61 protein-coding genes (1 of these 61 running past the window's edge) are annotated in these 57,671 nt (G+C 29.6%); 56 read left to right on the forward strand and 5 right to left on the reverse strand.

The window, feature by feature from the left end; translation table 11 throughout:
• The first annotated feature begins 554 nt into the window (after nt 1-554).
• The 5 genes from WJW32_RS11570 (at nt 555) to glpT (ending at nt 4,981) form a co-directional block, all read left to right on the forward strand.
• On the forward strand, nt 555-1,880 hold the full coding sequence (locus tag WJW32_RS11570) for an APC family permease (RefSeq protein WP_340258472.1): 1,326 nt from the start codon (nt 555-557) through the stop codon (nt 1,878-1,880).
• A 270-nt stretch (nt 1,881-2,150) separates the two neighbouring features.
• The gene (locus tag WJW32_RS11575; protein WP_340258474.1) at nt 2,151-2,633 is read left to right on the forward strand and encodes a hypothetical protein; all 483 of its coding nucleotides are present in this window, start codon (nt 2,151-2,153) and stop codon (nt 2,631-2,633) included.
• 33 nt (nt 2,634-2,666) lie between these two features.
• Nucleotides 2,667-2,834: a hypothetical protein gene (locus tag WJW32_RS11580; RefSeq protein ID WP_340258476.1), complete on the forward strand. Its 168-nt coding sequence runs from the start codon at nt 2,667-2,669 to the stop codon at nt 2,832-2,834.
• A gap of 156 nt (nt 2,835-2,990) precedes the next feature.
• Complete coding sequence (locus WJW32_RS11585) at nt 2,991-3,401, forward strand: hypothetical protein (RefSeq protein ID WP_340258477.1); 411 nt, start codon at nt 2,991-2,993, stop codon at nt 3,399-3,401.
• 245 nt (nt 3,402-3,646) lie between these two features.
• Entirely contained in the window at nt 3,647-4,981 is a 1,335-nt protein-coding gene (glpT, locus tag WJW32_RS11590) for a glycerol-3-phosphate transporter (protein ID WP_340258479.1), read from the forward strand.
• A 30-nt stretch (nt 4,982-5,011) separates the two neighbouring features.
• On the opposite strand, the gene WJW32_RS11595 is transcribed toward glpT, so the two are convergent.
• Nucleotides 5,012-5,695: an SIMPL domain-containing protein gene (locus WJW32_RS11595; protein ID WP_340258481.1), complete on the reverse strand. Its 684-nt coding sequence runs from the start codon at nt 5,693-5,695 to the stop codon at nt 5,012-5,014.
• 225 nt (nt 5,696-5,920) lie between these two features.
• On the opposite strand from WJW32_RS11595, the gene WJW32_RS11600 reads away from it, so the two are divergent.
• From WJW32_RS11600 to WJW32_RS11610, 3 genes are all read left to right on the forward strand, one after another.
• Nucleotides 5,921-6,490 carry an RNA polymerase sigma factor gene (locus WJW32_RS11600; RefSeq protein WP_340258483.1) on the forward strand — a complete coding sequence of 190 codons (570 nt, stop codon included), beginning with the start codon at nt 5,921-5,923 and terminating at the stop codon, nt 6,488-6,490.
• Complete coding sequence (locus WJW32_RS11605) at nt 6,483-7,475, forward strand: zf-HC2 domain-containing protein (RefSeq protein WP_340258484.1); 993 nt, start codon at nt 6,483-6,485, stop codon at nt 7,473-7,475. Before WJW32_RS11600 ends, WJW32_RS11605 begins: the two co-directional genes overlap by 8 nt.
• 180 nt (nt 7,476-7,655) lie before the next feature.
• Nucleotides 7,656-9,869 (forward strand): YcdB/YcdC domain-containing protein, encoded by a 2,214-nt coding sequence (locus WJW32_RS11610; protein WP_340258486.1) that lies wholly within the window; start codon nt 7,656-7,658, stop codon nt 9,867-9,869.
• 122 nt (nt 9,870-9,991) lie between these two features.
• Here the strand turns inward: WJW32_RS11610 and WJW32_RS11615 are convergent, their stop codons facing one another.
• Nucleotides 9,992-10,477, reverse strand: a complete 486-nt coding sequence (locus WJW32_RS11615; RefSeq protein WP_340258488.1) for a 4Fe-4S binding protein — start codon at nt 10,475-10,477, stop codon at nt 9,992-9,994.
• A gap of 184 nt (nt 10,478-10,661) precedes the next feature.
• Between WJW32_RS11615 and WJW32_RS11620 the strand changes: the two genes are divergently transcribed.
• The 30 genes from WJW32_RS11620 to WJW32_RS11765 all read left to right on the forward strand — a co-directional run bounded on the left by WJW32_RS11620 (nt 10,662) and on the right by WJW32_RS11765 (nt 36,722).
• Nucleotides 10,662-11,342 (forward strand): superoxide dismutase, encoded by a 681-nt coding sequence (locus WJW32_RS11620; RefSeq protein ID WP_340258490.1) that lies wholly within the window; start codon nt 10,662-10,664, stop codon nt 11,340-11,342.
• Between the two features lie 107 nt (nt 11,343-11,449).
• Complete coding sequence (locus WJW32_RS11625; RefSeq protein ID WP_340258492.1) at nt 11,450-11,638, forward strand: hypothetical protein; 189 nt, start codon at nt 11,450-11,452, stop codon at nt 11,636-11,638.
• A gap of 117 nt (nt 11,639-11,755) precedes the next feature.
• Nucleotides 11,756-12,415 carry an NAD(P)/FAD-dependent oxidoreductase gene (locus tag WJW32_RS11630; protein ID WP_340258494.1) on the forward strand — a complete coding sequence of 220 codons (660 nt, stop codon included), beginning with the start codon at nt 11,756-11,758 and terminating at the stop codon, nt 12,413-12,415.
• A gap of 46 nt (nt 12,416-12,461) precedes the next feature.
• Nucleotides 12,462-12,656, forward strand: coding sequence for a DUF1858 domain-containing protein (locus WJW32_RS11635; protein WP_340258496.1), 195 nt, complete (start codon nt 12,462-12,464; stop codon nt 12,654-12,656).
• Between the two features lie 74 nt (nt 12,657-12,730).
• The gene (locus WJW32_RS11640; RefSeq protein WP_340258498.1) at nt 12,731-13,327 is read left to right on the forward strand and encodes a hypothetical protein; all 597 of its coding nucleotides are present in this window, start codon (nt 12,731-12,733) and stop codon (nt 13,325-13,327) included.
• A 97-nt stretch (nt 13,328-13,424) separates the two neighbouring features.
• A complete protein-coding gene (ruvC, locus tag WJW32_RS11645) occupies nt 13,425-13,913 on the forward strand; it encodes a crossover junction endodeoxyribonuclease RuvC (RefSeq protein WP_340258500.1) in 489 nt (162 codons plus the stop codon).
• 13 nt (nt 13,914-13,926) lie between these two features.
• Nucleotides 13,927-14,520 (forward strand): Holliday junction branch migration protein RuvA, encoded by a 594-nt coding sequence (gene ruvA, locus WJW32_RS11650; RefSeq protein ID WP_340258501.1) that lies wholly within the window; start codon nt 13,927-13,929, stop codon nt 14,518-14,520.
• Between the two features lie 16 nt (nt 14,521-14,536).
• Nucleotides 14,537-15,544: a Holliday junction branch migration DNA helicase RuvB gene (gene ruvB / locus WJW32_RS11655; protein WP_340258503.1), complete on the forward strand. Its 1,008-nt coding sequence runs from the start codon at nt 14,537-14,539 to the stop codon at nt 15,542-15,544.
• A 33-nt stretch (nt 15,545-15,577) separates the two neighbouring features.
• A complete protein-coding gene (locus WJW32_RS11660; RefSeq protein ID WP_340258505.1) occupies nt 15,578-17,149 on the forward strand; it encodes a SpoIID/LytB domain-containing protein in 1,572 nt (523 codons plus the stop codon).
• 14 nt (nt 17,150-17,163) lie between these two features.
• On the forward strand, nt 17,164-18,186 hold the full coding sequence (gene queA, locus WJW32_RS11665) for a tRNA preQ1(34) S-adenosylmethionine ribosyltransferase-isomerase QueA (protein WP_340258507.1): 1,023 nt from the start codon (nt 17,164-17,166) through the stop codon (nt 18,184-18,186).
• Nucleotides 18,187-18,203: 17 nt separating this feature from the next.
• Nucleotides 18,204-18,617 carry a phosphate-starvation-inducible PsiE family protein gene (locus WJW32_RS11670; protein WP_340258509.1) on the forward strand — a complete coding sequence of 138 codons (414 nt, stop codon included), beginning with the start codon at nt 18,204-18,206 and terminating at the stop codon, nt 18,615-18,617.
• A gap of 124 nt (nt 18,618-18,741) precedes the next feature.
• Entirely contained in the window at nt 18,742-19,863 is a 1,122-nt protein-coding gene (gene tgt / locus WJW32_RS11675; protein ID WP_340258511.1) for a tRNA guanosine(34) transglycosylase Tgt, read from the forward strand.
• A 95-nt stretch (nt 19,864-19,958) separates the two neighbouring features.
• Complete coding sequence (gene yajC, locus WJW32_RS11680; RefSeq protein ID WP_340258513.1) at nt 19,959-20,225, forward strand: preprotein translocase subunit YajC; 267 nt, start codon at nt 19,959-19,961, stop codon at nt 20,223-20,225.
• 52 nt (nt 20,226-20,277) lie between these two features.
• Nucleotides 20,278-20,646: a TIGR04086 family membrane protein gene (locus tag WJW32_RS11685; protein ID WP_340258515.1), complete on the forward strand. Its 369-nt coding sequence runs from the start codon at nt 20,278-20,280 to the stop codon at nt 20,644-20,646.
• 58 nt (nt 20,647-20,704) lie between these two features.
• Nucleotides 20,705-20,842, forward strand: a complete 138-nt coding sequence (scfA, locus tag WJW32_RS11690; RefSeq protein ID WP_340258517.1) for a six-cysteine ranthipeptide SCIFF — start codon at nt 20,705-20,707, stop codon at nt 20,840-20,842.
• Between the two features lie 143 nt (nt 20,843-20,985).
• Complete coding sequence (gene scfB, locus WJW32_RS11695; RefSeq protein ID WP_340258519.1) at nt 20,986-22,368, forward strand: thioether cross-link-forming SCIFF peptide maturase; 1,383 nt, start codon at nt 20,986-20,988, stop codon at nt 22,366-22,368.
• Complete coding sequence (locus WJW32_RS11700) at nt 22,361-22,861, forward strand: gamma carbonic anhydrase family protein (protein ID WP_340258521.1); 501 nt, start codon at nt 22,361-22,363, stop codon at nt 22,859-22,861. The genes scfB and WJW32_RS11700 overlap by 8 nt, the downstream gene beginning before the upstream one ends.
• A 15-nt stretch (nt 22,862-22,876) precedes the next feature.
• Nucleotides 22,877-24,121, forward strand: a complete 1,245-nt coding sequence (secD, locus tag WJW32_RS11705; RefSeq protein WP_340258523.1) for a protein translocase subunit SecD — start codon at nt 22,877-22,879, stop codon at nt 24,119-24,121.
• An 11-nt stretch (nt 24,122-24,132) separates the two neighbouring features.
• A complete protein-coding gene (gene secF, locus WJW32_RS11710; RefSeq protein WP_340258524.1) occupies nt 24,133-24,993 on the forward strand; it encodes a protein translocase subunit SecF in 861 nt (286 codons plus the stop codon).
• Nucleotides 24,994-25,197: 204 nt separating this feature from the next.
• Nucleotides 25,198-26,862 carry an ABC1 kinase family protein gene (locus tag WJW32_RS11715; protein ID WP_340258526.1) on the forward strand — a complete coding sequence of 555 codons (1,665 nt, stop codon included), beginning with the start codon at nt 25,198-25,200 and terminating at the stop codon, nt 26,860-26,862.
• 264 nt (nt 26,863-27,126) lie between these two features.
• Nucleotides 27,127-27,639, forward strand: a complete 513-nt coding sequence (locus WJW32_RS11720; protein ID WP_340258528.1) for an adenine phosphoribosyltransferase — start codon at nt 27,127-27,129, stop codon at nt 27,637-27,639.
• Nucleotides 27,640-27,755: 116 nt separating this feature from the next.
• The gene (locus tag WJW32_RS11725) at nt 27,756-29,933 is read left to right on the forward strand and encodes a RelA/SpoT family protein (RefSeq protein ID WP_340258530.1); all 2,178 of its coding nucleotides are present in this window, start codon (nt 27,756-27,758) and stop codon (nt 29,931-29,933) included.
• Nucleotides 29,934-29,947: 14 nt separating this feature from the next.
• Nucleotides 29,948-30,397 carry a D-aminoacyl-tRNA deacylase gene (dtd, locus tag WJW32_RS11730; RefSeq protein WP_340258532.1) on the forward strand — a complete coding sequence of 150 codons (450 nt, stop codon included), beginning with the start codon at nt 29,948-29,950 and terminating at the stop codon, nt 30,395-30,397.
• Between the two features lie 13 nt (nt 30,398-30,410).
• Nucleotides 30,411-31,028: an MBL fold metallo-hydrolase gene (locus tag WJW32_RS11735; RefSeq protein ID WP_340258533.1), complete on the forward strand. Its 618-nt coding sequence runs from the start codon at nt 30,411-30,413 to the stop codon at nt 31,026-31,028.
• Between the two features lie 24 nt (nt 31,029-31,052).
• Nucleotides 31,053-32,534: a coproporphyrinogen dehydrogenase HemZ gene (gene hemZ, locus WJW32_RS11740; RefSeq protein ID WP_340258535.1), complete on the forward strand. Its 1,482-nt coding sequence runs from the start codon at nt 31,053-31,055 to the stop codon at nt 32,532-32,534.
• Nucleotides 32,524-33,783 carry a histidine--tRNA ligase gene (gene hisS, locus WJW32_RS11745; RefSeq protein ID WP_340258537.1) on the forward strand — a complete coding sequence of 420 codons (1,260 nt, stop codon included), beginning with the start codon at nt 32,524-32,526 and terminating at the stop codon, nt 33,781-33,783. Before hemZ ends, hisS begins: the two co-directional genes overlap by 11 nt.
• A 13-nt stretch (nt 33,784-33,796) precedes the next feature.
• On the forward strand, nt 33,797-35,578 hold the full coding sequence (gene aspS, locus WJW32_RS11750) for an aspartate--tRNA ligase (protein WP_340258539.1): 1,782 nt from the start codon (nt 33,797-33,799) through the stop codon (nt 35,576-35,578).
• Between the two features lie 129 nt (nt 35,579-35,707).
• Nucleotides 35,708-35,974, forward strand: a complete 267-nt coding sequence (locus WJW32_RS11755) for a hypothetical protein (protein WP_340258541.1) — start codon at nt 35,708-35,710, stop codon at nt 35,972-35,974.
• A 13-nt stretch (nt 35,975-35,987) separates the two neighbouring features.
• Nucleotides 35,988-36,284 carry a metal-sensitive transcriptional regulator gene (locus tag WJW32_RS11760; protein ID WP_340258543.1) on the forward strand — a complete coding sequence of 99 codons (297 nt, stop codon included), beginning with the start codon at nt 35,988-35,990 and terminating at the stop codon, nt 36,282-36,284.
• A gap of 9 nt (nt 36,285-36,293) precedes the next feature.
• On the forward strand, nt 36,294-36,722 hold the full coding sequence (locus WJW32_RS11765; protein ID WP_340258545.1) for a SoxR reducing system RseC family protein: 429 nt from the start codon (nt 36,294-36,296) through the stop codon (nt 36,720-36,722).
• Between the two features lie 58 nt (nt 36,723-36,780).
• Here WJW32_RS11765 and WJW32_RS11770 read toward each other — a convergent pair whose 3' ends face one another.
• Nucleotides 36,781-37,236 carry a threonine/serine exporter family protein gene (locus WJW32_RS11770; RefSeq protein WP_340258547.1) on the reverse strand — a complete coding sequence of 152 codons (456 nt, stop codon included), beginning with the start codon at nt 37,234-37,236 and terminating at the stop codon, nt 36,781-36,783.
• On the reverse strand, nt 37,236-38,009 hold the full coding sequence (locus WJW32_RS11775) for a threonine/serine exporter family protein (protein ID WP_340258549.1): 774 nt from the start codon (nt 38,007-38,009) through the stop codon (nt 37,236-37,238). The genes WJW32_RS11770 and WJW32_RS11775 overlap by 1 nt, the downstream gene beginning before the upstream one ends.
• A 200-nt stretch (nt 38,010-38,209) precedes the next feature.
• Between WJW32_RS11775 and WJW32_RS11780 the strand changes: the two genes are divergently transcribed.
• The 13 genes from WJW32_RS11780 to WJW32_RS11840 all read left to right on the forward strand — a co-directional run bounded on the left by WJW32_RS11780 (nt 38,210) and on the right by WJW32_RS11840 (nt 50,092).
• Nucleotides 38,210-39,598 carry a sigma-54 interaction domain-containing protein gene (locus WJW32_RS11780; protein WP_340258551.1) on the forward strand — a complete coding sequence of 463 codons (1,389 nt, stop codon included), beginning with the start codon at nt 38,210-38,212 and terminating at the stop codon, nt 39,596-39,598.
• A 249-nt stretch (nt 39,599-39,847) separates the two neighbouring features.
• On the forward strand, nt 39,848-40,921 hold the full coding sequence (ord, locus tag WJW32_RS11785) for a 2,4-diaminopentanoate dehydrogenase (RefSeq protein WP_340258553.1): 1,074 nt from the start codon (nt 39,848-39,850) through the stop codon (nt 40,919-40,921).
• 13 nt (nt 40,922-40,934) lie between these two features.
• Nucleotides 40,935-41,243 (forward strand): 2-amino-4-oxopentanoate thiolase subunit OrtA, encoded by a 309-nt coding sequence (gene ortA, locus WJW32_RS11790; RefSeq protein WP_340258555.1) that lies wholly within the window; start codon nt 40,935-40,937, stop codon nt 41,241-41,243.
• A 4-nt stretch (nt 41,244-41,247) separates the two neighbouring features.
• Nucleotides 41,248-42,675: a 2-amino-4-oxopentanoate thiolase subunit OrtB gene (gene ortB / locus WJW32_RS11795; protein ID WP_340258755.1), complete on the forward strand. Its 1,428-nt coding sequence runs from the start codon at nt 41,248-41,250 to the stop codon at nt 42,673-42,675.
• Nucleotides 42,676-42,678: 3 nt separating this feature from the next.
• Nucleotides 42,679-43,056 (forward strand): ornithine aminomutase subunit alpha, encoded by a 378-nt coding sequence (locus tag WJW32_RS11800; protein ID WP_340258557.1) that lies wholly within the window; start codon nt 42,679-42,681, stop codon nt 43,054-43,056.
• A 26-nt stretch (nt 43,057-43,082) separates the two neighbouring features.
• The gene (gene oraE, locus WJW32_RS11805; RefSeq protein WP_340258559.1) at nt 43,083-45,296 is read left to right on the forward strand and encodes a D-ornithine 4,5-aminomutase subunit OraE; all 2,214 of its coding nucleotides are present in this window, start codon (nt 43,083-43,085) and stop codon (nt 45,294-45,296) included.
• A gap of 379 nt (nt 45,297-45,675) precedes the next feature.
• The gene (locus WJW32_RS11810; protein ID WP_340258561.1) at nt 45,676-47,034 is read left to right on the forward strand and encodes a GlmL-related ornithine degradation protein; all 1,359 of its coding nucleotides are present in this window, start codon (nt 45,676-45,678) and stop codon (nt 47,032-47,034) included.
• Nucleotides 47,035-47,047: 13 nt separating this feature from the next.
• Nucleotides 47,048-48,136 carry an ornithine racemase Orr gene (gene orr / locus WJW32_RS11815; RefSeq protein WP_340258563.1) on the forward strand — a complete coding sequence of 363 codons (1,089 nt, stop codon included), beginning with the start codon at nt 47,048-47,050 and terminating at the stop codon, nt 48,134-48,136.
• Nucleotides 48,137-48,270: 134 nt separating this feature from the next.
• A complete protein-coding gene (locus WJW32_RS11820) occupies nt 48,271-48,498 on the forward strand; it encodes a helix-turn-helix transcriptional regulator (protein WP_340258565.1) in 228 nt (75 codons plus the stop codon).
• A 5-nt stretch (nt 48,499-48,503) separates the two neighbouring features.
• A complete protein-coding gene (locus tag WJW32_RS11825) occupies nt 48,504-48,995 on the forward strand; it encodes a hypothetical protein (protein ID WP_340258567.1) in 492 nt (163 codons plus the stop codon).
• A gap of 146 nt (nt 48,996-49,141) precedes the next feature.
• On the forward strand, nt 49,142-49,564 hold the full coding sequence (locus WJW32_RS11830; protein WP_340258568.1) for a hypothetical protein: 423 nt from the start codon (nt 49,142-49,144) through the stop codon (nt 49,562-49,564).
• A 24-nt stretch (nt 49,565-49,588) separates the two neighbouring features.
• Nucleotides 49,589-49,762 carry a hypothetical protein gene (locus WJW32_RS11835; RefSeq protein WP_340258570.1) on the forward strand — a complete coding sequence of 58 codons (174 nt, stop codon included), beginning with the start codon at nt 49,589-49,591 and terminating at the stop codon, nt 49,760-49,762.
• 57 nt (nt 49,763-49,819) lie between these two features.
• A complete protein-coding gene (locus WJW32_RS11840) occupies nt 49,820-50,092 on the forward strand; it encodes a CPCC family cysteine-rich protein (RefSeq protein WP_340258572.1) in 273 nt (90 codons plus the stop codon).
• Nucleotides 50,093-50,145: 53 nt separating this feature from the next.
• Here the strand turns inward: WJW32_RS11840 and WJW32_RS11845 are convergent, their stop codons facing one another.
• Nucleotides 50,146-51,165 carry a threonine aldolase family protein gene (locus WJW32_RS11845; RefSeq protein WP_340258574.1) on the reverse strand — a complete coding sequence of 340 codons (1,020 nt, stop codon included), beginning with the start codon at nt 51,163-51,165 and terminating at the stop codon, nt 50,146-50,148.
• Nucleotides 51,166-51,545: 380 nt separating this feature from the next.
• Between WJW32_RS11845 and WJW32_RS11850 the strand changes: the two genes are divergently transcribed.
• From WJW32_RS11850 to WJW32_RS11870, 5 genes are all read left to right on the forward strand, one after another.
• Nucleotides 51,546-52,901 carry an NAD(P)/FAD-dependent oxidoreductase gene (locus WJW32_RS11850; protein ID WP_340258576.1) on the forward strand — a complete coding sequence of 452 codons (1,356 nt, stop codon included), beginning with the start codon at nt 51,546-51,548 and terminating at the stop codon, nt 52,899-52,901.
• 54 nt (nt 52,902-52,955) lie between these two features.
• A complete protein-coding gene (locus WJW32_RS11855) occupies nt 52,956-54,908 on the forward strand; it encodes a GTP-binding protein (protein ID WP_340258578.1) in 1,953 nt (650 codons plus the stop codon).
• Nucleotides 54,909-55,018: 110 nt separating this feature from the next.
• A complete protein-coding gene (locus WJW32_RS11860; protein WP_340258580.1) occupies nt 55,019-55,714 on the forward strand; it encodes a DUF1361 domain-containing protein in 696 nt (231 codons plus the stop codon).
• A gap of 196 nt (nt 55,715-55,910) precedes the next feature.
• Entirely contained in the window at nt 55,911-57,590 is a 1,680-nt protein-coding gene (locus WJW32_RS11865) for a LytS/YhcK type 5TM receptor domain-containing protein (protein ID WP_340258582.1), read from the forward strand.
• Nucleotide 57,591: 1 nt separating this feature from the next.
• A protein-coding gene (locus WJW32_RS11870) for a LytR/AlgR family response regulator transcription factor (RefSeq protein WP_340258583.1) crosses the window boundary here: on the forward strand, nt 57,592-57,671 show its beginning. 631 nt of this gene lie beyond the right edge of the window; 80 of the gene's 711 nt are visible here — the first part of the coding sequence; its start codon is at nt 57,592-57,594; its stop codon lies beyond the right edge, outside the window.

Raw genomic sequence — 57,671 nt, forward strand, 5'->3', positions numbered from 1 at the left:
ATTTGTTTTGGGATTAAGAGCTATAATTTTTCCAAATTAGAGATTTGATCAATTGGTATTTTATAGTGAATAAATAATTACATTTGTACGAAATTTAGGTAGTTAGGTTTTTTCTATAAAACTATTAAGAGAAATCTTATAAATTTATATGAGGTAAATAATATGAAGAAGAATATATGGAAATTATTGCTACAGGATTTAAATAATAGTTTTTATTTTATAGACTGTTTGTCTGTTTTATTTGACAAGCAGTCTTTTTTTAATAGTAAATTTAGCTTGAATTTGTAAATTAAAGTTGAATTTAATTTTAATATAGGATAACACTAAGCTATGAATTGGTTTTTAAACTTAATAAAAATAGTTGAATATTGAATATACTTATCATATTTAATCACAAAGCATAGAAAAATATATATTATAAGGAAAAATAAAATTTTATAAAAAAAATTGTCAAAAGATATAGAATTTTCTTAAATTCTATTATATAATGTATTAAATTAAAATTTCGGCTATAATTTCGGGACGGGATTAAAATTAAAAAGGAGGTAGAGATTATGATGGAGAAGAAATATGGTCTTTGGACCACGGTTGCCATGGTTATTGGTATAGTAATAGGGTCAGGAGTATTCTTTAAGGCTGACAATATTCTTATGGCTTCAGGAGGCAATGTAAAAACAGCTTTAATTGCTTGGTTAGTGGGAGCGATTTCTATGATTTTCGGAGCTTTAGTTTTTGCAGAGTGTTCTAATAGATTTGAAAGGTCTAATGGAATAGTTGACTATGCTGAGGGCATAGTTTCAGAGAGATTTGCTTATTTAATAGGTTGGTTTAATGCAATTATTTATTATCCAGCACTAGCTGCGGTACTAGCGTGGGTAGCTGCTAATTATACTGCTATTTTATTTAATCAAGAAGGTAATTTTGTATGGATTATGTCTGCTGTATATATGTTAGGAATATATGCTATGAACTACTTATCACCGATATTATCAGGAAAATTTCAGGTTGCTTCAACAGCAATTAAGGTAGTTCCTTTAATTATTATAGCTATAGTTGGTATATTCCAAGGCGTTAATAATGGAATCTTAGTTGATAATTTTTCTGCAGCTACGAGTGCAGTAGGTGGAGGAAATGGATTTGCAGCTGCAGTTCTTGGAACAGCATTTGCATATGAAGGATGGATTATTGCAACAACAATTAATGGAGAAATAAAGGATTCTAAAAAGACTCTTCCGAAAGCTCTTATATTTGGAAGTTTAACTATAGTAGTTATATATATTTCATATTTCCTAGGAATAGTTGGAATTATTCCAGCTGAGACTATTTTGGAACAAGGAGATAATGCTGTTAATACTGCTGCTAGTGTTGTATTTGGAAGTTTAGGAGCATCTGTTCTTACTGCATTCATAATAGTGTCTTGTTTAGGTACTCTTAATGGACTTATACTTGGAGGTTCTCGTTCTTTTTATTCATTAGCTATTCGTGGACAAGGTATAAAGCCGGAGATTTTTTCGAAAGTAGATAGTAAAACTAATATGCCTACTAATTCTGCTATGGCAAGTTTTGGGTTAATTTGTGCATATTTAGTAGTTTGGTATATGAATTTTGCAGGATTATTTCCTGGTGGAATGTTCATAGATGTTTCAGAGTTACCTATAGCTTTAATTTATGCATTTTATATTGTTATTTATATTGCATTTATGATTAAAATGAATGACTTATCAACTATGAAAAGAATTGTTATTCCTATGCTTGCACTTATGGGTGCTGCGATAGTTGTATACGGTGGACTTTCTAAGGCTTCTGTAAAAGTTGATTTAGGTATTTCTGTTGTTGTATTCCTTTCAGGTTTATTATTTTATAGAAAAGAAGCAAAATAAAAATTGTATAGGATTTAAACTTAAAATAGTAATATTCTAAAAAAAATTAATAAAGCTAGTGATGTTAAAGACGATGATTTCTGTATAAAACAGGAATCATCTTTTTTTTGTTGTATTGATATACATAGCTAGTAAAATGGACATTAAAGAATAATTGTAAAAAAATGAAAAATATTATACAATATCTAGTAATATTTAAATTGAATAATAAAATAGTAGGTTTGTTATGGTTGATGATTTTAGTGTTTAAATTAAAAGGAGTTGTACTTAATGAAAATATACATATTTGGACTTATTGTTATTATTTGGAGCTGTGTATATTATGATAATAAAGTAAAAAAGATGATAGATGATTCAAAAATTATATTTTCATCATTTGGGGTAAAGTATAATATGATTGGATTTACAATTCTTATAACGTTTATGTTCTTTTTAGATGATTTAGATATATATGAGGTTTTAGCTATGTGCACTATTAATTATTGGGATCTTTGTAAAATGCGATTGGTTATACATTCTGATGGAGTAATTCTTAAAATGAAGAATTATAAATATGAAAATATAAAATTTTATAAAATATGTGTTCACTCTAGTAAAAAATTTAAGTTGATGTTATTAATATATGACAAAGATGAAAAAGCGTACAAAAATGTATATAAAAATGTTGTACTAAGATGTGAGTATAGAGATGAAGTAATAAATGCGTTTAAAGGAAATGTTAAAGGTAGCGCAGGAGCTGGTTGTGACAATTAAGCATGAAAACTATATTTAAAAGGGAGCGGTTTTATGGATTTGAATAGAAGAGAATTAGATTTAATATCACTTAGTTTGTTTAGATTAACAATAGAGAAGAAAGCATTACTAGGAGATAGAAAAGATAAAGATTTGATTGAAATGGTAGAAGAATTAGAAAAATTAAGTTCTAAAATTGATACTGAAAGACTTATAAAATAATGTTTATTTCAAAAATTAATATAAATATTTTAGTATAAGGATAAAATTTATGTAAATTAAAAATAATATAACTAATATCAAAATGAGAGTTTGAATTAAAACTCTCATTTTGATATATAGAATAGTACAAACTAAATTTTGTTTGGAGGAAAATGTATGAATATTATAGAGATGTGGAGTGAAGTTCTTAAAAACAGTAATAACTTAAGAAAAAATATAAAAAATATAGATATAAAACAATATAATTTAAATGATCTAATAAAATATATCCAAGAGTATTTTGATAATGTTAAAAATTTCAAAAGTTTAATATCTGACGAAAATCCCAGTACCCAATATAAAATATATAATGCATATTTAGAAGCTAATATAGGTGTTATAGCTATTGAATTTATGAATCTTAAAGAAAAAAATATGGAGGCATATAATACTCTGATAAATAGTATAGATGGTTTTGATATAAAAGATTTAGTCTATTATAATGAAAAGCTTATACAGGATTATACACCCTATGATATTTATATATTAAGTGGGGAAAATGATAAAGAATACAATGGATGGTATTAAATATATGAAATTCCAAAAACAAAGTAGAAATATTGAAAAAAATGTATAAAATTAAAAAAAATAAAGTAGAAATATTGAAAAAGTTGAAAAAAAATGGTAGAATGAAATAAGAAAACAAAATACTTAGGTACAGAGAATGATGAGGAAAAACACCTAAAAATAACAAGCGTTAGCTTGTAATTTGGGTGTTTTTATTTTTGCACACAAGGAAAAGGTTTTCTAAAAAATAAAGGAGGAACAATGTTATGTTTGAAATTTTTAAACCTGCACCAGCTATCGAGCGTATGGCAGAATCTGAAATCGATAGCGAGTATAAAAAACATAGGGCTCAGGTATTTTTAAGTATTTTTATTGGTTATGCGGCATATTATTTCATAAGAAAAAACTTTAATATGGCTGTACCTTATTTGATTGAAACTTATGGGTTTACTAAAACTCAAATTGGTTTGGTTGGTTCAGCACTTGGGTTATCTTATGGTATTAGTAAGTTTATAATGGGGAACATATCTGATAGATGTAATCCGAGATATTTTATGTCGGCAGGACTTATTTTATCTGGTATTGTAAATTTATTATTTGGATATGCATCATCTATGACTATGTTATTTGTATTAATGTTTTTAAATGGATGGTTCCAAGGTATGGGATGGCCTCCATGTGGAAGAACTATGACTCACTGGTTTTCGGATAAAGAACGTGGAATTAAGATGTCTGTATGGAACGTTGCTCATAATATAGGTGGAGCTTTGGTTCCAACTTTAGCATTAACAGGTTTAACTATCTTCTCTACTTGGAGAGGAATGTTTTACTTCCCAGCTATACTATCTATAATTATAGGTTTTGGAGTTTTGATATTTTTAAGAGATACACCTCAATCGGTTGGACTTCCACCAATTGAAGAGTATAAAAATGATTATCCAAGTATAAAAGTGGATGATAGAGAAAGAGAGTTATCAAGTAAGGAAATACTATTTAAGTATGTTTTTAATAATAAATATATATGGTATATTGCAATAGCTAATATTTTTGTGTATTTAGTAAGATATGGGGTTATGGATTGGATTCCTATTTATTTAAAAGAGGTAAAAGGATTTAATATAAAAGAAGCAGGAGTTGCATTTGCTTTATTTGAATGGGCAGCTATTCCAGGAACTATTATTGTTGGATGGCTAAGTGACAAGGTATTCCATGGAAGAAGAGCTCCTATGGGAGTCATTTGTATGGTAGGAGTAATTGTTGCTGTATTCATTTATTGGAAGAGTGATAGTGTTATGGCTATTAATATAGCAGTCGCTTCTGTTGGAGCTTTAATATATGGACCTGTTATGTTAATAGGTGTTGCTGCACTTGATTATGTACCTAAAAAAGCAGCTGGTACTGCCGCTGGATTCACAGGATTATTCGGATATGTAGGTGGAGCAGTTTTAGCAAATGCTGCTGTAGGAGCAGTGGTAGATAGAATGGGATGGGACGGAGGATTTAAGTTTATTTTAGGATCTTGCGTAATGGCTATAATATTCTTATCTCTTACTTGGAATACTCATGATAGATCTAAAGAAAATATTGAACAAACGGCTTAATAACATAAAACCACCGCGATGCGGTGGTTTTTATATTATTTCAAAGGTAGTATTTACTTGTGCAGAAACTTCTATAAGTCCACTTTGAATAGGTGGTGCACTACTTTTAACAGCGTAAGTTGTAGGATATACTTGAACTTGACCGAATGAGGTTTCTTTTATGCTTGAAGGTATATTATTAACTCTTGTATTTAAGGATTTTGCTACATTATTTGCTTTTTTTACAGAGTCTTTAACTGCTAGATCTAAAGCTTTATCATAGTAATGTTTTTCATTGGATAATCTAAAGTTTACTCCTCCCTCTATATTTGCTCCATTTTTAATAGCTACATCGTAAACCTTTCCTACTTGATTAATATCTTTTACTGTTACTTGAAGTACATGTCTTACTTCATAATTTCTAAATTTTTGTTTTCCGTTTATATAGTCGTAGTTTATATTTACTGAATAATCTATAGTTTGTATATCCTCATCTTCTATTCCTATGTTGTTTAAAGCTTTGATTACGTTGTTTGACTGTTTTGTGTTTTCGGTTTGAGCTTTTTGTAGATTCTTATCTTGTGTTACAACTCCGATTATTACTGTTGCCATATCTGGTGGTACTTGTATAGATGCGGTTCCTACAACTGATATTGTTCCATAACGATCAGGTTTCTTATCTTCATTTCTATTCATTGTAGGTCTTTTTGTGTATGAAGGTGTATATGGAATCATTGTAATCCTCCTTTTGAAATTCTGTAATGAATACTATTATAGTATGAATAATAATTATATCTTGTGAATGAGTTTTTGTATTAATTGTACTAATTGGAATTTATATTCATGTTATAGTTTGTAATTTTGTTGTAGAATAGATGTATTACATAGGTAAATGAAACTTTTTTGATTAAAAGTCGTCTAATAAGTATAAGGGGCTTTTAAGTTTAAGGAGGGTAGGTTTTGGATTTAAATGAAAATGAATTAATTAAAAGATGTATAGATGGGGATGTTGATGCGTTTGAAAAGCTTATAGATAAGTATAAGCAGACTTCATACAATATAGCCTTGGGAATTGTAAAAAACCCTGATGATGCTATGGATATATCTCAAGAAGCCTTGATTAAGGTGTATAGGTATATTAAAAATTTCAATCAGAAATCTTCTTTTTCAACTTGGCTCTATAGAATAGTTATGAATACTTGCCTTGATTATATAAAGAAGAATGAGAAAAACAAGGTTATACCTATAAATGAAGAGATTATAAATAATCAAGAGACTTATATAGAGAGCAACCCAGAAAAAATATTAGATAAAAAAATAGAGACTCAACAAATACGGGATGCAATAGAGAAATTATCACCTATTCAAAAAAACGCAATTATATTAAGAGATATACAGGGTTTTAGTTATGAAGAAATAGCTAATATAACAGAGTGTTCACTTGGAACTGTTAAATCGAGGATTAAGCGAGGTCGGGAAAATCTGAAAGAGATATTAAAAGAAAGTATGAAGGAAGAATGTTTTGGTTAAAGAAAGGAGATATGATATGAACTGTGATAAATTCAGAGAAAATATTTCTTATTACATAGATGATATTTTAGATCATAATGATAAGCGTGAATTTGAAGATCATATGAATGATTGTGAACAGTGCAAATGTGAGTATGAACAAATGCTTGTTTTGATAGATAGTTTAAATAGTATTGAGCAGGTTCCACTACCTGACAATTACGATGAAACATTAAGAAAAAAATTAAACAATGAGAAAGTTAAAGTGAAGAAGAAATGGAGCAAATATATGTACATTGCAGCATCTGTGGCTATAGTATTTTTTAGTGCACAAAATATTGACAAGATAAAGACTTTAGATGTTCAAGAAAATCCTAACATAGAGGTCAGTGAATATTCTAATCAAGAAGGTGTACAACAAAGTCCGATGCAAAATAGTGATAAGGCAAATACTAAAGGTGATAATAATACTAAAGAGATGAATATAGCATCCAATAAATCTGATGATAAAAAAACTAATAACAGTGTACCTAATAAAAAAGAAGTTGCATCCACTTATAGTATGAAACCTCCTATTGATAATGAACCATCTGTTGATAATGAAACGTCTGTTCAAAATATAGAAACAGTTCAAAAAGAACAAGATGATAATAATATAATGAGTATACAAATGGCTTCAGATGAACCTTTGGGAAAAAATAGTAGAAGCATAGCTCAATTTAATATGAATAATGAATATCAAAAGAATGTTAAGGTAGGAGATGATTTTGATATTACACTTGAAAATCCAAAGGGAACTAGTTATTCTATGATATGTGATGATGATAATAGTTTGATAGAGCTTATATCACAGAGTGTTTCTGAAACTGAAGAAGTGGATTCGTATACATGGAAGTTTAAAGCAATCAAAGAAGGTAAGATTAAGATAAGTTATATACAACATGATAAGACTGATAAAAATAAGGTTTATAATGAAGTAGTATATGAAATAAATATACAGGAATAAACGAATTTACACTATAGTTTTGATTTGCTAATTATTAAATAAAAGGGGCTGTCTCAAAATAGAAAGTAATTTCTAGAGCGAGACAACCCTTTTTTATGCATAAATTGGTAATTGGGAAAAGAATATGTTATCATAATGCTGTGTGTATAAAAATGGAAAATAAAAACAGGGGGGATTTAGGTGAAAAACAAAAAAATATTTTTAATGTTGTTTATATTTACTTTTACATTAACTAGCTTTGTAAATTCATATGCTGATTCTAATATTTCAAAAGATGATGCAAAACAAACAGCAGTTAAATTTATTAAAGAAAATTTTAATATTCAAATTGATGATGAAAAATTTGAGACTAAAATTAGATCTATTGATAATAAATATAATGGAAAGTCAGTGTGGGATATTAGTTGGCATAGTGAAAAAGATATAGATATTGATGTTAGCGTAGATGCAAATAGTGGAAAAGTAATATGGGTTGATAAAGATGATTATAGTGATGAATCAGCTCGTATAGCAAAAATTACAAAAGAAGAAGCAAAAAAAATAGCAGAAGATTTTTTAAAAAAAATAAATCCAAATGAATTTAAAGAAATAAGATTTTTAGATACTTATGAATATGATTATAAAGATCCTGTAAGAAATTATGATTTTACATATTTAAGAAGAGTAAATGGAATAGACTACATTAATAATGAGATAAGTGTAGAAGTAGATGGAGTAACAGGAAATATTAATTCATATAAAAAAAATTGGGAAGAAAATTTAAATTTACCAGATTCTAAAGATATAATAGAAAGTAATAAAGCAAAAGAAATATTAAAAAAAGATACTAATATGACTATTGTGTATACATCTTTTGATAGATTTGATAAGGAAAATATAATGCTTTTATACAAACCTAATTATGACAGACCTAATAATTTAAGAGCAAGAATGGTTGATGCAAAAAAAGGAATAGCTATTGATTATAATGGAAATGAAAAAATAGAAAATTTAAAAACAAAGGATATAACTAAAGAAGAAAAAGAAAAAATATTAAATAGTGTTAAAAATATAGAAAAATTCAGCAAAGAAATAAACGAAAATGAAGCAGAAACTGCAATAAAGCAAAAGCTAAAAGAATTATTAAATAAAGATTTTGAGTTAGAATCTTTAATGTATATGGAAGATGAAAATTATTATAGAACAAATGGAAAAAAAGTATGGCAGGCTTGTTTTAGTAAAAATGATTCTGATGAAACTTATGGTGAAGGTAAAATAATAATAGATGCTCTTACTAAAGAGGTTATACATTTGGATTTATACAACTTTGAAGAAGGTAAAAATATTAGTCCAAAATTAACTTGGGAAGAAGGATATGATAAAGCAGTAGATATAATAAAGAATTATTATCCTAATAAAATAATGGATATAGATACAAAACAAAACTATGTAGAAACTTATTTTTATGATGAAAATGGAAATAAAGTATATCCTTTAGACTATGAATACAAATTTTACAGATTAGTAAATGGAATAAAATATGAGGATAATTGTATAGGTGTTAATATAAATGCTAAAACTGGAGAAATAAATAGTATAGAATATAAATGGAATAAAGATATTAATTTTTCAAGTAATGAAAAAATAATAGATAAAGATAAAGCTAAGGATATATATTTTGATAATCATAATATTAAACTTAAGTATGAAAGAATTAGGTATGATAAAAATATGGGAGATAAAGGAAAAGTCACTTTATTATATGATCTAGAACCATTAAGAGGAAAATATGATTTTTATAGTTTAGATGCAGTTAGTGGGAAATTTATAGATTATGATGGAAATGAAATAACTAAAGAGGAGAATAATTACAAGGATAAAATAAAAGGACATTGGGCAGAGAAAGAACTTAGTATACTTAATGATAGTGGTATAATAAATATTAATAGCTTTGAAGATAATAAAGAACTTACAAAAATGGATGCAGTAAAAATGCTTGTAAATTCAAGAGGATATTATCCAAATTATTCAGATAAAAATAATGAACTTAAATTTAAAGATATACCAAAGGATAGTGAGGATTATTATTATATCCAATTAGCTGTAGAATATAATTTGATAGAGAACAAAGAAGAAAACTTTAAGCCAAATGATAAAGTAACTAGAGAAGAAATGGCTAAAATGATTGTAAAGCTTATAGATAAAGATAAAATGGCAAATATGAAAGGTATATATTCACTTGGATTCAAAGATGAACAAAATATAGGAGAAGATTATAAAGGATATGTAGCTGCATGCAAAGGTCTTGGAATAATTAGCGGAAATGATGGAAACTTTAGACCAAAAGATAATGTAACTATGATTGAAATGACTATATCTATTTATAAGGCTCTTTCAAATACAAATATAAGATAAGTTTTTAGTCACAATATTGTTATTAGGCAATATTGTGACTTTTATTTTTAAAAAATTTAAAGAGAAGAGGAACTGCTTTTTCCAATGATTTATTAAATCATTTTGAGACAGCTCTTTTAAGATTATTTTTTTATTTGTTTATCTATTAATCCAGTGGCGTGGCCCATAGGACATACTTGACACCAGCTTCTTGGCTTAAATATTACACCCATTATAATACCTACTAAAAGAGAGGCCATCATAAATCTGAAAATTGAAAAACCTATTTTTTTAATATCAAGACCTGCATGTATTAAAGATATAGTAAGCATTATAAACATTAAGCTAAGTAGTACGTTTTTTACAGTATTACTTCTAAATGATTTAGGTAAATTGTTTTGAAGACTTATGTTATTTAAAAATTTACCTAATAATGATCCACGAGGGCAGTAGTGGGAACAATGAACTTTACCTCTTCCTTTAATAGCATGATACATTGGTACTGTCATGCAAATAAATCCTAAAATTCCGAATCTGATATCCAAAATTGATAATGTTATAAATAAAATCATAAAAATCCATGACCAATTCATATGTGATTTTTTATTTTTATTAGTATTTTTTTTCATTATGAAAACCTCCTTGAAGTTCAATAATTATTATATTCATATATTACGATATATGGATGGAGATGTCAATGATTATTTTGAATATTAATCTATTATGAAGATAAAAAGCACGCATTTTAAATTTGTAATACATAGTATATAAGAGTAAATTAATTATAAGTAATCAAGTATAAGAGGTGATAATATGGAGTATATACAAGCCAAAAAGTATGATTTTGAAGATATAAACGGGATGACATTAAAACAATTAAGTCAACATTATAAGCTTTATGAGGGTTATGTTAATAAGGTGAATGAAATATGGACTATATTAAATGAAAACAAATTATATGAAAATCCGAATACTACTTATAGTGATACGAGAAGTCTGATGCTTGGACAAAGTTATGCTGTTGATGGAGTTAAGCTACACGAATTGTATTTTTCTAATTTAGGTGGAGGAAATAATATGCCTTATGGAGATATACTTAATGAAATACAAAAAAAATATGGCTCATATGAATTTTTTAAAGAAAGATTTAAAAATATAGGTTTATCGATGAGGGGATGGGTAGTTTTATCTATTGATTCCTTAGATAATAATCTTCATATATATGGGCTTGATGAACATGATGTAGGTGCTGTTCTAATGTCTTATCCACTTTTAGTTATGGATGTATATGAACATGCCTATATGATTGATTTTGGTATAGACAGAAAAAAATATATTGGTGTATTTATTGAAAATATAAACTGGGATATAGTAAATGAAAGGTTGAGTAATTATAAAAAAATTAATAAAGATTTTCCTAGAAAATATAGATGTATTCCTGATGAGATTAATATAGAAAAAACGTATGGTTGGGCTAATTATTGCAAAGACTAAAAAAACTATGATTTTTAATCATAGTTTTTTGTATTAATATAGACAATGACGTATTCCTAGAAAATATAAAAAACTCTGAAAAAATAATATGAAGAGGAGCAGTTAATATGGATGAAAGACAGAATATGATGGGAAGTTATCCTATAAATAAACTTTTATTAAAATTTTCTATACCAGCTATAATAGGTATGCTTGTGATGGCTTTATATAATATAGAGGATGGTATATTTATAGGTAGAGGAGTTGGAGCTTTAGCTTTAGGTGGAGTTATTATTTATTGCTTTAAAAAACTATAGAATACAAGAAGAATTTTAATATGTAGTAACTTATGTTACCGAAAAAAATATTTAAAAAGACTATAATATGGGTATAATAAAAAACATAGTTTATTTGAACAAATAGAGGTGAAAATAATGGGAGCACATTTTGGGAATTTACAAAAGATAAAAGGTGGGAAGAGGACGTTTGCTATAACACCTCATATACCAGGTGGTTTTATAACTTCAGATACAATGATAAAAATAGCAGACACTGCTAAAAAATATAATGGAATACTAAAGATAACATCTGGACAGAGAATAATGATAACTAATTTAAAAGAGGAAGATTTAAGCAGTATATGGAAAAAGTTGAATATGAAGCCGGCTGTTAAGAATCAGTATTCAATAAAAAATGTAGAGATGTGTCCGGCTGGTTTTTGTAAAAGGTCTAAGGAAAATACTATAAGAATAGGTATGAAGATAAGTAAAAACTTTCATGGAAAAGAAATGCCAAATAGAACTAAAATAGGTGTTGCAGGATGTAGAAATGCGTGCACTAGTGTATATGCAAAAGATTTAGGGGTAATAGCTACTAAAGAAGGGTTTATTATAACAGCAGGTGGAAGTGCAGGATTTCATCAGAGAATGTCAGATATAATATCCGAAAAGCTAAGTGAAGAAGATGCATATAGATTAGTGGAGATTATACTTGATTATTATAATGAAAATGCTTTGATGGGTGAAAAGTTAGGATTTTTTATAGATAGAATAGGTATAGAAAAATTTAAAAATGATGTAGTTGAAAAATTATAAATATATGGTAATATTATATATATATATAATAAGGAGGTAATTTAATATGAAAATAACTAAAGATATGTTAATAGGAGAGCTTTTAAGAATAAACCCTAATGCAGCACCAATACTTATGGGATTTGGAATGGGATGCATAGGATGCCCTTCTGCTCAAATGGAAAGTTTAGAAGAAGCTGCTGCTGTTCATGGTATAAATTTAGATGAATTACTTAAGAAGTTAAATGAAGGAATAGAGTAAATATTAATTTTGGATAAAAATTGTATAAATTAATACTTAATGGATAAAATAACCTCTAAAAGGAGGTTATTTTTATGTTTGAGAAAAAAAGATCTTCCAAAATTCCTATTTTGCTTATTGCTATATTGACCCTTGTTGGAGGGTTTTATATGGGAAAGATACTTGAAGACGAAGATAGAAATACACCTGTTACTAAAACCGTACAGGCTGAAGAAGAACAGAAAGTTAAAATTGAAGCTGTTAACAAAAAAGAAGAGGTATTAGTAGATAAAGATGCTGTTATTAAAATAACTACTAAATACGATAAGTGTGAACATGTAGAAACCACAGAAAATCCTGTTTCGAAAGATGTTGTTGGATTAAGTGAGACGGAATTTAAAGAATACATGAAGAAGAATTATTCTCAATTTAGATTGCTAAGTTTTAAGTCTAAGGAAATCGACTTATTAAAGGAAATAACTAGTTATTGCGATAAGCATTATGAAATAGGTGAGGACAATGGATACATAATCATATACAAATATGATGAAAAAGGAAATAAGAATGTATTTAAAAAAACAGAATCTTCGATAACTTCTCTTCCTTCTATAGATCAAGAACAGATAAAATCTGGTCTTATATTAAATTCTCTAGAGGAGCTCAATGAAAGACTTGAGGATTTTGGAAGTTAAAATAAAGCCTATGATATTCACTATTGGATATCATAGGTTTTATTATTTTCAAAAGTATTATATAATTATGTAGAATATATGTTTGGGAGATGAAGCGATGATTGTACTTGGAATTGATCCGGGGATTGCCATACTTGGATATGGTATTATAGAGTATAAAGGAAATAATTTTAAGGTTATAGATTACGGGTCTATACAGACATCTTCTAAGTTAGATGTATTTAAAAGACTTGAAAAGATATATGCAGGATTAGATATATTGATAAAAAAATACAATGTAGATGAGATTGGAATAGAGGAACTGTTTTTTAATAAAAATGTAAAGACAGCTATAACTGTAGCGCAGGCTAGAGGGGTTGCTATGCTTGCTTGTGCTCATAATTATATAAAGACGTATGAATACACTCCTTTGCAGGTTAAACAAGGTGTAGTCGGCTATGGAAGGGCAGATAAGGCTCAGGTTCAGATTATGGTTAAGTCACTTCTTAATTTAAAAGAAGTTCCAAAGCCTGACGATGTAGCAGATGCATTAGCTGTTGCTATATGTCATTGCCATTCTAATAAACTTGAAAAAATAATAGGATAAGAGGGAGGATATTATGTATCAGTATATAAAAGGTATAATAGAAGAGATTAATATTGATTTTATAGTTGTAGAGTGCAATGGAATAGGTTATAGGATAAACACTTCTCAAAATACTACATGTCAGGTTAAAAAAGGTGAGCAAGTAAAAATATACACAAAGCTTATAGTAAGAGAAGATGATATGAGTATATGTGGTTTTAAAACTCAGGAAGAACTTAAAATGTTTGAACTTTTAAATTCTGTCTCAAAGATAGGTCCTAAGGTAGCACTTTCTATATTGTCATTTGCAGAACCTAAAAGATTAGGAGCTTTTATATTGAGTGAAGATATAGCTTCTTTATCTAAGGCACCTGGAGTTGGAAAGAAAACTGCTGAGAGAATGATACTTGAGCTTAAGGATAAGATAGACAAGCATAATGTGGATTTTGAACAAACACTATTTACTTCATCTAACAGAAATATACTTGAAACAGATGAAGCAACTCAAGCCTTAGTTGCGCTTGGATATTCTTTAGCTGAGGCAAAAGATGCTGCTAATAAGTGTAAAAAGGAATGTTTTGATACTGAAGAACTTATTAAGAAGTGTCTTATGTATTTGATGAAGTAGAGTAAGGAGGAATTGGATGTTTAGCGAAGAGGATAGAATTATAACTTCTGGTATGAAAAGTGAAGATGTTGATATAGAAAGTAGTTTAAGACCTAAAAGTCTTAATGATTATTTAGGACAAGAAAAGACTAAGGAAAAGCTTAAAATATTCATAGAGGCAGCAAAAAATAGAGGGGAACAGTTAGACCATGTTTTGTTATATGGACCACCAGGGCTTGGTAAGACGACTCTTTCTACTATAATATCTAATGAGATGGGGGTTAATATAAGGATAACGTCGGGTCCGGCGATTGAGAGAGCTGGTGATTTGGCAGCTATACTTACTAATTTGAATGAAAATGATGTTTTGTTCATAGATGAGATACATAGAATAAATAGAAGTGTTGAGGAAGTATTGTATCCTGCCATGGAGGATTTTTGTCTGGATATAATTATTGGAAAGGGGCCGTCTGCAAGGTCTATAAGGCTTGATCTTACAAAATTCACATTGATAGGAGCGACTACAAGAGCGGGTATGCTTACATCTCCTTTAAGAGATAGATTTGGAGTTATATGTAAGCTTGATTTATATAATGTAGATGAGCTTTCTAGTATAGTTAAAAGGTCAGCAGGTATACTTGGTTGTGATATAGATGAGAGAGCTGCTATTGAAATTGGAAAAAGATCAAGAGGAACACCTAGAATCGCAAATAGGTTGTTAAAGAGGGTTAGAGATTATGCACAAGTTAAGGGAGATGGTATGATAACTGAGGAAATAGCAAATCTTGCTCTTGAAATGCTAGAGATTGATTCTTTAGGCCTTGATTATGTAGATAAAAAGCTTATGATGGATATAATCGAAAAATTCTCAGGAGGACCTGTAGGGCTTGATACTCTTGCAGCGTCAATAGGTGAGGATAGAAACACTATAGAAGATGTTTATGAGCCTTATTTAATACAATTAGGATTTATAGATAGAAGGCCTCGAGGTAGGGTTGCTACTGCTAACGCTTATAAGCACTTTAATATTCCATACGAAAAGTAGTTATTAAATTTATATATTATGGGGTGTATATTGATGTGGAAATATAGGTCTAAATTTGTTAATATAGTTATTGTGTGTTTTATATTTAATTTATTTGCAATTGATTCTTTTGCAAGTATTAATGTGCCCGAGTATTTAAAAATAGGACTTGAGTATGGTAGTTCTGCATTACCAAGGGTTGATTTGGGTTCTGATAATGGATTTGAGATTGGGATTTTAAAAGAAGGTAGAATAGAAAAATTTATTGAACTTGATGAGACTAAATTAACTGCAAAAAATGAAGAATCTATATATTATATAAAAATAGTACAAGACTATGATAATATACAAGAGGCTTTGAGTGTTCAACAGAAGTTGGAAGAAAACAATATAACTTCTTTTATATTTTATGATGGTAACTTTAAAGTATATATAGGTAGTTATTTAGATCAAAATAATGCACAAAATTATAAAAATGAAATATCAGATGATTTATCAGATTTTAATCTTGAGGTCGTTAGTTCTGATTACAACTTTGTTCAAATTATGGATGGAAATAATATTGTTTTTATGTATGATTCTAATAAAGAAATATGTATATATCCTAAAGTAGGTATAATGACAATCAAAGGTAAGAAGTATAGAGGAAGTGCTGTATTTAAGAGAAGTGACAATAACAATATGACTGTTATAAATAGAGTTAATCTTAATGAGTATTTATATGGTGTGGTACCTAGAGAAATGTCTGGTGGATGGCCTATAGAAGCTCTTAAAGCTCAAGCTATAGCTGCTAGAAATTATGCTATAATGAATATGGGAAAATATAAAAAATATGGTTTTGATTTAACTGACGATACATTTTCGCAGGTGTATGGTGGATATAGTTCAGAACATCCAAATAGTAATAGAGCGGTAGATGAGACTAGAGGTCAGATAATGGTATGTGATGGACGAGTTGTAAGTGCTCTTTATCATTCTAATAGTGGTGGTAAAACAGAAGACTCTGAAAATGTATGGGGCAATAAGGTTTCTTACTTAAAAGGGGTTGAGGATCAATATTCTTTAGGGTATCCACATGATAATTGGTCTGTTAATATGACTAAGGATGATATTCAAAAAAAACTATTGGAAAATAAGGTGGATATCGGCATAATTACTGATGTAAAGATAGAAGAATTATCTAAAAATGATAGGGTTATAAAGATTAAGTTTATAGGAACAGAAGGTGAAAAAGAATATACTAAAGACTCTACACGAACTATTCTAGGTCTTAAAAGTAATTATTATGATATAGTAAAGGCTCAAGGTTCAGGTGGAACTGAGGTGTTTTATATTTATTCAACTGAGGGAAATGAAGAAAGAAGTGATTTAAGTAATGTATATGCCATTACCAGTGATGGTATTGAAGAGATAAGCAGTAATACTAATATTTATTTAATAGGTAATAATGATACTAGACAATTAAATTTAGGTGGTGTTATTTCGGATAAATATACGATTAATGGACATGGGTGGGGCCACGGTCTAGGAATGAGTCAATGGGGAGCCAAAAATATGGCTGAACAAGGATTCTCGTATGAAGATATATTAAAGCACTACTATACAGGAATAGAAATACAAAAGTAGAAAGGACGTTTAATTTGAAAACTAGCGATTTTAAATTCGATTTACCAGAAAAGTTAATAGCTCAAGTTCCTCTTCAAAAAAGAGACGAATCAAGACTTATGTTACTAAACAAAAAAACAGGAGAGATAGATCATAAAGTTTTTAAAAATATGATAGATTATTTAGATAAAGGAGATTGTCTGGTACTTAACAATACAAGGGTTCTTCCAGCTAGACTTATAGGTGAAAAATTAGAAACTAAGGGTAAAATTGAATTTTTACTTTTAAAGAGAATAGAATTAGATACTTGGCAGGTTCTTGTAAAGCCTGGTAAAAGAGCAAAAATAGGAACTAAATTCTCTTTTGGAGACAAGCTTATAGCTACAGTTATGGATATAGCAGAAGAGGGGTCTAGAATAGTTAAGTTTGAATATGATGGAGTATTTGAAGAAATTTTAGATGAACTTGGAAGTATGCCGCTTCCACCTTATATAACAGAAAAGCTAGAAGACAAAGAAAGATATCAAACTGTTTACTCAAAACATGATGGGTCAGCAGCAGCACCTACAGCAGGACTTCATTTTACTCAGGAACTACTGAAAAAGATAAAAGATAAAGGTGTTGAAATTGCATATGTAACTTTACATGTAGGTCTTGGAACATTTAGACCTGTAAAGGTTGATAATGTACTAGACCATAAGATGCACAGTGAATTTTATATGATAGATAAGGAACAAGCTGATAAAATAAATAAATGCAAGCAAAATGGAGGAAGGGTAATACCAGTTGGAACTACCAGCTGTAGAACCCTTGAATCCGTTGCAAATGAAAAGGGATTGTTAAAAGAACAAAGTGGATGGACAGAAATATTTATATACCCTGGATATGAATTTAAAATAGTAGATGCACTTATAACTAATTTTCATCTTCCAGAATCCACTCTTATAATGCTTGTAGGTGCTTTAACAGGAAAAGAAAACATATTAAATGCATACAAGGTAGCTGTAGATGAAAAATATAGATTTTTTAGTTTTGGAGATGCAATGTTTGTGAAATAATGATTTGAGGTGATACAATGGATAAAAAGTCAGCAAAGAAAACAGTCTTAAAAGTTAGCCATGTTTTTGAGGTTGTATTAGCCTTGATAATATTAGTGAAGGTATTTTTTGGTGCGATAGATTTATCTAGAGTTATATGGAATTCTTATGTAAGTAATGCACTAAATCCGGTTGCTTACTATGAGGTCGAAGCGATACTTGGATATGCTCTTTTATTAGTTATAGGAATAGAACTTGTTATAATGCTTACCCTACACACTCCAGAGAGTGTGATAGATGTTTTGTTGTATGCGATAGCTAGAAAACTTTTATTAATACCAAAAGATAAGGGTATGATAGAGGCTTTTATAGGAATATGTACTATAGCTGGATTATTTGCTATTAAAAAGTATTTATTTATGGATAATAATAAGGAACAAGATAAAAGTTAAATTTTAAATTGCTTATATATAGTTAATCTATATAGGGTGTAAGGTGGGAAATTAAATTAAGGATATGCAATTTAGATTTAATTCATATATGTGATGAAAAAATAGAACGAAGGGAAGGTATCAAATGTCAGCAATAAGATACGAACACATAAAAACTTGTAAGCAAAGTGGAGCGAGACTAGGAAGAATACATACTCCACACGGTATAATTGAAACTCCTATATTTATGCCTGTTGGAACTCAAGCAACAGTAAAGTCTATGACTCCGGAGGAGTTAAAGGAAATTAATGCACAAATTATATTAAGTAACACATATCATCTTTATATGAGACCGGGTCATGAACTTGTAAAAGAAGCTGGAGGTCTTCATAAATTTATGAATTGGGATAGACCTATACTAACAGACAGTGGAGGATTCCAGGTATTCAGTTTAGGACCGCTTAGAAAAATAACAGAAGAAGGTGTAGAATTTAGATCTCACATAGATGGATCTAAGCACTTTTTAAGCCCAGAAAAGGTTATGGAAATAGAGAATGCTTTAGGTCCGGATATAATGATGGCATTTGATGAATGTGCTCCGTATCCTGCAAGTAGAGATTATGTTAAGAACTCTTTAGAAAGAACAACAAGATGGGCTAAAAGATGTAAAGAAGCTCACAAAAACACAGAAAACCAAGCATTATTTGGGATAGTTCAAGGTGGTATGTACAAGGATTTAAGAGAACAGTCAGCAAAAGAAATAATGGAACTTGATTTTCCTGGATATGCCGTAGGAGGACTAAGTGTTGGAGAGCCTAAAGAGTTAATGTATGAAGTATTAGAATATACAACACCTCTTTTACCAGAGGACAAGCCAAGATATTTAATGGGAGTTGGAAGCCCAGATGCATTAATAGAAGGAGCTATAAGAGGTATAGATATGTTTGACTGTGTACTTCCTACTAGAATAGCTAGAAATGGTACAGCTATGACTAGTCAAGGAAAAGTTGTAGTTAGAAATGCGAAATATGCTAAAGACTTTACTCCGCTTGATCCTGAATGTGATTGTTATGCTTGTAAAAACTATACAAGAGCTTATATAAGACATCTTGTTAAAGCAAATGAAATATTAGCTTCAAGACTTATAACTACTCATAACTTACATTTCTTACTTAAATTAATGGAAAATGTAAGACAGGCAATAAGAGAAGATAGATTACTAGACTTTAGAGAAGAATTCTTCACTAAATACGGATACGAATTGTAAAGTTAAACTTAATTTATAACTTTTAGATTTCGGATAAAAAAGGGTTTAAAAAATTCATATGGAATTTTAATATATAGAAAAAAGGAGGAGTTAAAATGCCAGCAAATTTAGTAAACTTAATAATGCCTATTGGTTTTATAGTAATATTTTATTTCTTACTTATAAGACCTCAGCAAAAAAAAGATAAACAATTAAAAGAAATGAGAGGAAGTCTTAAAGTTGGAGATGAAGTTGTTACAATAGGAGGACTTGTTGGAAAAATATTTAGTGTAACAGAAGAAATAGTTACAGTTGAAGTTGGAGGAGATAGAACAAAACTTCACGTTGAAAAATGGGCTATAGGAAAAGTTAAAAATAAGTAATTTAAAAACCTTCTTGCGAATATAATTTTATAAAAAGCAAGGAGGTGTTCTTTTGAAAAAAGCCATATATTTCTTAAAAGCTTTAGGTTACTCATATTTAATTACCATTATATGTGTTCTTATTTATAACCTAGTTTTGACTTATACATCTGTGTCGGCTTCTACTATACCACTTATGACATCTATTATAGTAACTTTAAGTATTGCATGTGCAGGTTTTTATATAGGATATAAGAGCGGATCTAATGGATTTTTATACGGTATATTAGCTGGGGCATTATATGTATTATTCATGATAATTATGTATTTTTTAGCCAAAGAAAATTTAAAATTTGAAATGAATATGTTATATAAAATGCTTCTTAATATATTATCTGGTGGAATAGGTGGAATTATAGGAGTGAATATGAAAAAAAATTGATTTATATCAAATTTATGATATAATCAATAAGGAATATTGTTAATAGGAGGGAATACTTATGAAGCACGTAAAAACACTGTCAAAAGCAAATTTAAAGAAAAGTGCTGAAAAAGGTGGATGTGGAGAATGTCAAACTTCATGCCAATCAGCTTGTAAAACTTCTTGTACAGTAGCTAATCAAGAATGTGAAAGATAATTATACATATGTTAGCAGCATAACTTCTTTTGAAGGTATGCTGCTTTTTCCTTTTAGTAATTAATATTTTAGCTAATGTTGATTAATTATTAAAAGTTTGGTAATATGAAAGGTAGGAATTTTACTTAGGAGGTTCATTATAGATGGGTATGATACATAAATTTTCGTTAAACGATATCAATATAGCTTTAGATGTAAACAGTGGTGCAGTTCACGTTTTAGATAATGAAGCATATGATGTTTTGGATTACTATAAGGATAAGAATATAGATGAAATAGCTGATATTCTAAAAAACAAATATTCAAAAGAAAAGATAGTTGAAGCATACAATGAAATGAAAACTTTAGAAAAAGAAGGACTTTTATATTCAAATGATGAATATGAATATCATCCGAGCTTTATAAATAGAAAGCCTGTTGTTAAAGCACTATGTCTACATATGGCTCATGATTGTAATCTAAAATGTAAATACTGTTTCGCATCTCAAGGAGATTTTGGCGGAGAAAGAAAACTTATGAGCTATGAAGTGGGTAAAAAATCATTAGATTACTTACTTGAAAACTCAGGGAATAAAAGAAATTTAGAAGTAGACTTCTTTGGTGGAGAACCTTTAATGAACTGGGAAGTAGTAAAAAAACTTGTTGAGTATGGAAATGAAGAAGCTGAAAAAAAAGGCAAGGTATTTAGATTTACTATTACTACTAATGGTGTTTTGTTAGATGATGAAAAAATAGAATACATTAACAAGCATATGCACAATGTAGTATTAAGTCTTGATGGAAGAAAAGAAATAAACGATGAAATGAGACTTACTTTAAATGATAAAGGTAGTTATGACGTTATAGTTCCTAAATTTAAAAAATTAGTAGATAGCAGAGCTAAAGATAAATACTACTATGTTAGGGGAACATTTACTAGAAAAAACTTGGATTTTTCAAAAGATGTGCTTCATTTTGCAGATTTAGGATTTGATTTAACTTCTGTTGAACCAGTAGTAGACAGTGATAATAATCCATATGCATTAAAAGAAGAAGATATACCAAAAATATTTGAAGAATATGAAAAATTAGCAGATGAATATGCCAATAGAAAAATAAAAGGTGACAATTTCACATTCTTCCACTATATGATAGATTTAGATCAAGGTCCTTGTGTAATTAAAAGACTTACTGGATGTGGTGCAGGATGTGAATACATGGCTGTAACACCAGAAGGTGATTTATATCCTTGTCATCAGTTTGTTGGAAATGAAGACTTTAAGCTTGGTAATATATTAGATGAAAACTTAAGTATACCTAGAGATATACAACTTAAATTCCAAAATGCACATGTATATGCTAAAGAAGAGTGTAGAAACTGTTGGGCTAAATTCTATTGTTCAGGAGGATGTCATGCTAATGCACATAACTTTAACAATGATTTATTAAAGCCTTATGAATTAGGATGTAAGATGCAAAGAAAGCGTACAGAATGTGCAATTATGGTTAAAGCTAAAATTATGTTGGAGGAAAGCAAAGATGATTAAGGAGTATGATGGGGAAAAACCTGAAATTCCTCATAGTTGTTTTATAGCTGAGAGTGCAGATGTTATAGGAAATGTAAAAATGGGAAAGAATACAAATGTATGGTATAATTGTGTATTAAGAGGCGATGAAAATGAGATAATAATAGGTGAGAACACTAATATACAGGACGGCACTGTAGTCCATATAAGTAAAGAAAATAGAACAGAAATAGGAAATTATGTCACCATTGGACATAAAGCAACTATACATGCTTGTAAAATAGGAAATTATAGTTTGATGGGCATGGGAGCCATAATATTAGATGGAGCTGAAATAGGAGACTATACATTAATTGGAGCAGGAAGTTTAGTTCCTCCTAATAAAAAAATTCCATCAGGTGTACTTGCTTATGGAAATCCTATTAAGGTTATAAGAGAGTTGACTCAAGACGAAAGAAATTCGTTAGAAAAATCTGCAATAGAATATGTAGAATATGCTAAAAAGCACAAATAGGTTGGGGGTACATTTATGAAACTTAAAAATTTATCGAAATTTATTGGCTTGTTTATTATCATTGTATTTTTTGCTTATGCGGCAATAAATGGAGTGAACATAGGTAAATTTAATATTGATCCTATGAAAAATTCAATAAAACAAGGATTGGATTTACAGGGTGGGGTATTCGTAGTTTATGAAGCTCAAACTGATGAAACAGGAGAAGAACTTAACAAAATTCTTGATCAAACTATAGAGGTATTTAGAAAACGTATAGATGGCATGGGGGTTTCTGAACCTGTTATAGTTAAAGAAGGAGAAAAAAGAATAAGAATAGAGCTTCCAGGTGTTAAAAATGCAAAAGATGCAATGGATGCTATAGGAAAAACGGCACAACTTAAATTTACGAAAGAAGATGGAACTGTAGTTGTAACTGGTAAAGAAGTTAAAACTTCAGAGGTTAAGTTTGATTCAAAAACTAACCAACCTATAGTTTCTTTAGAATTTAATAGTGAAGGTGCTAAGAAATTTGCTGATGCAACTAGAGAACTTGCACCTACAAACTCTCCAATAGTTATAGTTCTTGACAATGAAATTATATCAACACCAAGGGTTAGCGTAGAAATTCCAGATGGACAAGCTGTAATAAATGGTAACTTTACAGTTGAAAGTGCAGCAGAGCTTGCGAACTTAATAAGAGCAGGAGCTCTTCCTGTAGAATTTAAAGAAGTTCAAACATCTACTGTTACTGCAAGTCTTGGAGTGAATGCACTTAAAAAGAGTGTAAGTGGAGCTGCAATAGGTATACTTTTAGTAATGCTTTATATGTTATTTTACTATAGAGTTCCAGGATTAATTGCTGATATAGCTCTTACAGCTTATATTCTGATAATAATGTATATATACTCACAAATGCAAGTAACACTTACTCTTCCGGGAATCGCGGCGCTTATACTATCGGTAGGTATGGCGGTTGATGCGAATGTAATAATCTTTGAAAGAATAAAAGAAGAACTTAGAAATGGAAAATCACTTAGAGCATCTATAGATTCTGGATTTGCAAAGGCGATTGGAACTATAATGGATTCAAATATAACAACATTTATAGCTGGTATAGTATTGTTTCAATTCGGCACAGGGTCTATAAGAGGATTTGCACTTACTTTAATGATAGGTATAATAGCATCTTTCTTTACAGCTATAGTTATTACAAAAACATTAATGAAATCATTAGTCCATGCTAATATAGTAAAAAATAAGAAATTTTTTGGAGCATAGGGGGGAATAATATGAAAATAATAGAAAGAACAAAGTTATGGTTTGGATTATCCCTTGCTATTATGGCTATAGGACTTGTAATAATACTTACAACTGGACTTAACTTTGGAATAGACTTCACAGGTGGAACATTAATGGAGATAAATCTTCATAAAATTGTTTCAACTCAGGAAATAAGAACGATAACTAATGAATACGACAAAGATATGACTATAAACTTTGTAGGAGAAAAAAAGGAAGCAGTTCAGATAAAAACAAAAAAAGACTTCGATTCAGATAAAAGACAAGAAGTATTTAATAAATTCAAAGAAAAATACAATTTGAAAGAAACTCAACCTGAAAAGGCTAACCAATTTGGAGCAACGGTTGGTAAAGAAATAAGAAACAATGCGATTATATCAACTCTTATAGCTGCTGTAGGGATGCTTATATATGTAAGTTTTAGATTCGAATTTTCATATGGTATAGCATCTATAATAGCACTTGTACACGATGTTATTATACTAATATGTGCATATGCTATATTTAGAGTACCTGTTAATAGTCCATTTGTTGCAGCTGTACTTACTGTTGTTGGATATTCTATAAATGATACAATAGTTGTATTTGATAGAATAAGAGAAAATATGAAGTATGCTAAGAAAAATGATTATGCAAATGTTGCAAATCAAAGTATATCTAGTACTATATCAAGATCTATTAATACTTCTGTTACTACATTAGTAGCTATAACATCGCTTTATGTAATAGGAGTAGATGCTATTAAAGATTTTACACTTCCTTTAATAGTTGGAATGGCTGCTGGAACATATTCATCTATATTTATAGCCAGTCCTACATGGGTGTTGATTAAACAAAAGACTAAATTTTAGCATAAGATATTGATGTTAAGCCTCGTATTATTTCAAAATAATATGAGGCTTTTAAAATTTACTTGCTAAGCGGAAAATTAGACTCATTGAAATAACACTAAGTAGCTAACATTTCAATGAGCATAATTTTATAAGTTTAGAGCCTGTACTTTGATTGATTTAAGAAAAAATATTTTTAAAGATTAGTTGATGAGAGGTGCTCTTGTGATTAAAACAGGATATAGAAACTTAAAAAGATCTAGAAATATAATGCAAATATTATTGAAGTATGGTTTTAGTTTTTTAGTGGAGAAATTGAGAATAGATGGAATTGCATATAAGATGCCACTAACGCCTGATAAAGAAATACAAGATATGAGTACTGGAGAAAGAGTAAGAAGAGCTCTTGAAGAACTTGGACCTACGTTTGTAAAATTAGGACAAATAATGAGTACTAGAAACGATATACTAGATCCTGAGATAATAGAAGAAATATCAAAGCTTCAAAATGATGTTAAAAGTTTTGATATAAAAGAAGCTAGAGAAACTTTTATAAGTGAGATAGGGCTTGAAATTGAAGAAGTATTTGATGATTTTAATGAAACGCCTATCGGTGCAGCCTCTATAGGGCAGGCTTATGTAGCAAAGCTAAAAAATGGTAAGGATGTAATAGTTAAAATACAAAGACCTAATATAGAAAATATTATAAAATCTGATTTAGAGATGCTTCAACTTATTGGAAAGGTAATAGAAGAATATTATAAGGAAACCGTGGTTGATTTTGCTGAAGTAATAGAAGAATTTTCTGTTACTATAATGAGAGAGCTTGACTATACATTTGAAGCTAGGAACTGTGAAAAGTTTAGAGAAATATTTAAAGGTGATATTAATGTATATATTCCAAAAGTATACTGGAATGTATCGTCTAAGAAAGTTCTTGTAATGGAAAAAATCAATGGAATAAGTGTAAGTAATATAAATGATATAAGAAGCATAGGATGGGACACTAAGGAAATTGCTAATGTAGGAGCTATGTCATTTATGAAGCAGGTATTTTTTAATGGATTTTTTCATGCAGATCCACATCCAGGAAATATATTCGCAATAGGTAAAGATAAAATAGCTTTTATAGACTTTGGAATTGTTGGATTAATAGATAATATAACATTGAATTTTATAACAGATATCTTATTCGCAAGTATAAATAAAGATGTAGATAAAATAATAGATTCGTTAGTAGAACTTGATGCTATAAGTGATGATACGAATGTAAGAAAATTTAGAGAAGAAATAAGTTTTTTTATACACTATTATTATGATATTCCTATTAAAATGATAAATATAACGGATATATTAAACGAGTTTATGCGATTTAGCAGAAAGAATAAGATAAAGCTACCTTCTCAATTTTCGCTTTTGGCAAGAGCTATAATAACTCTTGAAGGTACTGCTAAAAAATTAAATCCTGATTTTGCCTTATCTACAATAGTAAAGGAATTTATAAAAGAGTTTTATTTAAACAAGTTTAAGCCAGATAAGATTTTATTTAAATCAAAATCTTATATAGAACAAGCACTTACTGATTTTAAAGTCATACCAAGACAGATAAAACTTGTTTTAAAACATCTAGAAAAAAATCAAATCAAATTTACTATAGATGAAATTAAGTTTACAAATTTAGAAAAAGAAATAAATAATATGACCAATAAAATAGCTGCAAGTCTTATATTATCATCAACAATAGTAGGATCATCTATGATTATAACCACAAAGACAGGGCCTAGCATAAAAGGATACCCTATTTTAGGCATAGTTGGATTTTTAATAGCAACTGTAATGGGGATGTATTTGACAATATCTATATTAATGTCAGGTAGAAATAAACGATAGATATATTTCCGTGGCAATAGATTATTAATACTATAGTTGGATAAAATAGTTATAATAAAGATTTGTTTATTGATAAAATTGATTTTACAATATATAATATAATTGTTATTTGTGACTTTTTATATCGAGATTTGAATTAAATTTCACTATTGTACGTATATAGGTCGCAAAATCAAACTCGATTGTATGGAATATTATAATTTTAGTTATAGAGTAAATATCATTATATTAAGTATAAGAGATAGTTTTAGGGAGGAATAAATAATGAATTTAGAGGAAACAATAAGGAACATAAAAGATTTTCCAAAAGAAGGAATTGACTTTAAGGATATAACTACATTATTAAAAGATGGGAAAGCTTTTAAATATGCAGTAGATCAGATAATAGAAGATTTAAAAGATAAAAATGTAGATGTAATAGTAGGACCTGAGGCTAGAGGATTTTTAATGGGAACACCTGTTGCTTATGGACTTGAAATAGGATTTGTGCCAGTTAGAAAACCAGGAAAGTTACCTGCTGAAACTGAAAAGTTTGAATATGATTTAGAGTATGGAACTGACATACTTGAAATACATAAAGATGCTATAAAACCAGGACAAAGGGTAGCTATAGTAGATGATCTTCTTGCAACGGGAGGAACTATGGGTGCTGCTGCAAAGCTTATTGAAAAATTAGGTGGAGAAGTAGTTGCTATGGAATTTTTAATAGAATTAGAGTTTTTAAATGGAAGAAGCAAAATAGATAATTATCATATTAACTCTTTAATAACATATTAATAAATCAAATAGTTGGTAGTGCTACCAACTATTTTCGTATATAAAGTGAAACTTAATTCAGATGGAATTTTTACTCCTTCTGGAGAAAATACATAAATTTAAAATAGGGTGGTCTTATGTTAGAAAATTTATTACTAAAAATACAGCAGTATAGCCCAAATAGCGATTTGGATTTAATAATAAAGGCTTATAATTTTGCAGAAAATGCTCATGAGGGTCAGTACAGAAAATCTGGTGAAAAATACTTTATACATCCCGTAGAAGTTGCTTATATATTGGCCGATTTAGAAATGGATATATATACAATAGCAGCAGGCCTTATGCACGATGTAGTTGAAGATACTCATTATACTTATGAGGATATTGCAAAAAGATTTGGAAGAGAGATAGCTGACCTTGTAGAGGGTGTAACTAAGCTTGGACAAATAGAATACAAATCAAAAGAAGAAACTCAAGCGGAAAATCTTAGAAAAATGTTTATGGCTATGGCAAAGGATATAAGAGTTATACTTATAAAACTTGCTGATAGACTACATAATATGAGAACTCTTAAATTTATGACTCCTGAAAAAGCTAAGGAAAAAGCAAAAGAAACTGTCGAAATATACGCACCTATTGCACATAGATTAGGAATATCGAAGATAAAATGGGAACTTGAAGATATAGGTCTTAGATACCTTGATATGCCTGGTTATTATGAACTTGTTGAAAAGGTTGCAAAAAAAAGAAAAGAAAGAGAAGCTTATATAACTAAAGTTATAGATATGTTAAAAGATAGATTTGAAAAATCAAGTATAAAATGTGATATATACGGTAGACCTAAACATTTTTATAGTATATACAGAAAGATGCATTATCAGAACAAGAGTTTTGAAGAAATATACGATTTGATGGCTGTAAGAGCACTTGTTGAAAACGTAAAAGATTGCTATGCGGTTCTTGGAATAGTTCATACTATATGGAAACCTATGCCGGGTAGATTTAAAGACTATATAGCTATGCCAAAGCCTAATATGTATCAATCTCTTCATACAACAGTTGTAGGACCTGATGGAGAGCCTCTTGAGATTCAGATAAGAACTAGCGAGATGCACAAAATAGCTGAGTATGGTATCGCAGCACATTGGAAATACAAACAAGGAGATACAACTGATAAAGAAGAGGATATGGATATAAAGCTTTCGTGGCTTAGACAGATGATGGAATGGCAAAAGGATTTAAATGATCCTAAAGAGTTTATGGAAGCGCTCAAAATAGATTTGTTTACCAATCAAGTATTCGTATTTACACCAAAGGGAGATGTTATAGAACTTCCTGCAGGGTCTACTTCTATAGATTTTGCATATAGGGTACATACTGGTGTTGGTAATAAGTGTATTGGGGCGAAGATAGATGGAAGGATAGTTCCTCTTGATTATAAGCTTAAAAATGGAAATATAGTAGAAATTATAAGATCGGCTCATAGTAATGGTCCTAGTAGGGATTGGATTAATATAGTTAAAACTTCTCATGCTAAAAATAGAATAAGACAGTGGTTTAAAAAAGAAAGAAGAGAAGAAAATATTCAAAGAGGAAGAGAACTACTTGAAAAAGAAGTTAAAAGACAAGGATATGTTTTAAGTGAATTCTTAAAAAATAAGAATATAGCTTTAATATCTAGAAAGTTTAATCAGCCGACTGATGATGATTTATATGCAACTATTGGGTATGGTGGACTTATAGTATCTCAAGTTATGTCAAAGCTTAGAGAATTGTATGAAAAAGATAATCAAAAGCAAATTATAGAACCTAAGATTGAGGAAACTATAAATGAAAAAGAATATAAAAGCAAAAGAAAAACAAGTAGCCAAGGTGTTGTTGTCAAAGGTGTTGATAATATACTAGTTAGAATAGCTAGATGCTGTAATCCTCTTCCTGGAGATGATATAATTGGTTATATAACTAAGGGTAGAGGTGTTTCTATTCATAGAAAAGATTGTCCTAATATAGATGTAAATAACACCGAGACAGTTAATAGATCAATTGAGGTTGAATGGGACTTAAATAAAAAAGTAAGATTTGAAGCTGAAATACAGGTTAAGTCGCATGATAGAAGAGGAATTATTACTGAAATAACTCATGTGTTCACAGTAGATAAGATATCTTTAAATGGAATAAATGCTAGAACTAATAAGGACAAAATTGTCAACATGAGTTTGTTACTTGAAGTTGATAGTATAAAAGAACTTAATAATTTAATGAAAAAAGTTAAAAACATACCTGGTGTTATAGATGTATTTAGAGTTATAAATTAAAGGGGGCTGTTATTGTGAGAGCTGTTGTTCAAAGAGTTTCAAACTCTAGTGTTACAGTTGATCAAAATGTAGTTGGAAAGATAGATAAAGGGATTATGGTTTTATTAGGAGTAAATAATGATGATAATTCAAAAGATGTAGAATATTTGGTTGATAAGATCGTTAATTTAAGAATATTTGAAGATGAAAATGAAAAAATGAATCTATCTTTACTAGATATAAAAGGAGATCTTTTGGTTGTATCTCAATTCACTCTTTATGGGGATTGTAGAAAAGGGAGAAGGCCTAATTTTACAGATGCTGCAAAGCCGGATACTGCGATACCTTTATATGAAGAATTTATAGATAAGGCTAAAAAGTATGGAATAAAAGTGGAAACAGGTAAGTTTGGGGCTCATATGAATGTAGATATTATGAATGATGGTCCTGTAACTCTTTTAATAGATTCAAAGAAGAATTTCTAAGGAGGTATTTTTTATGTTTTTAGAAAAAATAATGGCTGGGGTATACGGTGTAAACTGCTATATACTAGGCGATGATGAAACTAAAAAATGTGCAGTAATAGATCCAGGTGGAGCTTGTGATGAAATATTACATAGTGTGAATAATCATGGGTTTGACTTAGAATACATAATACTTACTCACGGTCATGCTGATCATATAGGTGCAGTTGAAGAGATAAAAGAAAAAACTGGTGCTACTATACTAGCACACAAAGAAGAACAAATAGTGTTAAGTAATAGTCAAAATAACTTAACATATATGATGGGTGGAAGTATAGAAATTGAAGCAGATAGATATTTAGATGATGGACAAACTATAGAATTAGGTAATCTAAAACTGCAAATAATCCATACTCCAGGACATACTCCGGGAGGTATGTGTATAAAGTTAGATGATGTACTGTTTACAGGTGATACATTATTTAGATCATCTATAGGAAGAACGGACTTATTTGGTGGAGACTATGATAAAATAATAGAATCTGTAAATAGATTAGCTGAGTTAGATGAGAACTTAAAAGTATTTCCAGGTCACGGACCTGCGAGTACTATAGGGACAGAAAAACTGAATAATCCATATATTAAGAGTTAAGAGAAAGGTTAAGGCGAGAATTTAATGCTTAATGTATTTTTAAAGAATCACGACTATAAGTATGAAGTTAGTGAATTGTTAAAATTGTTTACATCTCAATTCAAATTTGTAGAAGATGAAGATATAAAGGATAATATTTTAGTTAATGAGGTAAATATAAAAGATAATTTGATAATATCTAAAACTTATTTTTATCAAAATAATAAGCTTGCCCTTCACTATGAAGAAGAGGGTTTAATAGATGCATTAGATTATGATGATAAAATGATACGAAAAGAAAGTAAAATAATAATTAAAAGAAGTATATTCAAGGTATTGACCAAGATATATAAATCATTCGTTCCATGGGGGATTTTAACAGGGATTAGACCTACTAAAATAGTACATGAGCTTATAGATGAGGATAAATCTAAAAAGGATATAGAGGATATACTAAAAAAGAAATATCAGATGGATGAGAGTAAGATAGATCTTGCATATAATATAGCTTGTGTTGAAAGAAAGTTTATATATCCTATAGACGAAAATAAAATAGCTTTATATATAAGTATACCATTTTGTCCAACTAGATGTGTTTACTGTTCTTTTCCTTCAAATACTTTAAATCAGTGGGGTCATCTTAAGAAAGAATACTTAAACTGTCTTATAACAGAAATAAAGGGTGTATCTGAGATAGTTAAAAAAACTAATAAAGAGATTGAAACTGTATATATAGGTGGGGGAACACCAACTACCCTTGAAGCAGAAGAACTTTCTCTACTTATAGATGCTTTATATGAAAATTTTGATCTTTCTAAAATGAAGGAATTTACAGTTGAAGCTGGAAGAGTAGATACTATAACGAGAGAAAAATTAAATGTGCTTAAAGAAAAATCAGTTTCAAGAATAAGTATTAACCCTCAGACTATGAATGATGAAACTTTAAAAGAAATAGGAAGAACTCATAGTGTAGAAGAAATAAAAGATTGTTTTTATATGGCTAGAGAAATTGGCTTTGATAATATAAATATGGATATTATTTTGGGACTTCCAAAAGAAACTCCTGAAATGGTTGAGAATACTTTAAAGGAAATATTAAAGCTAGATCCTGAGAGTCTGACTGTTCATACTATGGCAATAAAAAGAGCTTCAAGGCTTAATGAAAATATAGATAACTATGAATTTAGCCACTATATGGATATGGTTAAGATGATAGATATATCTATGGAATATGCTTATAAAATGAATCTTATACCTTATTATATGTACAGACAAAAACATATGCTTGGAAATCTTGAAAATATAGGATATGCTAAGAAGGGATTTGAGTGTATATATAATATTCAAATAATGGAAGAAAAGCAGACGATATATGCTTTAGGAGCAGGCGCTAATTCTAAAGTAGTATATATAGATGAGAATAGAATTGAGCGAGTTGCTAATGTCAAAAACATAGAACATTATATAAATAGAGTCGATGAGATGATTAAGAAAAAAGAAGAGGAGGTTTTAAATAATGGCTATTAAAGCGCAAAGAGGAACTAAAGATATATTACCTAAGGACTCTTATAAGTGGACTTATGTAGAAAATTTATTTAGAGAGGTATGCTCTTTATTTGGATATGATGAAATAAGAACTCCTATATTTGAAAGTACAGATCTTTTTAAAAGAGGAGTTGGAGAGACTACTGATATAGTTCAAAAGGAAATGTATTCATTTCAAGATAATGGAGGAAGAGATATTACATTGAAGCCAGAAGGAACAGCTGGTGCTGTTAGAGCTTTTATTGAAAATAAGCTTTATGCAAATACTCAGCCTTCAAAATTATTTTATATAACTCCATGCTTTAGATATGAAAGACCACAAGCGGGAAGAATGAGACAATTTCATCAGTTTGGAGTGGAGGCATTTGGAAGTGAATCTGCCTCTATAGATGCAGAGGTTATGGCTCTTGCTATGGAGTTTTTCAAAAGAGTAGGGCTTGAAAAATTAGAACTTAGAATAAATTCTATAGGATGTCCTAAGTGCAGAAATGAATATAACAATAAATTAAGATTATATTTAGCTGAAAAACTTGACAAGTTATGTGGAACTTGTCAAACTAGATATGAAAAAAACCCTCTTAGAATACTTGATTGCAAGAATGAAGCTTGTCAAAGTGAAATAGGAGATGCTCCTTTAATGATAGATAATATATGTGATGGATGTAAAGATCACTTTGAAAAGGTAAAGGTGTATCTAGATAGTATGGGTATAAATTATGTAGTAGACCCTAAGATTGTTAGAGGACTTGACTATTATACTAAGACTGCTTTTGAAATAATCTCACAAGATATAGGAGCTCAAAGTACTGTATGTGGTGGAGGAAGATATGATGGACTTGTGGAACAATTAGAGGGGCCAAAAACTCCGGGTATAGGATTTGCTATTGGTGTAGAGAGACTTCTTTTAACTCTTGAAAACAACGATATAGAAATACCTAAAGAAGAGGGTACAGATATATTCGTAGTTACAATTGGAGAAAAAGCTGAGATAGAAAGCTTTAAAATTCTAAAGGCTTTAAGATCAAACAATATATCTTGTGATAAAGACCATGTAGGTAAGAGCGTAAAGGCACAGTTTAAATATTCTGATAAAATCAATGCTAAATACACTATAGTACTTGGCGATGATGAAATAGAAAAAGATTTAGCAACACTTAAGAACATGCAAACATCAGAACAAACAGAGATAAAATTAAGTGAAATAGCAGATGTACTAAAAAACATGATTTAAGGGAGGATTACATATGGAAAGCTTAGGTGGATTAAAAAGAACACATTATTGTGGTGACTTAAGAGAGTCTAATATAGGCGAAGAAGTAGTATTAATGGGATGGGTACAAAAAAAGAGAAACTTAGGTGGTTTAGTATTCGTAGATTTAAGAGATATAAGAGGAATATGTCAGATAGTATTTGATACAGATGTATCTAAAGAAGCTTTTGAAAAAGCTGAAAAATTAGGATCTGAATACGTTATAGCTATAAAGGGAAAAGTCCTTGAGAGACAATCAAAGAATCCTAATATGCCAACAGGAAATATAGAAATATTTGCAGATCAGATAAAGATTTTAAATAAATCAGAAACACCTCCTATTTATATAAAGGATGATGATGAGGTTTCAGAAAATTTAAGACTTAAGTATAGATACTTGGATTTAAGAAAGCCATCTATGCAAAAGAACTTAATTTTAAGACATAAGGTAGCTAATATAGTTAGAAATTATTTATCTGATAATAATTTCTTAGAAGTTGAAACTCCATTCTTAAACAAACCAACACCAGAAGGAGCTAGAGATTATTTAGTTCCAAGTAGAGTAAACGAAGGAAAATTCTATGCTTTACCTCAATCTCCTCAGTTATTTAAGCAACTTTTAATGGTATCTGGTATGGATAGATACTTCCAAATAGTAAAGTGTTTTAGAGATGAAGATTTAAGAGCTGATAGACAACCAGAATTTACTCAAATAGACTGCGAAATGTCATTCGTTGAAATAGATGATGTAATTGATATAATGGAAAAAATGCTTCAAAAAATATTTAAAGAAATATCAAATGTTGATATACAACTTCCATTCCCTAGAATGACATATAAAGAATCTATGGAAAGATACGGATGTGATAAGCCAGATGTAAGATTTGGATTTGAGCTTAAAAATATATCTGATATAGTTAAGGATTGTGGATTTAAAGTATTCTCATCAGCAGTAGAAAATGGTGGATCTGTTAGAGGTATAAATGTTAAGGGATATGCTGATAAGTTCACTAGAAAGAACATAACTTCTCTTGAAGATTATGTAAAGAACTACGGAGCTAAGGGACTTGCTTGGATGAAAGTAACAAATGAAGGAGTTACATCTCCAATAGCTAAGTTCTTTGATGAAGAAAAAATGAATTCTATATTAGAAACAATGGAAGCTTCTGAAGGAGACTTAATATTATTTGTAGCAGATAAAGATAAAGTTGTATTTGATTCTCTTGGAAACTTAAGAAATGAAGTAGCTAAAAGACTTGAAATACTTGATAAGAATGAATTTAAACTTTTATGGGTAACTGAATTCCCATTATTTGAGTATGATGAAGAAGAAAATAGATATGTTGCTATGCATCACCCATTCACATCTCCAATGGATGAAGATTTAGCCAACCTAGATAATGATAAATTAAATGTAAGAGCTAAAGCTTATGATATAGTATTAAATGGATTTGAAATAGGTGGAGGAAGTATAAGAATATCTAATGCAGATATACAAAAAACTATGTTTGATGCATTAGGATTTAGCGAAGAAGAAGCTTATGATAAGTTTGGATTCTTACTTGATGCATTCAAATATGGAACACCACCACATGGAGGTATAGCATTTGGTCTTGATAGACTTGTAATGTTACTTGCTGGAGAAGATAATATAAGACAGGTTATAGCATTCCCTAAAACTCAAAATGCATCTTGTCCTATGACTAATGCACCAGCAGTTGCAGAAGATAAGCAATTACAAGAACTTAATATAAAAGTTGAGTTAGAAGAAAAGTAAATATATATATAAAGTCTGTCAACAAAATTTGTTGGCAGACTTTTTATATATATTTGACATTTTACTACATACACAAGTATAATGAAGATAAATATATACTGGTATGAGGTATCTAAAGGAGAGGTCAAATTGAAAAAAATAATAGAAGAGTTTGGGATATTTGCGGTTGCCTTTTTGGCTATTTTAATAGTTATGAAATTATTTAAAGGTAATATTGATATGATATCTTACAGCAATATTACTCTTATATTTGTATTGAGTTTGATAAATATAGTATTAAGACACGGGCTTGTTAAGGCAAAAGGCAAGTATAGTATGAGTAATAGGAATTTTGACTTTATAAGAAGAATGACTATGATTGGAATAATCGCTGTTTATTTCTATTTCAAACAATAAGGAGTTGTAAAAAATGAAGGAGATGGCTGAAAAAAGTAAAACAGATAAAGATGCTATAATAAAAAGACTTAGAAGAATAGAAGGTCAGGTAAAAGGCATTCAAAAGATGATAAATGAAGAAAAATATTGTGTAGATATACTTATACAGATTGCTGCAATACGTTCTGCAATAGATAAGGTAGGCGGTATAATGCTTGAAAATCATGTAAAAGGATGTGTAAAAAAAACAATCGATAATTCTGATGATATTGGGGAAAAAGATAGGGTTATAGATGAGCTTGTAAATACAATGCTTAAATTTATGAAGTAGGTGATTGAGATGAGACAAACAGGTGTTGTTGTAAGTACTAATGAGAATATAGCTATTTTAAAGATGCAAAGACATTCAGCTTGTGGAAGCTGTGGTGGATGTGGAATGGGAAGCGAAAACAGTAAGAATATGCAAATCCAGGCAGTCAATAGAATAGGTGCTACTAAGGGGGATTTTGTTGAAGTAGATATTAGTACTCCTAATGTATTAAAGGCTGCTGCCATAGCATATGTAATACCTTTAATGGTTTTGTTTGTTGGAATAGTTATATCAAGTAAAGTACTAACAGCTATAAATTATAGATCAAATGTAGAAACTATGAGCGCTATAATAGGAGCTTTTTTAATGAGTATAGCATTTATGATAATAAAAAAGAATGAACCTAAATTTAAAAAAAGTGAAGAGTATACTCCTGTTATAACTAATATAGTTGAGTAGATAATTATATATGAATAAAAAAATGCTGATTAATATTAATCAGCATTTTTTTCTATATTCAAATCATAGTATTAGACGAATTTTTTTTATTTCTTCTTTTAAATGTTTTTGCTGTAGATGAAACTAATATTACACCTATTGCTATTGATCCAGCTATAAATATAGTATCACTTCCAGTTTTAGCAGCACTATAAAAATCATTGTTTATAATATCTAGCATAGTTAAGTACATACCATAACCTGGAACTAGAGGAACTATACCCGGAATTATAAATACTGTAACGGGTTTTTTGTTTATTCTTGCAAATATCTCGCCTAATAAACCTATTGCAGTGGCTGCTATAAAGTTTGATAAAGAAGCTGAATTGGTTATATTATTCATATAAATATATAGTGTCCAGCCTATACTTCCTGTAAGAGATGCATATAAAAGATCTTTTTTAGGTACATTAAAAAATATACAAAAACTTATTGTCGCCATAAATGAGTAGATAAAATGAAGATATAAGCTCATTATAATACACCTCCAAACAAGTTAACCCATAGTTGGAATACTATACCTATACCAACAGCTATACATATAGCTATGAATATTGCCTCAAAGATTTTTGCAAGTCCTCCTAATAAATCTCCTGATATAAAGTCTCTTAGACCGTTTGTAAAAGATACTCCAGGAACTAGAGGCATTATAGAGCCAACTATTATCATATCAAGACTTTTACCAATCCCACACAGAGTAAAAAGTATACCGAGCAGTCCTATAGTAGATGATGCTACAATTGTTGATAAAAATGAAGTATCGCTTATCTTATCTATTTGATCTGCTATAAATATTGATATCATAGATATTATAAAGGCAGATACAAAATCTAAAAATTCACCTCCGAACATAAGTGAAAAAAAGCCGCCTATAAATCCTGTAAATAAAATTCTTACAGGAACAGAATATTTATCTGCATTCTCTATTTGTTTTAGCGAAGATAAGGCCTGTGGTACTGTCATATGAGAATTTACATAGTCTCTTGAAAAGTTATTTACCTTAGACACTTTGTTAAGATTTAGACTTCTGTTTTTTATTCTTTTAATAAAGCTTATACCATCCATTCTATCGTCTGATACAAATATTCCCGTTGGTGTTACGAATGCATTTACGTGATTTATATTCTTAGACATACATATTCTAATTATAGTATCTTCAACCCTGTATATTTCTGCTCCATTTTTAAGCATTATTTCTCCAGCGTAAAGAGCAATTCTTAGTATTCCTTTTTTTTCTGTTATAGTCATAATACTCACCCCTTATGAAAAATAGATACTAGGAAATTATATCAAAATTCCATTATAAAATCTTCAAAGATCTTAAAAAAATATAAAAATAAAAGGAGTATTGAAAACTGTATATAAATATAATTAAAGAGAAAAAATATTAAGGGGATAAAATATGGTGTATATATATATTTAAGTTTCGATTTTTGGGGGATTGAGATATGAATACTAAAGATTATATGAAGTTAATGCAAAACATTTTGCACTATATAGAAGATGGAATTCATGTTATTGATAATGAGGGAAACACTGTTGTATATAATAAAGCCATGGCAGAACTTGAACACATGAAAGAAACCGATGTACTAAACAAAAATTTACTAGATATATTCAATGGATTAAATGAAGAAACGAGTACTCTTTTAAATGTCCTAAAGAGTGGAGAAGTTATAAAAGACAAAAAGCAGACATACTTGAATAAATACAAAAATGAAATTACTACTATAAATACTACAATACCTGTTATTGATAATGGAAAAACATTAGGAGCTATTGAGATATCTAAGAATATAACTAAAATGAAAGAACTTTCAGAAGAAATATTGACCCTTCATAGAGAAAAATCAAATCCAAAGAAAATAATTCAGAATAAGATTAAAAAATATACATTCGAAAACATAATAGGTGAGAGTAAATCTTTTGAAAATGCGGTATCGTTAGCTAAAAAAGCATCTGATACTCCAGCTCCTGTTTTTATATATGGAGAAACTGGGACTGGAAAAGAGCTTTTTAGTCAAAGTATACACTATGAAGGTATAAGAAAGAACAAGCCTTTTATAGCTCAAAACTGTGCAGCTCTTCCTGAAAGCTTGCTTGAGGGAATTTTATTTGGAACAGAAAAAGGTGGGTTCACAGGGGCTATAAATAGACCTGGATTATTTGAACAAGCTAATAAGGGAACTTTGCTACTAGATGAGATAAACTCTATGCCGGTAGAGCTCCAAGCGAAACTTTTAAGAGTTTTACAAGAAGGATATATAAGGAGAATTGGTGGTATTAAGGATATTCCTATAGATGTTAGGATAATAGCCACAACTAATGAAGAACCGACTAAACTTTTAAAAGAAAACAAGCTTAGAAAAGATCTCTACTATAGACTTAATGTAATATCTATATATATTCCTTCTTTGAATGAAAGAGAAGAGGACATAATACTTCTAGCGGATTATTTCATAAAAAAATACAATAGAAAATTAGATAAAAATATTAAGTATATAGATAAAAAAGCGAAAAAGGCACTGTTAAATCATAAGTGGCATGGGAATATAAGAGAGCTTGAAAATACTATATATTCAGCTATTAGTATAATTGATTCTGAAGATACTATTAATATTGAGCATTTAAATATTGAGACTAATAATTCTGAAGATGTACAAAATAATATAAATATATTGAATGAGAAATGCTTAGATGAATTGTTAAAAGAAATAGAAGTTGATTTTATAAAAAGAGTTTTAACAAGGAATAAAAAAAATATTACAAAATCAGCTGAACAACTAGGAATAAAAAGACAGACTCTTCAGCATAAAATTAAAAAATATAACATTTAGAAAGCAAATATATTTGCGCTGTGATGCAAATATATTTGCTTTTTTTATTTTTTAAAATTAATTTTATATGTAAAAAACATATTGTACATCTGCCAAAAAAAAGAAAAACTATTCTGAAAGTTATGAAAACACTCGACTAAAGTGGTGTTGAAATTGAATTTTCTGAATATTAAAATAAAATGGCATATATATTGCTATATTTATTGGTGCAAGAAATTATATGATACGAAAATTTAAGGGGGAAATGAAATGGAAAATATTAGAGTTGGTATTTGGGGATTTGGAGCTATGGGTAGTGGAATGGCTAATATGTTATTAAAAAAAGAAGGAGTAGAGATAGTTGCAGTTTGTGATAAACATGAAGCTAGAGTAGGAAAAGATATATATGAAGTTTTAGGTGTTGATAGAAAAGATAGACAAGAAATAATAATTAAATCTAATGAAGAAGAAGCATTTGCAGAAAATTGTGCAGATGTAGTTTTAATTGCTACTGATTCATTTACAAAAGGAGCTTTTGACAAGATAAAATTCGTTTTAGAAAGAAAAATAAATGTAATATCTACTGCAGAGGAAATGTCTTATCCAGATGCTCAAGAGCCAGAACTTGCTAAAAAAATAGATAAAATAGCTAAGGAAAATGGAGTATCTGTACTTGGAACAGGAATCAATCCAGGATTTGTACTTGACTTATTAATACTTGCTCTTACTGGAACTTGTGAAAGAGTAGATTATATAAAAGCATCAAGAGTAAATGATTTATCTCCATTTGGTCATGCTGTTATGGTAGAGCAAGGTGTTGGAGTTACTCCTGAAGAGTTTGAAAAAGGAGTTAAGGATGGAGCAATAGCAGGGCATGTAGGATTCCCTGAATCTATAAAGATGATCACAGATGGAATAGGATGGAATTTAGAAAAGGTAGACCAAACAAGACAATCAATAGTATCTAATGTATACAGAAAAAGTCAATATGCAGAGGTTCAAGCTGGAAATGTAGCTGGTTGTAAGCAATGTGGTTATGGATATGTAGATGGCGAAGTTAAGGTTGAAATGGAACATCCACAACAAATACTACCTAATCTTGAAGGTGTTGATACAGGAGATTATGTACAAATTAAGGGAGTACCAGATATATCTCTTCAAATAAAACCAGAAATACCAGGAGGAATAGGAACTATATCTATGTGTGTTAATAGTATTCCTCATGTTATAAATGCAAGACCAGGACTTAAAACTATGTTAGATATTCCTGTCCCAAGAGCTATCATGGGAGATATGAGAAAAATGGTTGAAGAAAAAAAAGAATGCGAATGCGGATGTTGTTAGGAAGGTGAATTAAATGAATGTTAAAAAGGGAAATTGGGTTTTGATTCATAATGTGATATTAAACCCAGATCAAAGAGCACCACAAGTTCCAGATGATACTAAGAAAGTACCTCTTGAAATGTGGGTAAAAGGATTTTTAAATCATGATGCATCTATAAATGATGAGGTTGAAATAACAACTATAACTGATAGAAAAGTTAAGGGTAAACTTGTAGAGATAAATCCATATTATAAGCATGATTATGGAAAATGTATTCCTGAACTATTACAAATAGGTCTTCAGCTAAAAGGTATTTTATTCGGAGGTGAAGCCTGTGAATAAGGATATGAGTTACTTAGGTGTAATGTCTAGAAAAAATGAAATAATGAAAAATGCTGTTGGAATAGATTATGAATTATTTGAATCAGGGACTGCTGAGTTTGATTATGAAAAAATGATGAGAGAGACAGGATATACTTTAGATGAAATGCAAAGTATTCAAAAGGGAGTAGCAATATGTAATACTCCTTTGATAGAGCTTAAAAATATAACTGAGCTTGCAAGAAAATGTGCACCAAAAGGAAAAGGAGCGAGAATATTCATAAAAGATGAAGCATCTAGCCCTTCTGGAAGCTTTAAAGCAAGACGTGCTGCAAATGCTGTATATCATGCTAAAAAACTAGGATATAAGGGTGTAATTGCAGCAACTAGTGGTAATTATGGAGCTGCTGTTGCATCACAAGCTGCTATGCAGGGACTTAAATGTATTATAGTTCAAGAATGCTATGATAGTCAGGGAAAAGGACAGCCTGAGATTATAGAAAAAGCTAGAAAATGTGAGGCTTATGGCGCTGAGGTTCTTCAGTTGAGTGTAGGACCAGAGTTATTTTATACTTTTTTAAGATTGTTAGAAGAAACTGGATATTTTAATGCATCTTTATATACTCCTTTTGGAATTGCAGGAGTTGAAACTTTAGGATATGAGATAAGCATGCAGTTTAGAGAAAAAGAAGGAAGAGATCCTGATGTTGTAGTTTGTACTAATGCAGGTGGAGGAAATTTAACTGGTACAGCAAGAGGGTTAATTAAAGCTGGAGCTTTTGATACTAAGGTTGTAGGAGCTAGTGTTGACTTAAAAGGTCTTCATATGGCATCTGATACTCAATTTAATAAAAAGTCATTTACTACAGGACATACTGGATTTGGAATACCGTTTTGTACTAATCCAGATAGATCAGATGTTCCAAGATCTGCTGGAAGACCACTTAGATATATGGATAGATATGTAACTGTACATCAAGGAGAGGTATTTTATATGACAGAAGCATTAGCTCAGATAGAAGGTCTTGAAAGAGGTCCTGCTGGAAATACATCACTTGCTGCTGCATTTTGTATAGCTCAAGAAATGGATGAGGACAAGATAATTGTGGTTCAAGAAACTGAATATACAGGAGCTGGTAAACATATACAGCCGCAGCTTACATTTGCAAGAGAGAATGGTATAGATATAAGATTTGGAAATCCAGAGGATGAAGTTGCTGGAGAAAGTATAATACTTCCAAGTCATCCATCTATGATTAAGATTAAGGATCTTGATTTAAACAAAATTAAAAGATCATATATTAAAAATTGTATAGATAGAATTAAATTAACTGAAATTAACGAACAAGATTTAGCATTTTTAGTTAAGGATACTAAGTCTAGTGAAGAATTTGTAAAAGAAACATTAAAAGAATTGGGTGTTAATTGTTTGAAAGAAAATTTGGGGGTGTAAATTTTGAAAAGAGCAGATGATTTTAAGGAAAGAAGAGTACATTTAGCTGAGTTATCAGATAAAGAATTATATGATAGATTTTGGGAACTTGCTGGAAAAATAGTAGATCCATTACTAGATCTTGCTAAAAACAATACAACGCCATCAGTGGAAAGATCAGTTCTTCTTAGAATGGGATTTTCAAGCCTTGAAGCTAAGCCTTTAGTTGATGGTGCTATGGATAGAAATCTTATGAGAAAGGGAGTTGGACACGTAGTTTATAGAGTAGCTAAAGATAAGGATATATCTATTAGAGAAGCCGGTCTTAGTATGATAGAGGGCAAATATTGGGATTATGCTCTTGAGGTATTTGGGAAAGACAAGGCGGCAGCTACTTTATAGATATTAAAAGGGGGGAAAGAAAAAATATGAAAAAATTAGATATTAATGAAAAAATAGATGTAAGAAATATACTTGAAGATTTAGAAAATTATAGACCTAAAAGAAGAGGTTGGACTTGGAGAGAAAATAAAGAAATAGAAATGGGCGGACACAAGTACTCTGACTGCTCACCTGCTCTTAAAAATTCAATAGGAATACCTGCGGCTGTTAGATATTTTGAGAATTTAGATCCTCAACCTAAAGAAGTTATAACAACTGAGATAGCTTCTGGTAGGTTTGAAGATGATATAAGAAGAATGAGAATGGCTGCATGGCATGGAGCTGATCATTTAATGGTTATTAGAACTGCTGGTCAATCTCATTATGATGGATTAATAGAAGGATCGCCTCAAGGAATAGGAGGTATTCCTGTTACGAGAAAGCAAGTTAGAGCTCAAAGAAAAGCTGTTGATTTAATAGAAGAAGAAGTAGGAAGACCTATAAACTACCATTCTTATGTATCAGGAGTAGCTGGTCCTGATATAGCTGTAATGTTTGCAGAAGAAGGAGTTAATGGAGCGCATCAAGATCCACAGTACAATGTATTGTATAGAAATATAAATATGATAAGATCTTATATTGATGCAGCTGAATCTAAGAAGATTATGGTTTGGGCAGATATAGCTCAAATAGATGGTGCTCACAATGCAAATGCAACTGCGAGAGATGCTTGGAAGGTTATGCCAGAACTTATGGTACAACATGCCATAAACTCTATATTCTCATATAAAGTAGGTATGAAAAAAGAAGATATATGCTTATCAACTGTACCACCATCAGCAGCTCCAGTTCCATGTATTAAGTATGATTTACCATATGCTGTTGCTTTAAGAGATTTGTTTGATGAGTATAGAATGAGAGCTCAGCAAAATACTAAGTATGTTACATCTTCTTCAAGAGAAGCTACTGTAACTCATGTTATGAATATGATGATATCTAAGCTTACTAGAGCGGATATTCAATCTACTATAACTCCTGATGAGGGAAGAAATGTGCCATGGCATATGTACAACATAGAAGCATGTGATACGGCTAAGCAAACTCTAGTAGGTCTTGATGGACTACTTGAAATGGTTGAACTTAAAAAGGATGGATATTTAGGAGATACAGTTAGAGAATTAAAAGAAAGAGCTATTCTTTATATGGAAGAAATGCTTGAGGTTGGAGGATACTTTGAAGCAGTAGAAAAAGGATTCTTTGTAGACTCTGGAATGTACCCTGAGAGAAATGGAGATGGAATAGCTAGAAAAATAAATGGTGGAATAGGTGCAGGATTTGTATTTGAAAGAGATGAAGATTACATGGCTCCTGTAACTGCACACTTTGGAAATAATAATATAGCTCAATACGATGAAAATGCAATCGATAATCCATCTTCATTAATTGGAGGATGTACATTTGAAGACCCTGAAAAGATAGTTTACATAGATGAACTTGATGAAAATGATAATGTATTCAATCGTTTAGATGAAAATGAAAAATATAGAAATTCAAACTTTGTTAAACCAGAAGTAGAATGGCTTGCTGATGGAACTGTTCAAGTTGAATTATTCCTTCCAACAAGCAGTAGAGTAGCTGAATTTGCAGCTGTTGAATTTGCTAAGAAAATGAACCTTAAGGATCCTGAGGTTATACATGTTGAAATGATGCACCCATCAGAGGGAACGAGAGTGCAAGTAAAAGGAAAACTTGATGCAGATCTTGATATAAGTAAGCTTGAAATACCTCCAGAGCCAGAACTTATGAGTGATGAAGAACTTTGGAGTGAAATTGAAAAAAGACCTATGAAAATAGTTGCAGCAACTGTTGGAGAAGATGAGCATTCAGTTGGTCTTCGTGAAGTTATAGATATTAAGCATGGTGGAATAGAAAAATGGGGAATTGAAGTTGAATACTTAGGAACTTCTTGCCCAATAGAAAAACTTGTAGATGCTGCAATAGAATTAAACGCAGATGCAATACTTGCATCAACTATAATAAGTCACGATGGAATTCACTATAAGAACATGAAACGACTACATGAATATGCAGTAGAAAAAGGAGTTAGAGATAAAATTATGATAGCTTGTGGAGGAACTCAAGTTACTCCAGAAATAGCAGTTAAACAAGGTGTAGATGCAGGATTTGGAAAGACTGATAGAGGAATACACGTAGCTACATTCCTTGTAAATAAGAGAAAAGAAAAATTAGCTGAGGCTTAAAAATATATTAAAAATTAAAGTCCAAGTCTAATACAAAATACTTAAAATCAATAATTAAAAATAAGTAATCAATCCAAAAATAAATATTACCAAAATATCGCTCATGTGTTAAATACTTTTATAAAACTAAGCATTGCGTCTTATTGAGTATCCTAAAAGTTCTGAACTCCCGTTGGTCAGACAACGAACTTTCTTAACGGATACTCAAACGACGTAATACAAGTTTTATTCAAAAGGATTTAAAATATTCGCTAACATTTTAATAATATTTATTTTTTTATATCGTGGTTAATTATAGATTTTGATATTTGATAATTTATTTTGTATTTCACTTGGACTTAAAATTATAATAAATGAATCGTATGAGAGGGGGGAAGGGATGAAAATAGATGTTTTAGTAGCCGAAATAGGCAGTACAACTACTGTTGTAAATGCATTTAATGATATAAATACAGATAACCCTAAATTCATAGGACAAGGTCAAGCACCTACTTCAGTTCTTGAAGGGGATGTAAGGATTGGATTAAATGGAGCAATAGACAGTCTTGCTAAAAGTTTTGGTGAAGATAAGGTTGAATATGAAGAGATGCTTGCCACATCAAGTGCAGCAGGCGGACTTAAGATGACTGTTCATGGACTTGTGTATGATATGACTGCAAAGGCTGCAAAGGAAGCAGCACTTGGTGCTGGAGCTATTGTACATAATGTAACAGCTGGAAGACTTAGAAGAACTGATTTGAAAAAGATTAAAGACTTACAACCAAACATTATATTAATAGCTGGTGGTGTAGACTTTGGAGAAAGAGATACCGCCATTTATAATGCAGAACTTATAGCAGGTATGAATCTTAATATACCTATTATTTATGCGGGTAATGTAGAAAATCAAGAAGAGATAAAGTTAATATTTGAAGACATGAAATCTAAATTATATATAGTTGATAATGTATACCCTAAGATAGATTTACTAAATGTTGAGCCTACAAGGACTGTAATACAGGATGCTTTTGAAGATCATATAATACATGCTCCAGGAATGGAACGTGTGAGAGAACTTGTAAATGGACCTATTATACCAACTCCTGGATCGGTAATGGAGAGTGCAAAACTACTTTATGAAGAAATAGGAGATTTGATAGTGTTAGATGTAGGTGGGGCAACAACAGATTTACATTCAGTGACAGATGGAAGTGATAAGATAAATAGAATACTTTTAAGCCCTGAGCCGTTAGCCAAAAGAACTGTAGAAGGTGATCTTGGAGTATACATAAATATGAGAAATATAGTTAATTTAATAGGTAAAGATAAATTATCTAAAGAACTTGGATTTGATTCTAAAGATTTAATAGAAAATCATGTTCCTATACCGAAGACTAAAGAACAAATTCAATTTGTTGAGAGATTAGCTCAAGAAGCAACATTAAGAGCATGCGATAGACATGCAGGGAGAGTTAGAGATTTATATGGTGCAGGAGGAAGAACATCTATAGCTGAAGGAAAGGATTTAACAGAAGTCAAGTATATAGTGGGTACTGGAGGAGCTTTGACTAGATTACCTCAAAGAATAGAAATAATGAAGTCAATAGCAAAGTCAAATACAACAAATAGAAAATTATTTCCATTAGAGGAAGCTAAGATACTTGTTGATAATGATTATATTATGGCATCTTTAGGGGTTTTATCAAAGAGACATCCTAAATCTGCATTACTTCTTATGAAAAAGAGTTTAGGTATATAGGGGGGGAGTCGTATTGTATCCGAGAATAGAGATAGATCTTGATAAATTAAAGCACAATGCAACCTTACTTAGTAAAAAATGTAGAAAACATAATATAGAAGCGGCTGTTGTTACTAAAGTATATTGTGCTTTTCCTGAAATTGTAGATTATATAAAAGACAGTGGAGTTAAGTATATAGCGGATTCGAGAATAAAAAACTTAAAAAAACTCAGAAGTATAGATCTTGAAAAGATACTTATAAGAATACCTATGATTACAGAAATTGAAGATGTAGTAAAGTATTCAGATATAAGCCTTAACTCTGAATTTGAAGTTATAAAAAAGATAGATGAAACTTGTGCTAAACTTAATAAAAAGCACAAAATAGCACTTATGGTAGATCTTGGAGATTTGAGAGAAGGTTATTTCAAAGAAGAGGAATTATTTGAGGTTGTAGGAAAGATTATAAAGCTTGAAAATATAGAATTTGTAGGACTTGGAACGAATTTAACTTGCTATGGAGCAGTAATTCCTTCAAGAGAAAACCTAGGAAGATTATGTAAACTTGGAGAAAAGATAGAAGAAAAATTTGATATTAAATTATCTTTCATATCAGGAGGAAATTCAAGTTCACTTCATTTATTGGATAAAGGTGAAATGCCTGATAGGGTTACTAATTTAAGACTTGGAGAGGCTATAGCTCTTGGAAAAGAGACAGCTTATTCTCAAGATATAAAAGGAGCTTACCAAGATGCATTTAAGCTAGTATGTGAGATTGTAGAGCTTAAAGAAAAACCATCTATTCCAATAGGTGAAATTGGAGTAGATGCATTTGGAAATAAGCCATACTATGAAGATAAGGGTATTAGAAAAAGAGCAATAGTGGGAATCGGAAAGCAGGATATTAATATAGATGGAATGAGCACGGTTGATCCAAAACAGGAAATATTAGGAGCAAGCTCAGATCATTTAATAGTTGATGTTACTGATAGTAAAAAAGATTATAAGGTAGGAGATACTATAGAATTTAATCTTGAATACGGAGCATTAATGGCAGCTACTACTAGTGATTATGTTGAGAAGGTATTCAAGTGTGAAGAAAAATTAGCAGAGAATGTATAGGGGAATAGTCAACCTTAAATGGTTGGCTATTTTTTAGTTTTTAAATAAAATCAATCTATAAAATGATATATATATAACAAAATGTTGACTATATACAACAAAAATAGTATCTTATACATAAGAGGTGGAGTTTTATGGCAAAACGTAAAAAGTTATTTAATACAAAAATAAAAGTTCTTAGAACTGAAAAAAAATTAACTCAAGAGGATTTAGCTATAGAGTTGGGAATAAACAGAGGTACTGTTTTAGAGATTGAAAGAGGTACTTTTAATCCTTCTCTTAAACTTGCCTTTGCTATATCTAAATATTTTAATAAGACTGTTGATGAAGTTTTTGAAATTCTGCAGGAGATGGAGGAATAATTAATATGGGGGAACAATTATTAGGTATGCATTCAGTATTAGCAACTATTGTGAGTTCAGTATTTTTACTATTAGCTTTGATGGATAAGGATGAATTAGAGAACTTTGCATTTAATAATGCATTAAAAATATCTTCTGTAATTAATATAATAGCCTTATTGGTATATAGCTTATATTCAATTTCTTTAGGACGCAAAGATATTAGTATCAATGTGATTTTTCATATAATTGAAGAAATGTGTATCCTAACATTACTAGTATATTATATATATTTAAAGGGTTTTAATTTAAAAGCCAAAATAAAAAGTGAGAGGATAATAAATATATTAATATATATTTCAATTACTATAAGTGTTTTAGCAACAATCAGTATGTTATGTGAATTTAAAGCTTTTGAAAATAATATAGGGTTCATTAGATATGATGAATTGATTTTATTTTTAAATGCAATATTATTTACATTGATAATACCATTAATTCCAAAAAAAAAAACTTAATCTAGAGGAATATAAAAAAGAGAAAAAAGAAATAGATAAAAAATTTAAAATGATGTATCTAGTCTATATAGTCATTCTGTTAATTGCTATTATTTATATTACTTTTAAAAAGATGAACATTATATAGAAAAAGTGAGGTCTTAAAAATGAAAAAGAATATACATTTAGGAAAGTTACTTTCTGCAATATTTCTGATACAGACTGGAATAGTATTTTTTGCTCTATATACAGGAATAGATAATTGGATTACTAATAAATTTATTGGTACATATATAATCTCTATCATACTATATATAATATATATAGTAACTATGACTATTATTAACATAAGAAAATTAGAGAGACGAGATCTGAAGAAAAGGGTATTTATGTTTGTTAAATCATTTATATTATTTAGCTTATTAAACTATATTTGCAATTATTTTAAAATATCAAATAGTGGATTACTAAATGCAATTTCGATTGCTTTTGGAGGAGCATTTGGAATAGCTTTTTGGGATGTAGTATTTTTAAAGAAAAAGGAGAAGTATAGCTTAGATTATGTATACAAAAAAGATAATATTAGATAGACTAATATGAGAGGATTTTTATATATGAAAAAGCAATTATTAATAAATATTTTATTTTCAAGTATTGTAGGAGGTTTGTTAGGAGTGTTTTTAGGTATAACTAAAATAGAAATACCTGCATGGGGGCTTGGGGTTTTCTTTGGAGTTATAGGAGGAATATATCAAATAATAGGTAATAGTAATTTGAAAAATAAATAGAGCAGTTAATTAATATTTATACAAATAGAAGATTTATTCATATTGACTGGAGGTAATATGGGAAAATATATATGTGATTGTTGTGGGCATAAGACGTTAACTGATCCTAAAAAGAGTTATGAAATATGTCCTGTATGCTCTTGGCAGAATGATGGATATATTGATTACGAAGGCTATTATGATACAGGTGCAAATAGTACAATTTTATCAGTAGCACAGAAAAATTATAAAGATATAGGTGCGTGTGATAAAAGGTGTTTAAATTATGTAAGAAAACCTAAAGATGATGAACCGTATGTAGGAGAGTTAAAAGAATATAGAGAAAGATAATATAAGACATAGTTAAAATAGTCAATCGTAAGATTGACTATTTTAACTATGTCTTATTTTTTCAATTCATCTATGAACTCAAGTACTGCTTCTTTTTTAGTTGCCCATGAGGTAACTAACCTGATAGCAGAATGGTTATCATCTATTTTTTCCCAAGTATAAAAATTAAATTTTTTCTCTAGTCTTTCGATTATTTTGTTTTCTAAGATAGGGAAAATTTGATTGGTTGGAGAATCTATCAAAAATTCACAATTGGCTTCTTTTAATCCTTTACTTAAAAGATGTGCCATTTCATTAGCATGATTTGCAAGTTCAAAATAAAGATTATCTCTAAATAATTCTTCGAATTGTATGCCTAGAAGTCTGCCTTTAGCAAGGAGTGCTCCTTTTTGTTTTATATGGTATTTAAAATCTTCTTTTAAGTCTTCATTTTTTATTACTAAGGCTTCACCAAGAAGGGCACCATTTTTCGTTCCACCAATAAAAAATGCATCTGTAAAATTACACATATCTGATAAGGTTAAGTTAGCTTCTTTAACACAAATAGCACAACCTAATCTTGCACCGTCTGCATATAATATAAGGTTATTAGATTCACAAAACTCACTAAGATCTTTAAGTTCTTCTTTTGTATATATTGTACCTAGTTCTGTTGGGTTAGAAATATATACGAGTTTTGGCTTTACAACATGTTCATTTAAGTGAGAATTTAATATTTCTTGAATTTTTTTCGGAACTATTTTTCCGTCGTTTGAATCTACTGTGATTACTTTGTGTCCAGTATATTCAATTGCTCCTGTTTCATTAACTGCAATATGACCTGTGTTTGCAGATATACAAGCTTCATAAGGCTTTAAAAAAGCGCCAATAGCGGTAAGATTTGTTTGAGTTCCTCCAGATATAAGGTGAACATCAATGTTTTGATTATGTATTAAATCTTTTATTTTAGAAACTGCATTTTGGGTATGTCGATCATATCCATATCCTTCTTCTTGAGCTATATTTGATTCTATTAGAGCATTTAAAATTCTTGGATGGGCACCTTCACTATAGTCATTTTTAAAGCTATACATTGTAAAACCCCCTTTAGTATTAATTTTTAAAATAAAATCTCTTAACGGATATTAAAAATAAGATTATGAATTAATTGAATTTTGGATTGATTACAGTATAGATTAAAATAGATGGAGTTTCAACTAGATTTAATCAAATCAATAGGTCATTTTTTATAACGAATAGGAAATTATATTCCTCTTTAAATTGTGGATAAGTATAAATTCCGTTATGAGTTTCAAAGAAGTTTACATTTAAGCTTCTTTAAAGAAGAACTTTTTTATAATGAGTAGGAAATTATATAAAAGTGATTACTTAATATTTTTATATAATTATTTTTTTGTTAAAATAAATCTATATTCTGTAAAACAAAAATATATTCTATGAAAGGATTATACATATGTATGATATAGCAATAGTAGGTGCAGGTGTTAGTGGAATTTTTCTTGCATATACTTTATTACAAACAGAAACAAAATTGAAAATATTGATGATAGAAGAGGGAAAAAACTTCATAGATAGAATATGCCCAATTGAAAAAGGGTCAAGTGAAAAATGTGTTAATTGTAAAATATGCAATAAGATTCAAGGTTTTGGAGGAATGGGAAGATCTGAAGGAAAGTTCAATTACACTAATGATTTTGGTGGTCATTTAGGTGAGAAAGTGGGAAATGATAATGCAATGAATTTAATGGAGTCTGTTGATAAAATATTATGTTCGTTTGGAGCTGATAAAGTTGAGTTATATAGTACAGAAAATGAAGAACTCATTAAAATAGCAAAAGAAAATAATTGCAGTATACTAACTACAAAAGTAAGGCACTTAGGAACTAATTTATCGTATCAAATTTTAAATAAAATGTACTCTTATCTTAAGGAAAATGTTGATATTAAGTTTGAGACAGAAATAGATTCAATAGATAGAATTAATAATGCATTTAATTTAAATAGTAAAGAAAAGATTTTTCACTCTAAAGTAGTTGTATTAGCTACAGGTATAAGTGGGGGAGAGCAATTTTTAGGATATTGTAAATCATTTGATATTGAACCGTATAGATGTAGGGTAGATTTAGGAATAAGGGTTGAGATGAAGGGGAATCAGTTAGACTCTATTTTAAAAAAATCTTTAGAAACTAAGATTAGGTATAAAGGAGATTTACTTGAAGCTACAACGTATTGTATGAATCCTAAAGGAAAAGTTATTAAAAAATATCAGGATGGACTTGTAATGACAGATGGACAAAATTATCTTGAAACAGATAATCCCAGCTGTAATTTAAATTTCTCTGTTTTTGTACCTAAATATTTTTCTTCTACTAAAGAGGCGAAAGAATATGCTGCAAATATAATAAAATCTATAAATCAAGAGAAACATCATGCAGTTATTCAAAGGTTAGGAGATTTAATGAAAGACAGGGAAACTACAAAAGAACAACTTACTAAAAACAGTATTCAGCCAACTCTTAAAGCGCAGGTTGGGAATTTATATAATAAAGTTCCAAAAATTTACATAGGTGGTGTGTTAAAAGTTTTTGAATCAATAGAAAGACTAATAGGAGAACAAATTGATAAAGATACTTTATTATATGGAATTGATGCTAAATTTTATGAACCTGAAATCAGTACTAATGAGCATTTTGAAACTAAAGAGGAAAAATTTTATGTTATAGGAGATTGTTCTGGAACTACTTATTCTTTATCTCAGGCTGCTGCTAGTGGCGTATATCTTGGTAGGCATCTTTTGAAGATTTTGTAATTATAATTCAAATGATATAATATAAAAAGATATTGATTAAATAGAGGTGTCATAATGAATAAAACAATTGGAATACTAGCACATGTAGATGCTGGAAAAACTACATTCTCAGAGCAAATTCTGTATCATACTAAAAGCATTAGACAAAGAGGAAGAGTAGATCATAAAGATGCTTTTTTAGATAGTCATAATATAGAAAGAGAACGAGGAATTACAGTGTTTTCAGACCAAGCAGTAATGACTTATAAAGGCTCAGATTATTATTTAATAGATACTCCTGGACATATAGATTTTTCATCAGAAATGGAAAGGTCAATCCAAATTATGGATTATGCTATCGTTATCATTAGTGCGGTTGAAGGGATACAGGGGCATACAGAAACTTTGTGGCAATTACTTAGAAAACATGAGATACCTACTTTTTTCTTTATAAACAAGGTTGATAGAGTAGGTGCAAATGTACAGAGTGTATTAGAAGAAATTCGCTTGAATTTAACAGATGATGTTTGTGATATAACAAATTCTTTTGATAAAAATGGAATGAGAGAAGAACTTATAGAATTTATAGCAGAAAGAGATGAAGAACTTCTTGAAAAATATATGGAAGATGATTATGAAAATGATTTATGGTTAAATAATATGAAAAGAATGATCAAACAAAATAAAATTTTCCCGTGTTCTAGTGGTTCTGCTTTGAAGGATATTGGGATAGTTGAATTTTTAGATAAAATACATGAACTAACCTTTACAAATTATTCAGATGAAGACTCTTTCTCAGGCAGAGTTTATAAAATACGCCATGAAAATAATGGAACTAAAGTAACTTATATTAAAGCCTTAAGTGGAAAATTAAAAGTAAGGGATGAATTGAGTTATGGTGATGAAATAAACAGAGTTTGTGAAAAGATAACTCAAATAAGAATTTATAATGGAAATAAATTTAAAACGGTTGAAAAAGTATCGGGAGGACAAGTTTTCGCAGTAACTGGATTATCAATGTTATCGATAGGAGATGGTTTGGGGACTTTGAGAGAAAAAGCTAGTTATGAAATAATACCAACTTTAAAATCTAAAGTTATATTTGATTCTTCTTTGAATACAAAACATGTATTAAATTGTTTTAAAATTTTGGGTTCAGAAGATCCTTCTTTAAATGTGACATGGGAAGAAAACTTACAAGAAATTCACATTCATATAATGGGAACTATTCAGTTAGAAGTATTAGAACAATTAGTTAAACAACGATTTGATTTTAGTGTGGAATTTGGGGATCCTCAAATATTATATAAAGAAACTATTGATACAGTTGTAAATGGATATGGGCATTTCGAACCTTTAGGACATTATGCAGAAGTACACCTTAAACTAGAACCTTCTAAAAGAAATAGTGGTATAGAATTTGAAACTAATTGTCATACTGATGATTTAACAGTTGGGAATCAAAATTTAGTTCGCCATCATATTTATGAAAGAGATCATCATGGACTATTAACAGGTTCAACTATAACAGATATAAAAGTAACCTTGTTAACAGGAAGAGCTCATAACAAGCACACAAGTGGTGGCGACTTTAGAGAAGCTACATACAGAGCTTTAAGACAAGGACTTGAAAAAGCAAAAAATATTTTGCTTGAACCATATTATAACTTCAAAATTAAAGTGGAATTAGATTATATGGGAAGGGTTTTATCTGATATACAAAAAGCATATGGTAGTTTTGATACACCTAAAACTATAGGAAATAAAGTAATTATAACAGGTAAGGTTCCAGTATCTACTTTTATGAATTATAGTACAGATTTAGTTGCGTTTACTCAAGGAAAAGGTAGCATGAGTTTGATATTTGGTGGCTATGAACGTTGTCATAATGAAGAAGAAGTTATAAAAAGAATTGATTATAATAAAAATGCTGATTTTGACTATACATCATCTTCGATTTTTTGCTCAAAAGGTCAAGCTTATATAGTTACTTGGGAGAAATCAGAAAAAGAGATGCATTGTTTATAAACAAAATTATTGTAGATTATATTAAAATGAGTATTTTTTTATCTATGGATATATTTACAAAAATATGGTAATCTAAATTTGGAAATATAACCTAGATTAGGAGGTAAAACGTGATAAATAAAAGATTAATTTCGATTTTTAGTGTATTTTTCTTAGTTACAATGATGGCTGTAGTGATGGCTGCAAATGGATGCTATAGGCTCAATACATATAAATATCTTATATACATTTGGAATTTATTTTTGGCTTGGATACCATTCGTGTTTTCTTTGGCAGTACACAATAGGTATTATAAAGGCAGTGGATATATAAATAATATAATAATATTTATCTGTATGTGCATATGGTTGTTATTTTATCCTAATGCTCCTTATATAATAACGGATTTTATACATATAAATACATCTAATTATATATTCAAAATAGAGGATACTTTAGAATTTGAAAGGAACTTTTGGATATGGTATGATTTTATACTTATAGCATTTTTTGCTTTAATAGGATATTTACTTGGAGTAGCTTCTTTGTATTTAAATCAAATAATAGTTAAAGATAAATTTAATAATTTTATATCTTGGATATTTGTAATTGGAGTATCTTTTCTTAACGGTTATGGAATATATCTAGGTAGGTTTGTTAGATTTAATAGCTGGAATATAGTATCAAATCCTATGAAGTTGTTTGGATATATTATAAATAGCGTCAAACTTGAAGCTATTTATTTTTCTTTGATGTTTGGAACAGTTTTATTATTTACATACATACTCGTGTATAGTTTGATAAATTTTAAGAACAATCCTGAGTAAAGGGTTGTTCTTTTTGAATATATTAAAAAGCTAAAGTAAATTATAATAAATATATAAAGCAAAACTTAATTCAGATGGAGTTTTTACTCCACCTGAATTTTTATAACTTTTAATTTTCGCATAAATATAGAATTGTGACAGAAGAAGATATTTTTTGATATAATTATTATAAATAATTATTTGTGGAGATGATAATTTGATATTTTTATTAAAAAATCTTATAAATAATCTAGGATATGTAGTCTTAATAGCTTTTATGATTTCTAAGATAAAAAGTTTTAAGAAGATAATACAAAAAGATGAATTTAATTATATAGATCTTTTTGTATTATCATTTATATTTGGTACATTTGGTATACTTGGAACGTATATAGGAACAGATGTTAGAGGTGCTATAGCAAATACTAGAATAATTGGAGTTATGGCTGGAGGAATACTTTGTGGGCCGTTCGTTGGAATTGGAGCTGGTATAATAGCGGGGCTTCACAGATACTTAATAGACGTTGGAGGAATTACAGCCTTTCCTTGTTTTATTAGTACTGTTATTGGAGGATTTATATCGGGAATTATATACAATAAGTCAACTGATAATAATAGGTGGATATATGGTATTTTGGGTGGAATACTAATTGAAAGTATAAGTATGGGATTAATACTCTTACTTTCGAGGCCATTTGCAGTAGCTCTTTTGATAGTTAAGAAAATATATATACCTATGACTTTGGTTAATGGAATAGGTATAGGAATAGTAATACTAATTACTGAAAATATATTTGAAGAAAAAGAAGAGATAGCTGCAAGGCAAGCAAAATTAGCTCTTGAAATAGCTAATAAAACACTACCTTATTTTAGGAATATAAACAATAATTCGTTAAAACAAGTGTGTACAGTTATAAAAGATAGTGTAGGAGCTAGTGCTGTATCTATAACTGATAAAAAGTATATATTAGCTCATATAGGGGATGGGGATGATCATCATATAGATGGTGAAAAGGTGTTAACTCGTGCTACTGAAAAAGTAATAGAAACTGGAGAGATAGTAATCCTTAGAACTCATAGACAAATAGATTGCCCAAATGAGAATTGTCCATTGAAATCTGCTATAATAATGCCTTTGAAGGATAGCAAATCTACTGTCGGATCACTAAAAATTTATTATAACAAGGAGGATTCTATAAGCTTTAAGGATGAAACTTTAGCTATAGGACTTTCTCAGATGATATCTACTCAGCTTGAAATATCTAAAATAGAAAGGCTTAAGGAAATGGCGAATAAGGCTGAGATAAAGGCTCTTCAAGCTCAGATAAATCCTCATTTTTTATTCAATGCATTAAATACTATAGTTTCATTTATAAGAATAAATCCAGATAAGGCAAGAGAACTTATAATAAACTTATCTAATTATCTTAGATACAACTTAGAAGTTGGAGAAAATTTTGTTGATATAAATAAGGAATTAGATCAAGTTAAAGCTTATGTGGAAATTGAAAAGGCTAGATTTGGGGATAAATTAAATGTTGTATACGATATCGACGAAAGTATAAATGTAAAATTACCAAGTCTTATAATACAGCCGTTGGTAGAAAACTCTATAAAACATGGAATACTAAAGGGAACCGGTAGTGGGTGTGTACAAGTAAAAGTTCAAAAAAATTGTGATGATAATGTTGAAATATCTATACAGGATAATGGTATTGGAATAGATGAAAAAATAATAAAAAACATATATAAGAGAAACATGAAAGAAAACAAGATTGGACTTTTAAATGTTCACAATAGATTGAGGCTTGTATATGGAAAAGGACTTGATATACAAAAACTTGATAAAGGAACAAAAATCAGCTTTATAATATATCATGAAGGAAAGAGGAAATAACATGAGGTGTATAATAGTAGATGATGAATCTCCTTCAAGAGAGGAGCTTAAGTACTTTATAAATAACTTTAGTTCAATAGA

Source organism: Tepidibacter sp. Z1-5 (assembly GCF_037844525.1).
Classification (GTDB): Bacteria; Bacillota; Clostridia; order Peptostreptococcales; family Peptostreptococcaceae; genus Tepidibacter_A.

Coding starts and splice junctions, on each gene's coding strand:
- WJW32_RS11640 (WP_340258498.1), top strand. CDS start 12,731: ATGTTTGAGAAAAAAAGATCTTCCAAAATTCCTATTTTGCTTATTGCT.
- ruvC (WP_340258500.1), top strand. CDS start 13,425: ATGATTGTACTTGGAATTGATCCGGGGATTGCCATACTTGGATATGGT.
- WJW32_RS11770 (WP_340258547.1), bottom strand. CDS start 37,236: ATGAGCTTATATCTTCATTTTATCTACTCATTTATGGCGACAATAAGT.
- WJW32_RS11855 (WP_340258578.1), top strand. CDS start 52,956: ATGAATAAAACAATTGGAATACTAGCACATGTAGATGCTGGAAAAACT.
- WJW32_RS11810 (WP_340258561.1), top strand. CDS start 45,676: ATGAAAATAGATGTTTTAGTAGCCGAAATAGGCAGTACAACTACTGTT.
- aspS (WP_340258539.1), top strand. CDS start 33,797: ATGGAAAGCTTAGGTGGATTAAAAAGAACACATTATTGTGGTGACTTA.
- secF (WP_340258524.1), top strand. CDS start 24,133: ATGAAAATAATAGAAAGAACAAAGTTATGGTTTGGATTATCCCTTGCT.
- yajC (WP_340258513.1), top strand. CDS start 19,959: ATGCCAGCAAATTTAGTAAACTTAATAATGCCTATTGGTTTTATAGTA.
- WJW32_RS11820 (WP_340258565.1), top strand. CDS start 48,271: ATGGCAAAACGTAAAAAGTTATTTAATACAAAAATAAAAGTTCTTAGA.
- WJW32_RS11735 (WP_340258533.1), top strand. CDS start 30,411: ATGTTTTTAGAAAAAATAATGGCTGGGGTATACGGTGTAAACTGCTAT.
- WJW32_RS11580 (WP_340258476.1), top strand. CDS start 2,667: ATGGATTTGAATAGAAGAGAATTAGATTTAATATCACTTAGTTTGTTT.
- secD (WP_340258523.1), top strand. CDS start 22,877: ATGAAACTTAAAAATTTATCGAAATTTATTGGCTTGTTTATTATCATT.
- WJW32_RS11635 (WP_340258496.1), top strand. CDS start 12,462: ATGAAAATAACTAAAGATATGTTAATAGGAGAGCTTTTAAGAATAAAC.
- WJW32_RS11725 (WP_340258530.1), top strand. CDS start 27,756: ATGTTAGAAAATTTATTACTAAAAATACAGCAGTATAGCCCAAATAGC.
- WJW32_RS11720 (WP_340258528.1), top strand. CDS start 27,127: ATGAATTTAGAGGAAACAATAAGGAACATAAAAGATTTTCCAAAAGAA.
- ord (WP_340258553.1), top strand. CDS start 39,848: ATGGAAAATATTAGAGTTGGTATTTGGGGATTTGGAGCTATGGGTAGT.
- WJW32_RS11660 (WP_340258505.1), top strand. CDS start 15,578: ATGTGGAAATATAGGTCTAAATTTGTTAATATAGTTATTGTGTGTTTT.
- WJW32_RS11760 (WP_340258543.1), top strand. CDS start 35,988: ATGAAGGAGATGGCTGAAAAAAGTAAAACAGATAAAGATGCTATAATA.
- WJW32_RS11830 (WP_340258568.1), top strand. CDS start 49,142: ATGAAAAAGAATATACATTTAGGAAAGTTACTTTCTGCAATATTTCTG.
- WJW32_RS11585 (WP_340258477.1), top strand. CDS start 2,991: ATGAATATTATAGAGATGTGGAGTGAAGTTCTTAAAAACAGTAATAAC.
- ruvB (WP_340258503.1), top strand. CDS start 14,537: ATGTTTAGCGAAGAGGATAGAATTATAACTTCTGGTATGAAAAGTGAA.
- WJW32_RS11620 (WP_340258490.1), top strand. CDS start 10,662: ATGGAGTATATACAAGCCAAAAAGTATGATTTTGAAGATATAAACGGG.
- scfA (WP_340258517.1), top strand. CDS start 20,705: ATGAAGCACGTAAAAACACTGTCAAAAGCAAATTTAAAGAAAAGTGCT.
- WJW32_RS11670 (WP_340258509.1), top strand. CDS start 18,204: ATGGATAAAAAGTCAGCAAAGAAAACAGTCTTAAAAGTTAGCCATGTT.
- hemZ (WP_340258535.1), top strand. CDS start 31,053: ATGCTTAATGTATTTTTAAAGAATCACGACTATAAGTATGAAGTTAGT.
- oraE (WP_340258559.1), top strand. CDS start 43,083: ATGAAAAAATTAGATATTAATGAAAAAATAGATGTAAGAAATATACTT.
- WJW32_RS11835 (WP_340258570.1), top strand. CDS start 49,589: ATGAAAAAGCAATTATTAATAAATATTTTATTTTCAAGTATTGTAGGA.
- WJW32_RS11840 (WP_340258572.1), top strand. CDS start 49,820: ATGGGAAAATATATATGTGATTGTTGTGGGCATAAGACGTTAACTGAT.
- WJW32_RS11595 (WP_340258481.1), bottom strand. CDS start 5,695: ATGATTCCATATACACCTTCATACACAAAAAGACCTACAATGAATAGA.
- glpT (WP_340258479.1), top strand. CDS start 3,647: ATGTTTGAAATTTTTAAACCTGCACCAGCTATCGAGCGTATGGCAGAA.
- WJW32_RS11780 (WP_340258551.1), top strand. CDS start 38,210: ATGAATACTAAAGATTATATGAAGTTAATGCAAAACATTTTGCACTAT.
- scfB (WP_340258519.1), top strand. CDS start 20,986: ATGGGTATGATACATAAATTTTCGTTAAACGATATCAATATAGCTTTA.
- ortB (WP_340258755.1), top strand. CDS start 41,248: ATGAGTTACTTAGGTGTAATGTCTAGAAAAAATGAAATAATGAAAAAT.
- WJW32_RS11775 (WP_340258549.1), bottom strand. CDS start 38,009: ATGACTATAACAGAAAAAAAAGGAATACTAAGAATTGCTCTTTACGCT.
- WJW32_RS11825 (WP_340258567.1), top strand. CDS start 48,504: ATGGGGGAACAATTATTAGGTATGCATTCAGTATTAGCAACTATTGTG.
- ruvA (WP_340258501.1), top strand. CDS start 13,927: ATGTATCAGTATATAAAAGGTATAATAGAAGAGATTAATATTGATTTT.
- WJW32_RS11845 (WP_340258574.1), bottom strand. CDS start 51,165: ATGTATAGCTTTAAAAATGACTATAGTGAAGGTGCCCATCCAAGAATT.
- WJW32_RS11765 (WP_340258545.1), top strand. CDS start 36,294: ATGAGACAAACAGGTGTTGTTGTAAGTACTAATGAGAATATAGCTATT.
- WJW32_RS11700 (WP_340258521.1), top strand. CDS start 22,361: ATGATTAAGGAGTATGATGGGGAAAAACCTGAAATTCCTCATAGTTGT.
- WJW32_RS11625 (WP_340258492.1), top strand. CDS start 11,450: ATGGATGAAAGACAGAATATGATGGGAAGTTATCCTATAAATAAACTT.
- ortA (WP_340258555.1), top strand. CDS start 40,935: ATGAATGTTAAAAAGGGAAATTGGGTTTTGATTCATAATGTGATATTA.
- WJW32_RS11850 (WP_340258576.1), top strand. CDS start 51,546: ATGTATGATATAGCAATAGTAGGTGCAGGTGTTAGTGGAATTTTTCTT.
- tgt (WP_340258511.1), top strand. CDS start 18,742: ATGTCAGCAATAAGATACGAACACATAAAAACTTGTAAGCAAAGTGGA.
- WJW32_RS11575 (WP_340258474.1), top strand. CDS start 2,151: ATGAAAATATACATATTTGGACTTATTGTTATTATTTGGAGCTGTGTA.
- WJW32_RS11630 (WP_340258494.1), top strand. CDS start 11,756: ATGGGAGCACATTTTGGGAATTTACAAAAGATAAAAGGTGGGAAGAGG.
- WJW32_RS11570 (WP_340258472.1), top strand. CDS start 555: ATGATGGAGAAGAAATATGGTCTTTGGACCACGGTTGCCATGGTTATT.
- hisS (WP_340258537.1), top strand. CDS start 32,524: ATGGCTATTAAAGCGCAAAGAGGAACTAAAGATATATTACCTAAGGAC.
- WJW32_RS11615 (WP_340258488.1), bottom strand. CDS start 10,477: ATGAAAAAAAATACTAATAAAAATAAAAAATCACATATGAATTGGTCA.